The following is a 57671-nucleotide window of genomic DNA, read 5'->3' on the forward strand; positions in this document are numbered from 1 at the left end:
AAGTAGCACCTTTATAGCGTTAAACAATACTTTTTATTGACTATTTTTTTATGTTTTCGTAACACAGCGCTTAACTCGCTGGAAATAGGAATCTTGAAGTGGAAAGTTTTTTCCTCCTACTCCCGAACCGTCGGGAATCTCCCAAGGAAAGGGAGAATTTGTGGACGTGGTTTGTGGGGTTTCTATGTAAATGCATTGTTTTTACAATTGCTTACTACTATATACTAAGGGTAGCGTTACTAATTTAGATACTGATTACCTAATTTAAAGCATCATCCAATATACAGAAAAGCTGTTTTCAGTAAATCATCCACAATCTTCAACTGTTCGTGTTGAAAATCGACTCCCCTAGCCCCGGTAGCAGTGGAAATCCTACCAAGCCAGTCCCGAAGCCTCGGGACGGCGAGGTAGATTGTAGCGAATAGCGGGAAATAGCTCCAGAAATTAAACTACAACCTCCTTAATATAGTAAAGAATATTTATGCGCTTTATTTTTACACCTATATATAGAACAAACCTTAACTATCTATTGTCTGTGTTTTTGTAATCAACTATATTTGCATTCTTAAATTAACAAACAATGATTAAGATTACTTTGCCCGATGGGTCAGTTAAAGAGTTCGCTTCAGGCGTAACTCCGATGGAAGTTGCTAAAAGCATTAGCGAAGGATTTGCCAGAAATGTGATTTCGGCATCTTTTAATGGTACAACAGTTGAAACGACCACGCCTTTGACGACCGACGGCAGTCTTATATTATATACATGGAATGATGATGATGGAAAGAAAGCGTTTTGGCATTCTACTTCACACGTCATGGCACAGGTTCTTGAGCAAATGTATCCTGGTATTAAGTTAACACTTGGGCCAGCGATTGCCAATGGTTTCTATTATGATGTAGATTTTGAAGAGCACAAAATTACTGAGACCGACTTTAAGAAAATTGAAGATCGCGTTCTAGAGATTTCGAGAGGGAAACATGAATTCAAACTTCGCCCTGTTTCTAAAGAAGATGCACTAGAACTATACAAAGACAACGTTTACAAAACTGAGATGATTACTAATCTTGAGGACGGAACGATTACGTTTTGCGATCATGATACTTTCACCGATTTATGTCGTGGAGGTCATATTCCTAATACTGGAATTATCAAAGCGATGAAAATCATGAGTGTCGCTGGTGCTTACTGGAGAGGTGATGAAAAAAATAAGCAGCTAACACGTGTTTACGGAACTTCATTTCCAAAACAGAAAGACCTAACAGAATACCTAGCTTTACTTGAAGAAGCAAAGCGTCGTGATCACAGAAAGCTAGGAAAAGAACTTGAATTATTTGCTTTCTCACAAAAAGTAGGTCAAGGTTTGCCATTATGGTTACCTAAAGGAGCCGCATTGAGGGAGAGATTAGAACAATTCTTGAAGAAAGCACAGAAAAAAGCGGGTTATGAGCAAGTGGTTACTCCGCACATAGGTCACAAAGAACTTTATGTAACTTCTGGTCATTATGCTAAATATGGAGCAGACAGCTTTCAACCAATATCTACTCCGCATGAAGGAGAAGAATTTTTATTGAAACCGATGAACTGCCCTCATCACTGCGAAATATACAATGTAAGACCCTGGTCATACAAAGATCTACCAAAGCGTTATGCTGAGTTTGGTACAGTTTACAGATATGAGCAAAGTGGTGAATTACATGGACTAACACGTGTACGTGGGTTCACTCAGGATGACGCACATATCTTCTGTACTCCAGAACAACTGGATGAAGAGTTTAAAAAAGTAATTGACCTAGTTCTTTATGTCTTTGGTTCTTTAGGCTTTGAAAATTTTACTGCTCAGATCTCTTTAAGAGACAAAGAAGACAGAGAAAAGTACATTGGAAGTGATGAAAACTGGGAAAAAGCAGAGAATGCAATTATCAATGCCGCTGCAGACAAAGGACTAAGTACTGTTATCGAATATGGCGAAGCTGCATTTTACGGCCCAAAGTTAGATTTCATGGTAAAAGATGCCTTGGGAAGACAATGGCAATTAGGAACAATTCAGGTAGATTATAACCTACCAGAACGTTTTGATTTGACTTACAAAGGTTCTGATAACGAATTACATAGACCAGTTATGATTCACAGAGCTCCTTTTGGTTCGATGGAACGATTCATAGCTATTTTACTGGAACACACAGCAGGAAATTTCCCACTCTGGTTGATGCCAGAACAGGCTATTATATTGTCTTTGAGTGAGAAATATGAAATATATGCGAAAAAAGTTTTAGATTTGCTGGAAAATCACGAAATTCGCGCCCTCGTTGACAACAGAAGTGAGACAATAGGGAAGAAAATTAGAGATGCAGAAATGCAGAAAATCCCGTTTATGCTGATTGTAGGTGAGGAAGAAGAGAAAAACGGCACCATATCTATCCGTCGTCATGGACAGGAAGGAAAAGGGAACATCAGCGTTACGATTGAAGAGTTTGCTGCAATAGTAGACGAAGAAATCAAAAAAACATTAAAAGTATTTACAGTTTAACTTAAATTATAAAGTCATAGCAATAAGAAGCAACAGAGGTTATCAACCTCGCGTAGAAAAAAAGGATGCCCACAGAATAAACAATCTTATTCGTGGTGTACAAGAGGTACGTCTTGTAGGTGAAAACATTGAGCCAGGAGTTTTTAAACTTTCTGAAGCTCTAAGACTAGCTGATCAGTTCGAATTAGATCTAGTTGAGATTTCGCCTAATGCAGAGCCACCGGTTTGTAAGATCATGGATTACAAGAAATTTGTTTACGAACAAAAGAAACGTGATAAGGTTCTTAAAGCGAAATCTACACAGGTAACTGTTAAAGAAATCCGTTTTGGTCCTCAAACAGATGAGCATGATTATGAGTTTAAGAGAAAGAATGCTGAAAAATTCTTGAAAGAGGGTGCTAAATTGAAAGCGTTTGTTTTCTTCAAAGGACGTTCTATCATCTATAAAGATCAAGGTCAAATCTTATTATTAAGATTAGCTACGGACTTAGAAGAATTTGGTAAAGTGGAAGCGATGCCAGTTCTTGAAGGAAAGAGAATGATTATGTTCATTGCTCCTAAGAAGAAAAAATAGTATTCAGTTTGCAGTTTCTAGTATTCAGTTTTACAACTTTATACTTGATACATTAAATTTGAAACAAGATAAGATGCTGAAATAAATTCAGCATGAAGATAAGTAAGTAAGAATAAATTAAAACACTAGGAAAAAATGCCTAAAATGAAAACCAAATCTAGCGCCAAGAAACGTTTTAAAGTTACTGGTTCTGGAAAGATTAAAAGAAAGCATGCTTTTAAAAGTCACATCTTGACTAAAAAATCTAAGAAACGTAAATTAGCTTTGACACACTCAGCGCTAGTTCACAAATCTGACATGAAAAGTATCAAACAACAATTAAGAATTATATAATTAAGTAAGCAGTAGTCAGTCAATAGTAAGCAGTTTCTAACTGAATACTAATAGCTGAAACTTAAACTTTTTTAAATTCTTTAGGTTAAAACAATTTAAAATAACCTTGGAGTACGGCCTTAAGTTCTCTTGATTTAATTCGGGACGCCTGCTACAAAAAAACAATAAAATTATGCCAAGATCGGTAAATTCAGTTGCAAAAAGAGCAAGAAGAAAAAAAATAATGAAATTAGCCAAAGGTTACTTTGGTAGACGTAAAAACGTTTGGACAGTAGCTAAGAATGCGGTAGAGAAAGCAATGTGCTACGCTTACCGTGACAGAAAAGTGAACAAAAGAAATTTCCGCGCTTTATGGATTCAACGTATCAACGCTGGAGCTAGATTAGAAGGAATGTCTTATTCACAATTCATGGGAAAAGTAAAAGCTAACGGAATCGAATTGAACAGAAAAGTTCTTGCCGATTTAGCGATGAACCACCCAGAAGCTTTCAAAGCTGTACTTAATAAAGTAAAATAAACGTTTTATAAACTCAATTTACATTACTTACTTATATAGGAACCTCAATCGAAAGATTGGGGTTTTTTGTTTATTAGTAACCTTAAAATCTTTTTATAAAATACATACAATACGAATCACTAAGTTTCTATATTTTAATTAATTTCTGTATTTTCGAGCAATGATACCAAAGCAGCTATACTCTCCTATTTACATTCTATTACTAATAATTTTTATTGTCCTTCAATCCTGCGAAAAAAACACACAGACCATTTCTAAAAAAAAAAGTTATCCTAAAATAGACACACTCATAAAAAAGGGGTATAAACATTATCAAAATACAAACCTTGATAGCTCCTACTATTATTTCAATCAAGCCAAACAAGAATCCATTCAAAAAAAAGATACTTCCCGAATCATCCATTCAATAGCATGGATGGCACAAATTCATATCTTTTCTGGAGATTATTCTGGTGGAGAAGCAACGGCAGTTGAAGCTCTTCCTTTTATAGAAAACACTGATAAATACCCTAATGGTAAATGGAACATCTATAATGCACTGGGAAATAATTACCTGTACACCGCTGATTACGATCATTCATTATATTATTTCAATAAAGCAATAAATCTAAAAACAGATGCCATTGAAAAAATTAATATAAAAAATAATATTGCTTTAGTCTATATGGAACAAAATAAATATCATGACGCTATAAAAATTCTTTCTCCTCTAACTTTAAAAAGAGAAGTTATAAATAATATAGAAACTTATGCAAGGATACTTGATAATTTAGGCTATTCCTATTTTCAAACAGCCAATCCAAAAGCCCTTAATTATCTAAATCAATCCTTAAAAATAAGGATGAAAATAAAGGATGAGCGGGGAATTATTTGGGCATATTATCATTTTTTCGAATATTACAAAAAAGAAGATCCAAATTTAGCAATTAAATATCTCCTCTCTTCTTACGAAAAAGCAACAGAGATGAAAAGTGTTGATGACCGCTTGAAATGCCTTGAATTACTAATAAAGAACACTCCATCAGACCAATCAAAAAAATATTCATTACAATACTTGCGAATTAATGACAGTGTTAATAAAGTAAGGCAAAAGATGAAGAATAAATTTGCTAAAATCAAATACGATTCTAAAAAAGACAAAGATGAGAATCTGATACTCAAAGCGCAAAAAGCTGAAAATGAACTGCAATTACAATTACACAAAAACACCACTTTAAGCCTCTACTTTGCAGTTGGAATCATACTTACCATAACTAGTTTTATATATTTCTATCTCATTGATAAAAGTAAAAAAGAAAAATTAAAAACTTCTTATGATACCGAAGTGAAAATAGCTAAAAAACTTCACGATGAACTGGCAAACGATGTGTATCAAACCATGGTATTTTCGGAAACACATGATCTATCTACCTCCCATAACAAAGACATGCTTCTAGACAAACTTGACACCATCTATTCCAGAACTCGTAACATATCAAAAGAAAATAGCATCATACCAATGGGTATCGATTTCCTTCCTAATCTAAAAGAAATGATTTCTGGTTTCAGCACAACTTCAGTCACAATTTTGATTAATGGTGCAGATAGCATTCCATGGCATGCCCTGTCAGATATAAAAAAAATTACAGTATACAGGGTTCTGCAGGAACTCCTAATCAATATGAAAAAACACAGCGAAGCTAGTTTGGCTGTACTTTCCTTTAAAAAAGTTGGAAATAATTTGCATTTAGATTATACTGATAACGGAATAGGAGCTACTCTAGAAAAAGTTAATTTAAAAAATGGACTCCAAAATGTGGAAAATCGTATTCTGGCATTAAAAGGAACAATTGCCTTTAAGACAAAACCGAGCACAGGATTTAAATCAACTGTCATTTTCCCCCTATAAATCGCAGTTGGTAAAAGCTATCAGAATTGAACAGAACTATTCTCGCCTATTTAGCTATGAGACAACTACAAGCTTCAAAGCTTAAACTTAATAAAATAAACGTTTTATCAACTCAACTTAGATTACGAACTATTATAGAAACTTCATCCGGCTTGGGAAAAGGGAGTTGTTTTTATTCCGACAACTAAAAACTATCAAATAAAAAAAAGCCCTCGCAATAAATTGGAGGGCATTCAATAATTATTTGTTCATTCCGAAAACTATTTTCCTTTATAGTAATTAGCTCCCCACATATCATATCTTTTTTTCATAGTATCTATTTTCGCTTGGAAAGCAGGCCAATTTTTATTTTGCTTTGGAGACCACAGCACTTCACTTAATGCACTCAAACGAGGAAAGATCATATACTCCACTTTGGCTGGATTAATCATATACTCTGTCCAAACATTTCCTTGAGCACCTAAAACATACTTCCCTTGCTCCGCATTCAATTCTTTAGGAATAGGCTCATAGCTGTAAATTTTCTCTAAATTAGTAAACCCACCAATTGTAACTTCTTTCTCCTCTTTAGTTTGAGAATGGTCTAAGTACACATGTGTTCCCGGAGTCATAATCACTTGGTGATTTTCTTTGGCCGCAGCTATACCTCCTTCTTCACCTCTCCAACTCATTACAATCGCGTTTGGCGCAAGCCCGCCTTCTAGAATCTCGTCCCAACCAATTAAAGTTCTACCCTTTTTATTAATGTACTTCTCCATACGTTGAATAAAATAGCTTTGCAATTCATGTTCGTCTTTTAAGCCCTTCTCTTTTATTAATTGCTGACAGAACTCACTTCTTTTCCAAGCATCCTTAGGCGACTCATCGCCACCTACGTGAATGTATTTTGAAGGAAATAAAGCCATCACCTCATCAAGAACATCTTCTAAAAAGTTGAAAGTATATTCCGTTGGCGCATATACATCAGTAAAAACACCCCATGTTTCTTGAACTAACTTCACTCTTCCGTTTGCTAGTTCTTCTTTACTTTTTTCCGAAATCATCGATGCTGGAATTTCAGTTTTTTCATTTGGAAAACAACTCAACAAAGGGTAAGCAGCGATTGCAGCACTACTATGTCCAGGCATTTCAATTTCTGGAATAACGGTAATAAAACGATCCGCAGCATATTTAACGATATCCTTTACTTCTTCCTGCGTATAAAAACCTTCTTCAGGTGTATTGTCATTTCCTTTTCCTGGATATCTACCTACGATAGTTCCGTTTCTCTTGGACCCTATTTCAGTTAATTTAGGATATTTTTTTATTTCAATTCTCCAACCTTGGTCCTCGGTTAAGTGCCAATGGAAATAATTTAATTTATGCATGGCTAAATAATCGATATACTTTTTCACGAATGAAACTGGGAAAAAGTGGCGCGCCACATCGAGCATAGCTCCTCTATAAACAAAACGAGGTTCATCTTGTACATCGACAGCAGCAATTTTCAATGCATTACTTTTTTCTACTGGAAGCAATTGTATCAAGGTTTGCATTCCATAAAAAGTACCAATATCAGAATTACCTTCTATGACTACTCCTTTACTATCACTTTTTAAAGTATAGCCTTCTCCTTTTAATCCAGTAATATTTTTTAAGCTTTTGAATTGAATGAAATCATTAGAAGCTTTCTTAACGATAGGTAATTTGAAACCATAATAGTTTAACAAATACTCATTCAAAAAAGAAGCACTAACATCATCGATTTTATTCGAAACAACTAAACTTGATTTTGGACTAATGACAAAACTTCCTGATTTTGTAGTGACCTGCACCGGCTGAGGGATAATCTTCACTTCTTGTGCAAACGAGATTGCACTACATAATAGAAGTGAAAACAGAAATGATCTTACCATACTTTTGATTTTAAATTTTATATTTTATTATTTTCCTTCCAATTTTAATTTAAAACTTACAACGCACTATTACGCCTTCCCTTTAAATCCAAATCTTTGCCAACTTAAATACTAATTTCATTATTCGAAATAACTACTCATTAATGCAAAGTCGAAAATATAACATATAAAATAAACTGCGTCACAGTACCTACCAGTTTGTTTCATATTTAAACTATAAAAAATATAATTACAAATGACATAACGGACTTAAAATCAGAATTAAAATAAAATATACAAGAGTATGATATTAATGCAAGTACTTATTTAGCGTAGAAATAATGCTAACAATATACTTACTTCAACAACAATGATAAAACTGCATATTTCATAGCTGAAACAGAACTATTTTTCTAAAATTCTATGCAACATTTTGAAATAATCAAAGGCTTTTAAAAGTCGGCTTCCATACCAAGAAAACATCTCGCCATCTACTAAAATCGTCTCTGCTTTGTCTGTATAATTACATATTTCATAACCATCTTCCTTTTTAAACGGATAAGGCTCTGAGGATAGAAAAATAAAGTATGGATCTCCATCTTGCACAATTTCTTCAATCGCCACTTCAGGATAACGCCCTTTACTATCATATATGTTTTTGAAATGGTTGAGTTTCAATAACTCATTGATAAAATTATCAGAGCCAGCAACCATGTACGGTTTTTTCCAAATGAAATAAGCCACTTTTCTAATTGGAGTGTCTTTTATGAAGTTTATAAAATCGTTCCAGGCAAAAGCTAGTTTGTCGTTCCACTTTTGCGCCTCCGTTCGACAATTAAAAAGTTGACCAAAATCAGTTATCATCTGAAAATTATCTTCTACAGTGAGGATATTGGTCACCCAAACAGGACATATCTTGCTTAACTCTTCAACGATTTCTTTAGTATTTTCTTCTTTATTGCAAATGATTACATCCGGCTTTAGTAAACGGATTTTTTCATAATTAACTTTTTTTGTACCGCCAACAAGTTTCTTTGTCGATTTAAAATGATAAGGATGGACGCAGAATTTCGTGATTCCAACGATTTTAGATTCCTGCCCCAAGTCGTAAAGCAATTCCGTTTGAGAAGGAACTAGAGAAACGATTCGCTGAGGCGAAGTTTCAAATGTGTGGGGAGTTCCGAGTTGGTCTATTAAAGTTTTCATTTTTTGTTTAAAGTTTAAAAGGTTTAACGTTTGAAAAAGTTTAAAGTTTAACCACCTTATGAAACTTAATAAATAATATTCCTGTTATAATTTTTTTACGCACAATCCAGAAAGCTTTAAACCTTAAACGCACTTTTTTAAATCTTAAACTTTAAACTAATAATTTGCTCCATTTCCTGTTGTATTTTCAGTGCTTCCGCTCTTGCTTTTTCGTCAAAGTCAGTTCCGTTTGAAGCATAAAGGATTCCTCTCGAAGAATTGATCAATAATCCTATATTGTCATTCATTCCGTATTTACATACCTCTGAAAGACTTCCTCCCTGTGCTCCCACTCCAGGAACTAGCAAGAAACTATCCGGTACAATTTTACGGATTTCAGTAAAATATTCGGCTTTTGTAGCGCCTACAACATACATTAGGTTTTCGGAATTTTTCCAAGTTTTAGATGTTTCGAGAACTTGTTGGTACAATTCTTTCCCATCAATTTTTAAGGTTTGAAAATCAAAAGCACCTTCGTTAGAAGTTAAGGCAAGCATAATAGTATGTTTATTTTCGAAAGCTAAAAATGGTTCCACTGAATCTTTCCCCATATATGGAGCAACAGTAACCGAATCGAAGTTTAAATCTTCAAAAAAAGCTTTGGCATACATAGAAGATGTATTGCCAATATCGCCACGTTTTGCATCAGCAATCGTAAAAACATCAGGATAATTCTCGTTGATGTAATTGATTGTTTTTTGCAACGACATCCATCCTTTAATTCCATACGCTTCATAAAAAGCAGTATTGGGTTTATAGGAAACGCATAAATCATGAGTCGCATCAATTATCGCTTTGTTAAACTCAAAAATAGGATCTTCCAGATCAAAAAGGTGTTTTGGGATTTTACTTAAATCAACATCTAGTCCTACGGTAAGAAATGATTTTTTTATTTTGATTTGCTCAATAAGTTCTTGTGTTGTCATGTTGTATAGGTTCAAATGCCAAATTTACGAACTAGAATCTAATAAACTTAGAATTTTGTAAAAATCATAAATAATTCTATAATACTATTACTTCTATGCTTAACTATATTTGTAAAACACACAACAAAAAAACACATTTAAGATGGACACAAAATTAGGAATACCGCAAAAGGAAATGAAGTCAAACATAAAAAATTTAACTACTGTTCTAGCCAGTGAAATGGTTCTATACCAAAAAACAAGAAAGTTTCATTGGAATGTCTCAGGAGAAAGTTTTATGGAAATGCACAAGCTTTTTGAAAGTCAATACAACGAAATAGAACTCATTGTTGATGAAGTAGCTGAACGCATTGGTAAACTAGGAGAAAAAACTATTGGAACGATGAAAGAGTTTCTTGATGAATCTATCCTAAAAGAATCTTCAAAACATGAAGCAAAGCAGGCAATGGTAAAAGAATTGTTATCTGACCACCAAGAGCTAACTGCCAAAATCAGAGAATTTATTAAAGAAGCAGATGAAACAGATGATTTTGGTACTGCCGACTTTTTAACGGGAATACTTCTAAAACACGAAGCGCAGGCTTGGATTTTGAGAAGATACAGCAACTAAAATTCACATAATTTAAAACTGAAGTGAAAAGTAGAACTTAAATACATATATTTATTCCAATGATAATTTACTTGATTTGTGTGCCGAACAAAGTTCATACAATTAAAAAATAAAATTATCATTGTAACCTAATTAGCACTGCTTAAAATTATCTAACTGTCTTTTTTTTATTAGTAACTTTGATGGGATACTATAAAAAAAGACAGTATTTTTTTTTCAAAAGAAACATTTATGGAGTCAATACATACTAAAACACATATCGTTAAAGACTTGCTAGCCTTTACCCTAATTGTATTTATATCTTATATTTTAAAAGACTTTTTGATTCCAATATTTTTCGCCATTTTACTAAGTGTATTGATTTACCCAATAGTGCGTTTCTTTGAAACGAGATTGTATTTCAACAGAATATTTTCAATTATCATTGCCATCCTAGTTTTCTCTGCTATCATTTTTTTCATTTTCACCTTAATCGGGATTCAATTTCAAAATATATTGGACAAAAGTGATATGTATTATGATAAAATCATGGAGAAAATCCATGTGTTAATCATACAAACTGAAAACTATACCGGAATAAAAAGCGAAGACATTGTTGGAAGTGGTCAAATTGAAGTGAAAAAAATTGTAAAAGAAAACTCTAATAGTATTTTAGAATTATTAACTCGATCTGGAAGTATATTAAGCGATTTTATATTGACACCTTTGTATATGTTTTTTTTCTTGCTGTATCGAACTTTTCTAATAAGTTTTTTACACAAAGCGACTACTAATAGCAGAAAGAATACTAGAGTTGTGTTAAGCCAACTATATGACGTACAACAAAACTACTTAGTAGGACTGGGAAGTGTAATGGTCATTGTAGGCTTATTAAACAGTGTTGGATTATTAGTTTTGGGAATTGACTATCCTTTTTTCTTTGGTTTCTTATGTGCATTGTTACTCTTAGTTCCATATATAGGTATAATCATTGGTTCGCTTTTACCAGCAGCGGTCGCCTTAGCAACAAAAGATTCTTATTGGTATGCAGCGGGAGTAATTGCCATCTTTGGTTTTATTCAATTTATTGAGGGTAATTTTATAACTCCTAAAATTACGGGTTCAAAAGTTTCTTTAAATTCATTTACTTCGATACTAGCGATCATTTTATTTTCGATGTTATGGGGAATTCCAGGAATGATCTTAGCCTTACCCATCACAGCATCTTTGAAAGTACTTTTTGATAATTCAGAAAAATTTAAGCCTGTTGGATTTGTTTTAGGAGAAGCAGAAGACAAGTATTTTTCTAACCGAGCTAAAAATCGTTTGAAAATTTGGAAACGAATTAGAAGTCAAAAATAAAAGTAGGTTCGGAAAAAATTAGATATTATAGCTATGAATTCAGAAATAGATATTTTTTATAAATCAATAAATCAAAGTTGGACTAGTTTTATCAGCCACTTACCTAATGTACTGTTTTCACTGGTAGTACTAGTGTTGGGATTATTGATTATTAGGATGATCAATAAATATGCTACAAAATTTGTCATTTCTAAATCTAACGACCCTTTGATTGCTGACTTTATTTTAAGCATCATTTCCTTACTCCTCACCATTACATTGTTTGTCATTTGCTTAGGTGTCATCGGTTTTGACGATGTCACTAATAAAATTTTAGCAGGTGCTGGTTTAACGACTTTTATTATAGGTTTTGCATTAAAGGATATAGGAGAAAATTTCTTAGCAGGAATTTTAATGGCTTTTCAACGACCGTTCCGAATTGGTGATTTAATCCAAATTGACAATATAAAAGGACGAGTTATTGAAATGAATTTACGTTCCACCACAATTAAAACCCTCGACGGTGTTGATGCATACATTCCCAATGCTTCTATTCTAAAAAATAATCTTGAGAATTTTACAATTGATGCACTAATGAGAAGTCAGTTTATCATTAGCATTACACACGATGACAAAATTGACGAAGCGTTCCAGCTCATAAATTCAATTCTGATAGAAAATGAATTTGTTCTAAAGATTCCAAGTTACAAGACAATTGTAGAAAAAATTGAAAATGATGTAGTAATTATAGGCGTTTATTATTGGTATCGAACTGATGAAATAAAAGCTCCAGGAGATCAGTTAAAATCAGATTTGCAGTTAAAAATTTATAAAGCCCTCAAAACGGGAGGATATAATTTACCTACAGCTGTTGTTTCGATAGAGAGAATCGATATTAAATAAGGAAACTCGTTTTTACTCAGCAGATATTTTGCTACCAGCTTTTATTTCGAAAAAACTCATACCCTCAAAGCAAAACGAGAGTACACTCCAAAAAAAAGCCTCAATAAATGAGGCTGTATATTTAAAAAACTTCGCTAGCTTCTTTCAACTTTTCCATGTTATTGACTAAGGCTAGTTCATCAACAATTTTCTGAATGTCACCATTCATGATGTTTCCTAGATCATATAAAGTCAATCCAACTCTGTGATCTGTTACACGACCTTGCGCATAATTGTAGGTACGAATTTTTGCCGAACGGTCACCAGAACTTACTTGAGAAGTACGTTTAGTAGCATCTTCAGATTGTTTTTTAGCTAATTCCTGCTCGTATAAACGGGAACGTAAAACACCGAAAGCTTTGTCTTTATTTTTATGTTGTGATTTTTGATCCTGACATTGCGCTACTAATCCTGTTGGAATGTGCGTTAAACGAACCGCCGATTTAGTTGTATTTACCGATTGTCCACCTGGTCCTGAAGAACAGAAAAAATCTACACGTACATCATTCATATCAATTTGCACATCAAATTCCTCTGCTTCTGGTAACACCATAACAGTAGCTGCTGATGTATGCACACGTCCTTGAGTTTCTGTTTGAGGCACCCGTTGTACACGGTGTACACCTGCTTCAAACTTCAAAGTTCCGTAAACATCTTCACCTGTAACTTCAAAAATCACCTCTTTAAATCCACCAGATGTACCTTCGTTCATATCGACAACTGAAGTTCTCCAACCGCGGTTTTCGCAATATTTAGTGTACATTCTGAATAAATCTCCAGCAAAAATACTCGCTTCATCCCCACCGGTACCGGCACGAATCTCCACCATAACGTTCTTAGCGTCTTCTGGATCTTTTGGGATCAACATGAATTTGATTTCTTCCTCAAGTTCTGGTAATCTTTCCTTTGCCTCCTCAAGTTGCATTTTGGCCATTTCGGTCATATCTGCATCACTATTGTCCGCTATGATTTCATTTGCTTCTTCGATATTAGCCATGATAAGCACGTATTCATCGCGTTTTTCAGCCAAAGCTTTCAAAGTCTTATATTCTTGATTCAATTGGACATAACGCTTCTGATCAGAAATAACATCCGGCTGAATGATTAAATCCGAAATCTCATCGAAACGTTGTTTTACTATTTGAAGTCTATCTAACATATTATTAGTCCTTATATTTGGAGTGCAAAATTACGAAAAATAGTTTATAGTTAACTCTAGTTTCCCGACAGTTTTTTTTGGAGCAATTTCCAGCTATCCGCTGTATCTTTTTATCCTAGAATTAGTGCTCTTCCCAGAGCCAAATTCAGGATAAAAAGGATGCCGCTTTTATCTGGGCTATTTACGATCTTTTTTCATAATTTCGCACAGTCATTGTAGTACAACTCAATCTCAAAATAGCTATGTATAAAAAAATTACTTTTCTAGCATTAATAACAATCTTCGTTTCTTGTAAAAAAACAGATTCAGACGATCCAGATCAAAACGAAAAAGATAAAATCAAAACGGCACGTTGGCTGCAAGGAAAATGGGAAAACAAATCCGATGACGGAACACTTACCGAAACTTGGAAAAAAGCAAACGACAGCACTTATAATGGACACTCTTTTTTTCTAAAAGGAAAAGACACCATTCATTATGAAACGATCGTGTTGCAACAAATAGGAGAGCAATTAAGTTACAATGCTAATGTAAGAGGTCAAAACGACGATAAACCAGTCGCCTTTCTCCTTATTGAAACAAAAGAAAACCAACTTGTTTTTGAAAACCCAACGCATGATTACCCTCAAAAAATCAGTTACACTCAAGTTTCAAAAGACAGTCTAGTCGCTGAAATATCAGGAATACAGTCAGGAAAACCCAGTTCTGAAAAATATATTATGCTTAGACTTAAGTAGAAAAAATTACAATCTAAATAGAAAACCTTGCCCACAGCAAGGTTTTTTTTGGTTTAAAAACTAAAAATTCACTCCGTGTCATAAAAATTATTTGATTAATTGTAAATAAAATCATATATATTTGACTCAAGAGATATAGGCTGTTACAAGTTGTAAATAGTTAAAAATAACTGTTCACCAAACTAGAATAGAAATAAATGAAGACAAGTAGATTAGAAGCCTTTAGTGATGGCGTTTTAGCAATTATTATAACCATTATGGTTTTGGAACTTAAAGCACCAACTGAAACAGATTTAAACTCACTACTGGCAAAAACACCTATTTTTTTAAGCTATATTTTCAGCTTTATATATTTAGGTATTTATTGGAACAACCATCATCACCTGTTTCAAATTACACAGAAAGTGAATGGTAAGATACTTTGGGCAAATCTACATTTGCTTTTTTGGTTATCATTAGTTCCTTTTACAACAGCTTGGATAGGCGGACACTATGATGCAAAGTTGCCCGTAATTGCTTATGGTGTAGTCCTACTATTTTCTGCAATTGCTTATTTTGTATTACAAGCGGAAATTATAAAGTCGCACGGTGACGAATTCCCTTTAAGAAAGGTTGTAGGTTCAGATAAAAAAGGAAAAATTTCCATGATTTGTTATACTCTTGGAGTTGGATTTGCTTTTTTAAACACCTGGATATCCTTAGCTTTTTACATTTTTGTTGCCATTCTGTGGTTAATGCCAGACAGACGAATAGAGGAGAATGTGTAAAATTGCTTTATAAGTTTAAATAAAAATCATAAAAGTGAGTATTGTCAAAACATATCAAAAAGTAAATACCGATAAGGAATACATTAGTTTTGGAATATCTAAAATGGAAGATATTTACACAAAACGAAACGGAATAGTAGACGAACCACACAGGCACAACTACTATACCGTTCTAATCATTAATAAAGCAAATGGGCAACATATAATAGACTTCAACACATACGAATTAGCAAACAATCAAATTTTCTTTGTTGCTCCAGGGCAAGTACACCAAGTTATTGAGACAGAAAAATCGTCGGGATTTGCTATGACTTTTTCTAATCAGTTTTTAGTAGAAAACTCTATTCCATTGTCGTTTATTGAAAGTTTAAATCTTTTTCAAAATTATGGACAAAACCCACCATTAATGCCAAGTAAAGTTCAGTTTGAAACCATAGAACAGTTTTCAAATCAAATTTTCAAGTTATTTAAAAGTGATGCAAAAATGAAAAACTTATCTATTGGTGCGTTTTTAAAACTCCTGTTAATAGAATGTAATACTTTGTGTTCAATAAACCCAATCGAATCAGATATTGACACTTCGGGGGATAACCTGATTAGGGCTTTTAAAAAAGGTGTAGAAAGCAACTATAAAAAAGAGCATTCTACCACATACTATGCAAATGAACTTCATATTACGCCTGACCATTTAAACCGAACAATAAAAGCAAGAATTGGCAAAACTGCAAAAGACTATATTCAGGCAAGAATAATAACCGAAGCCAAAAGATTACTCTATTTTTCAGATTTAACAAATAAAGAAATTGCATATGAATTAGGCTTTAATGAGCCTGCAAATTTTAGTGCTTTTTTCAAAAAACACACGCAGTTATCTCCCTCAAGCTTCAAGAAAAAGGAGTTAAAGTCTTAAATGTCGGATTTTCATATGTTAACTCCATTTTTTCATATTCCACAGGCTTGTAATCGGTTATACATTTGTACCATACTTTTAGAGTAAAGAATTTGGACAATAAGAAGTTTACTAAAAACGTCCTTTTAACAGGTTTTTTTGATGCTATTGCTCCGCAAAAAATAAAGTAACAGCTAGGAATTAATCATTCCTACATAAAAACATAAGTACTATGAACACAGTAATTCATAAAGCAGAAACAAGAGGACACGCAAATCACGATTGGTTAAATTCATACCATACCTTTAGCTTCGCTAATTATCAAAACCCAGAAAGAATGAATTTTGGTGTACTACGTGTCTTAAATGACGACAGTGTACAAGCAGGAATGGGTTTTGGTACGCATCCACACGATAACATGGAAATTATATCAATTCCATTAGAAGGAGATCTAGAACATAAAGACAGCATGGGAAACGTTACCGTAATTAAAGAAGGTGATGTACAAGCAATGAGTGCTGGAACTGGAGTTACGCATTCTGAAAAAAACAAAAACAATGACCGGGAAGTTAAATTCCTTCAAATTTGGGTATTTCCAAAAGTAAAAAATGTAACACCAAAATACGATCAGATTTCGCTAAAAGATATCGAAAAAGAAAATGAATTTTATCAAGTGCTTTCTCCTAACAAAGAAGACCAAGGCGTTTGGATTCATCAAGATGCTTGGTTTCATATAGGGAAATTTGATAAAGGAAATTCAGAGCAATACAAAATCAAAAAAGAAGGAAATGGCGTTTATGCATTTATTCTTGATGGCGAAGTAGAAATTGATGGCCAAAAACTATCTAAAAGAGATGGAATGGGTATTTATGACACAGACAGCATTAATGTAAAAGCTACAGAAAATGCTCGTATACTTTTAATGGAAGTACCAATGACAAGGTAAATAATCATACTATAATAAGAAACTTAAAATGGATATTACATTAGTAGAAAGAGAGAGTAAAGGTTTTGCAATGGCTAAAGAAGACAATAAAAGAGTCGGACTGATGACCTATTCAATAGCAGGGGAAGACCACATAATTATCGATCATACAGAAGTTGACCCTGAATTTAAAGGTCAAAATATCGGTAAACAATTACTCTATAAAATTGTAGAAATGACAAGAGAAAAAAACATCAAAATCACGCCTCTATGTCCGTTTGCTAACGCCATGTTTAAGAAATTAACAGAAATTCAAGACGTATTAAAAAATAAATAATTAAAAATTACAACAATGGAAAATAACACAAATTGGTCAATCGACACCGCACATTCAGAAATTACTTTTAAAGTAAAGCACATGATGATCTCAACAGTAACAGGTCATTTCGAAGACTTTCAGGCTACTGCAAAAACAAATGGAGATATATTCGACGGCGCTAGTTTAGAATTTAGTGCAAAAACAGCCTCTTTAAACACCAAAAATAAAGACAGAGATACACATTTAAAATCAGATGATTTTTTCAACTCTGAAAAATTTCCTGAAATAAAATTTGTTTCAAAATCATTTGATGGCGAAAAATTAGTTGGGGATTTAACCATTAGAGATGTTACAAAAGAAATTACTTTAGATGCCGAATTTAATGGTATTGCAGTAGACCCTTATGGACAAACAAAAGCAGGATTTGAAATTAGAGGAGAAGTAAACAGAAAAGATTTTAATTTAACTTGGAATGCTGTTACAGAAGCTGGAAGTATTGTAGTTTCTGACAAAGTAAAATTAGTTATTGACGTACAGTTTATAAAACAAGCTTAATCAAAAATTAATTCTGATAATACCACTTACCCTAATTTAGGTAAAAAACAAAAACGGTTTGAGTTTGACTCAAGCCGTTTTTGCTTTTATAAATAAGCCTATCATTATTGGAAAACAAACACAGATAATACTATTCAATATCTCTTTCAATCCATTTGTAGCTTTAGACAAACAATAATTTTCATATCTTAGTTTTTCACTAGTGTAAAATCACTTAAATTAACATAAAAACCAATTTTAACCTTTAACCAAGTATCCCAATGGAAAATCAAAAAACAGCAGTCCCAATGTGGTTTTGGGCAGTAGCAGCATTCGCTTTACTCTGGAATTTAATGGGAGTGAGTTCCTTCTTGATGCAAGTATCAATGACAGACGAGAGCTTGAGAGCATTGCCATTGGCAGAACAAGAGCTGTATAACAGTTATCCGCTTTGGACATATATCGCTTTTGCAATTGCGGTTTTTGGTGGAATGATTGGTTCCGTTGGATTACTAATGAAGAAAAAGTGGGCTAAACCTGCCTTTATTATTTCGCTTCTTGCCATCATCCCTCAAATGATTCAAAATCTGTTTTTTACAAATGCACGAGAAGTTTATGGCCCAGGTACAGAAGTTATGCCAATACTCATAATTGTCTTTGGTCTTTTTCTAGTATGGTTTTCTACTTTGGCAATTAACAAAGGCTGGTTGAAATAAATAAGTGCTCATAAATAGTACTACCTGCAATAGCACGATTGCTGTATATCAATACAATTTCACTTTCGAAAAAAACAAAAACGAAGCTACTAAAACATGCACCTTTGGATCTTAGCTACAAAACTATCTCGTTCATAACTCCTGCAGATTTCATTTCCATACCAACTTCTAAATTCCTAATTTGCACCCTCAAAATCAGTAGGAGAAAATGAAGGTCTGTATTGCCGAAAAACCAAGTGTAGCACGAGAAATCGCATCCGTTTTAGGGGCTAATACCAAACATGATGGCTATTATGAAGGCAACGGCTATGCGGTAACCTACACCTTTGGGCATTTGTGTACTTTAAAAGAACCTAACGATTACAAGTCCTATTGGAAAAGCTGGGATTTGAACAACCTACCCATGCTTCCCGAAAAATTTGAAACCAAAGTCGTGGAGAATTCGGGCATTCAGAAGCAATTTCGAATTATAAAAAGTTTATTTGATAAAGCGAGTTTGGTTATTAACTGCGGGGATGCGGGACAAGAAGGAGAATTAATACAGCGCTGGGTGATGAACGAAGCCAATTATAAAGGCGAAGTACAACGCCTATGGATTTCCTCCTTAACCACTGAAGCTATTAGAGAAGGTTTTGAAAACTTAAAACCATCCGCCAACTACGATAATTTATATTACGCCGGATTTTCCAGAGCCATTGGCGACTGGTTACTAGGGATGAATGCGACTCGTTTGTACACCGTAAAACACGGTGGATACAAACAAGTTCTGTCCATTGGACGCGTGCAAACGCCTACATTAGCTATGGTAGTAGATCGCTGGAAGGAAATTGAAAATTTTAAGCCACAACCCTACTGGGAGTTGCAAACTTTATATAGAGAGACTCTTTTTAGTTATGAAGAAGGTCGTTTTTTGAAAAAAGAAGATGGAGAACTCCTGGCCAATAAAGTCCAGGAAAGTGATTTCGAAATTGTCTCTGTCGAAAAAAAGAAGGGAAATGAGTTTGCACCAAAGCTTTTTGATTTAACAGGCTTACAAGTGTATTGTAATACGAAATTTGGCTTTTCGGCAGATGAAACCTTGAAAATTGTTCAAACTTTATACGAACAAAAAGTTGTCACTTATCCCAGAGTCGACACTACTTTTTTACCAAGTGACATTTATCCAAAAGTTCCCGGTATTTTACAAAATCTAACCAATTATGCTGCGCTAACAGAACCGCTTTTAGGGAAGAAGATTAAAAAATCAACTAAGGTATTCAACGATAAAAAAGTGACCGATCACCACGCGATCATACCAACGGGGATTCACAGCAATTTGCAGTACAATCAGCAACAGGTGTATGATATTATCACCAAACGCTTTATTGCTGTATTTTATGATGACTGTTCCGTTTCTAATACAACAGTAATTGGGAAAGCAGCCGATGTATCCTTCAAAACCACTGGAAAGGAAATCTTAAAAAAAGGATGGCGAGTAGTTTTTGAAAATCCAGACGCCAAAGAAAAAGAGGCCGACATATTACCTAGCTTTGTTAAAGGTGAAAAAGGCCCGCACCAACCTTCTTTTTTAGAAAAGGAAACTAAAGCACCCAATCAGTTTACGGAGGCGACCTTATTACGCGCAATGGAAACCGCAGGGAAACAGGTCGATGATGAGGATTTACGTGAACTGATGAAGGAAAACGGTATTGGACGTCCGTCAACACGAGCGAATATTATTGAAACGCTTTTTAAACGCCAATACATTGTTCGAAACAAAAAACAAGTCTTACCAACTCCAACAGGAATTCAATTGATTGACACTATTCAAAACGAGATGGTGAAATCGGCGGAATTGACAGGATCCTGGGAAAAGCAGTTAAAAGATATTGAAAAAGGAACGTTTACCGCTGCTGCATTTATAAATAATATGAAACGCATGGTAGAGGCTTTAGTGTATGAAGTACGAAGCGAAGCGAAGCGTGCTAATATCTCACATGCTGGAACGGTCCAAAAAGAAGTAGCTAAAGTAGAGAAAAAGAAGGCAGCAGGAATTTTGGCGGAAGCCTGTCCGAAATGTAAAAAAGCAATGCTTTTAAAAGGGAAATCAGCTTATGGCTGTGCTAATTACAAAGCAGGCTGCGATTTTGTATTGCCCTTTACTTTTGGAGAAAAAAAAATATCAGAGAATCAATACTTACGCTTACTTCAAAAAGGATCAACAGTAAATCTCAAAGACTTTAAAATAGATGCTGGCACTGTAGAAGGCTTACTTCGCTTTGACGAAAACTTCAAACTCAAATTAGAACCTAAAAAAACTACTACTCCTACTCCATCAATTAAGACTAAAACTACTACGGATGTTTTGGCTTGTCCAAAGTGTCAAAAAGGAACGGTTTTAAAAGGTAAAACTGCTTATGGGTGCAGTAATTATAAAGAAGGTTGCGATTTTAAAGTAACTTTTGATATGGTTCGAGCAAAATTACAAGATCAGAAACCAACTAAAGATCTCGTTTATAAAATCCTAAAAAACAGTCATTAACAGTTAAAATTTAGTTATTTTACCAATAGTTTTTGTTCGCTATAACACTTTTTATAAGCTTGCTTTATCTCCTGATTATAAGAATTAAGCTGAAACGAACGTTAAAATTTAGTTTTAAATAATTGATTTTCAATTAACTAATAAAGAGTTGGAATTATTATTGATATTTAATCTAAATAAGCTTTGTGGATTCAAAATCAGGTTTTATATTTGCACTGTTATTTTTAATTATTCCAAATAAAAAGTTATGAGCAGTCGCATTACAATACTATTTGTCATCTTATTTACTACATTTTACATACAAGCGCAAGAAACTGGAACTATCGAAGGAAGAATACTTTCGGCAGATGGATTTCCTCTTCCAGGAATAGCAATCAAATTAGGAAAAGAAGCAAAAACAAACCAAACGAATGCCGAGGGCGAGTTTACTTTTAATAGTTTTCCAACAGGTATTCATACAATCACGCTCGCAGGAGGTGGGATGAAGACACAGTCAAAACAAATTAAAGTATTGGCAAACCAGACTAATTTTGTAGAATTCAAGTTAGTAGAAGACATAACTACTTTGAAAGAATTGGTAATTAAGATTAAACAAAGCCCCAATAAGAAAAAGGAAACGGTTCTTTCCGGTTTAAATATAAAACCAATGGACTTACCACAAAGTATTCAAATCGTAGGACACCATGTTATCGAGCAGCAACAAGCGGTAAGAATGAGTGATGTGATCAAAAACGTAAATGGTGTGTATGTAGGTTCAGCCCGCGGCGGTGCTCAGGAATCATTCTGGTCCAGAGGATATGACATGTCATCAAATAATATGTTTAAAAATGGTTTCCGTTTTAATAGCGGATCAATGCCTGAGGTTTCTTCGCTTGAAAGAGTTGAAGTACTTAAAGGAAGTGCCGCCCTATTATTTGGTAATGTAGCGCCAGGAGGAATTTTGAACATGGTTACAAAAAAACCTTCTTTTAAAAGTGGTGGTGAAATTACGATGCAAATGGGAAGCAATGCTTTCTATAAACCATCTATTGATATTTACGGTCCATTAGACAAAAACATCGCATATCGTTTTACAGGTTCTTATGAAAACTCAGAAAGCTTTAGAGATGTAGTAAAGAAAGAACGTTACTACATTAACCCATCGGTACTTTTTAAAGCTAGTGAAAAAACTGAAATCGTATTGCAAGCAGATTATTTACACGACAATTGGACACCGGATTTTGGAACTGGTATCATAGGAAAAACAATTGTTGACATCCCTAGAAACACTTATTTAGGAACGATTTGGTCAAACGGTCAAACAAGACAAGCTAGTGTTTCTGGATTAGTAAAACATGAATTTAACGACAATTGGAAACTAAACTTTAATAGTTCTTTTCAAAACTTTGAAAGAAACTCAAAAGGAACAGAACGTGTACAACCAGCTGCTAATGGTGATTGGAGTCGTCCATTGGGTCAAAACAGAAACTTAGAACAAGTTATTGGAGAACAAATTAGCCTACAAGGTAATTTTGAAACTGGAAAAATAAAACACCAATTATTTACAGGAGTTGATTTTGAAAACTCTTTTTTACAAGCCTATACCTTTACCTTCTCTCCAAACATTTATGGTAGTGGTAACATTTTTGACTTTGATAATTTTGATCAAGGTGGCCCAATACCGGATGCTACCAATACTAAAATAGTAAAAACAGATACGAACCGTTTTGGAATCTATGCACAGGATTTGATTTCGCTTACAGATAAATTTAAAGTATTAGCAGGAATCCGTTGGTCATGGCAAGAATCACAAGCTAACACTCAGGACTTAACTAAAACTCCAGTGGTTTCTAAGGATGATGTAAAACGTATCGATCAAGCGTTTACTCCTAAAGTAGGCTTAGTTTATCAACCTACTAAAGACATGTCTTTATTTGCAAGCTACTCTAACTCGTTTACTCCAAATACAGGAACAACGGTTGATTTAAAAGTAATTAAACCTTCTTTAATAGATCAGTATGAATTAGGAATCAAAAAAGATTTTTGGAGAGGAATTTTGAGTACTAATGTAACTTTGTACCAAATTGAAAATAGCAATCTAGCACAAACTGCAGAGTTTAAAGCGGATGGTTCTGCTAATACAGATTCTAGCATAAAAACCTTAAGTGGTTCAACAAAAAGTAAAGGTGTAGAATTTGATATCACCGCAAGACCTGTAACAGGCTTAAGTATCATTGCAGGATATAGCTATAATGATATGCGTTACACTAAAACATCAGGATTAGAAGGAAGTTTTATTGTAGGAGACCGTTTGGCTAGAACACCTGCTAACACAGCTAACTTTAGTTTCTTTTACACTTTACAATCAGGACTATTAAAAGGTTTCTCTGTAGGTTCAACAGCAAATTACATTGGTAAACGTGTGGGTGGATGGAATAATCAGTACAAAGCAGCAGAACCAAATGGAATATTTGACAGAGAAATTCCGCTAGAAGCATACACTACAATTGACTTATCTGCTGGTTACGAATGGGGAAAATTCTCTATACTATGCAAACTTTCAAATGTTACAAACGAGTTGAATTACACTGTCCATGAAAACTACAGCGTCAACCCAATTGCCCCACGCCAAGTAATGACTGCCTTAAAATACAAATTTTAAAACCAACAGAAAACATTTTTACTTCACTTTATACAGAAATAGATTATTTTCGCACAATAAAAATTCAGCACTTACAATGAAAAAGAAAACCTTCCGTAATTTACATCGAGATTTAGGTTATTTTTATATTGGACTTATTATTTCATTTGCCGCATCAGGACTTATGATGAATCATCGCGAATCGTGGCATCCTGAAAAGTACACCACTGAAACAAAAGCTATAACAGTAACACTACCTGAAGAACATTTAATCAACGAGAAGTTTGCTGTAGACTTAGGAGAAAAACTTGGCATAGACGATAAGTTTCGTAAACACAGTATCAAAAAAAGCAGTTTGAAAATATCCTACGAAAATCATGATGTCGAAATTGACATGAAAACGGGACAAGGTGAAATTGTGACTTTCTTAAAAATGCCCATTATCAGTCAAACGATGAAATTGCATAAAAACACCTCTAATTTCTGGATTTATTATTCTGATATTTTTGCCTTAAGTTTAATTGTTATCGCTTTAACAGGAACAATAATGGTAAAAGCTGGAAAATTCAGCTTTAAAGAACGTGGCTGGAAATTAGCTTTGGCAGGAATTATATTCCCTTTAATTTTCTTATTCTTACTAGCATAAAAGTGTAAAGTCTACGCTATAGCAATCCGCTTCGTTTTAAATAACGAGGCGGATTTTTTTTGTAAATAAAATAGTATATTTGATATTAGAGTAGTATTATTTTATTTTTTCGATAAACATTTTTTTCTTGGAAATACACTTTCGTATTTTTTAAGGTCTAAAAGAAATAATAACTAATTCATGTTATTCGAAATTAATGCTAATAAAAGTTTATGAATTCATCTACAAAGCAAATATTCTACATGATTTTAATACTCATTAGCGCTTCTTGTATTTCTCAAACAACTACAAGCCCTACTACAGTGCTTAATTCTGTATTAAATAAGCAATATATTGAAAGTAGAAAATCCTTTAAAGGAAAGTTAAATCCCCAACAGTTTCAGGAAATAAGAAGCCTTATTATAAAGGAATTAAATGCTGAAATACCTGCAGACAAATCAATTTTGATCAATTATAGTCAAAGAGCTCCAAACTGTCTTAGCCTTAATATTAATAATATTAGCTTCTCAGGCTTTGATCGTTCAATTGAAATTTCGAAAAGGATCAGTAAAAAATACAATACTATTGATTTTTTTGTTTTTTCAGAGGACGTAGTTAACAAAGAAATCTATGAAGAACAAAAAGATTTTATAAAAGATTCCGGTTTTTTTTACGACAATGTATTTACACTTCATGAAAATTGCGAAGCTTTCTTTATTCTGAAATCCAATGGTGATTTTATGAAATATTATGGTGAGGATTATTACAGTAAAGTGGAGTATTTCTTGAGGCGAAATTAAATCCACAAAAAAGGCCACTTTAAACATTTAAAAATTAAAGGTTTGCGCTTATTTTTCTCTGTTTTAACGATCAACCAACCTGCTCTTTAATGCCTCGATATTTTGTGTCTTTGTAACATTAAACAATTAATTATCATGACAACTATAACCATAAATGAGCGTACCAAAGCTGGTAAAGCATTGCTAGAAATGGCAAAGTTATTAGCCGTAACAAATAAAGGAGTTGAAATAAACGAGGAAAGTCCGTACAATCCAGAATTTATAGAAAAAATCTTGGAGACTGAGAAACGAGGAAATTATAAAACTATTGATCCAAATTATATATGGGGAAGTTTAGGATTGAAATAGAAGAGTTAGCAGATAAACACTTGAAAATCCATTACAAATCAGGAAATTAGGCGAGTATTAAGAAAATCGCTAAAATATTAAAAGAACTAACAGAAACTCCTTTTGAAGGAATTGGTAATCCTGAACCGCTAAAACACAAACTCTCTGGATTCTGGTCAAGGGAAATAAACAAAAAAGATAGACTTATTTATAAGGTCAAACAAGATATAGTAACTGTTAATGTAATAGCAGCAATGAAACATTATTCCGATAAATAAAAATCCCAATCCTGAAAATTTTCAGTATTGGGATTTTCTTATTTTAACAAGAGTCTAATCTCTATTTCAATCCAGCCAAACTTTGCTCGATTGTTTCTATTTTAGCTAAAGCATCTGCCTCTTTTTGTTTCTCGTTTGCCAATACTTTCTCAGGAGCTCCAGCAACAAATTTTTCATTAGACAATTTTCCTTGTACTGATTTCAAGAACCCTTTTGTGTAATTTAATTCTGCTGTTAGTTTAGCAATCTCTTCCTCTACGTTTATATTTCCCGTAATTGGAATAAAATATTCATTCGATTTGACACGAAAAGACAAAGCTCCATCCACTTTTTCAGTAACATATTCTAATGTCGTGATATTTCCTAATTTGGTTACAACCGAATCAAAATAAGTCGACGTTTTATCATTATTTATCGCTTTCAGTTCAATCGCATCTTTAAATGGGATATTCTTGTCTTTACGAATGGTTCTAATTCCAGAAATCACTTCAGCAGTACTTTCAAAATCAGAAATTAACTTAGCGTCAAACGGTTTCAATTCTGGCCAAGTCGAAACGATTAAAGCTTCTTCAGGAGTTCTTTCGGCAATGATTTGCCAGATTTCCTCTGTCAAGAACGGCATAAATGGGTGCAATACTTTTAAATTATTTTCAAGCATTTCTATCGCTTTCGCAAAAGTTACGCTGTCAATTGGCTGTTGATAAGCCGGTTTTATCATTTCTAAGAACCACGAACAGAAATCATCCCACACTAATTTGTAGGTTCCCATTAAAGCTTCTGAAATTCTATACTTTTCAAAATTGTCTTCGATTTCCAATAAGGTTTGTTGCAATTTAGCCTCATACCATTCGATAGCTACTTTTGAAGATTCTGGTTGCAGAATTGTATCTGATACTTCCCATCCTTTTATCAATTTGAAGGCATTCCATATTTTATTGGTAAACCCTTTACCTTGGTTACACAATTCTTCATCAAACATAATGTCATTCCCTGCAGAAGCGCTCAAAAGCAATCCTACACGAACACCATCAGCACCAAATTTCTCAATTAAATCCAATGGATCTGGTGAGTTCCCTAATGATTTAGACATCTTACGTCTTTGTTTGTCACGAACTAAACCAGTCAAATATACATTTGTAAATGGCTTTTTATCGGTGTACTCATAACCCGCAATAATCATTCTCGCTACCCAGAAAAACAAAATATCTGGACCAGTTACTAAATCATTGGTTGGATAATAGTATTTAAAATCTTCACTTTCTGGATCCATTATTCCTCCAAAAACCGACATTGGCCAAAGCCAAGAAGAAAACCATGTATCTAATGCATCTACATCTTGTTTTAAGTCTTTTGTTTCAAGTTTAAAGTTTAAAGTTTTTTCTTGTGCTAACTTTAGTGCTTCTTCTATAGATTCAGCAACTACAAAATCCTCTTTACCATCTCCATAGAAATAGGCAGGAATTTGCTGTCCCCACCACAATTGACGGGAAATATTCCAGTCACGGATGTTATTCAACCAGTGTGCGTATGTATTCTCAAAACGTTTAGGATGTAATTTAATATCTCCGTCTACCAATACTGATTGTATCGCAGGTTTTACTAAATCTTCCATTTTTAAGAACCATTGATCAGATAATCGAGGTTCGATAACAGCTTTTGTTCTTTCAGAAGTTCCTACTTTGTTTAAGTGAATTTCTGTTTTTGCAAGTGCTCCAATTTTTTCTAATTCTAACGCAACTTCTTCACGAACGACAAAACGGTCTTTTCCTTGATAATGCAAACCAAAACTATTCATTGTCGCATCTTCATTGAAGATATCAATAATTTCTAAGTTGTGTTTTTCTCCAAGAGTTTTATCATTCATATCGTGAGCAGGAGTCACTTTTAGACATCCAGTCCCGAATTCGATATCTACATATTCATCTTCGATAATTGGAATCACACGACCACAAATAGGCACAATTGCTTTTTTACCTTTTAAATGAGCAAAACGTTCGTCATTTGGATTAATACAAATCGCACTATCTCCAAAAATTGTTTCCGGACGTGTCGTAGCAATCGTTAAGAAATCTTCACTTCCTTCGATTTTATATTTTAAGAAATATAATTTCCCTTGTCTTTCTTCAAAAATAACTTCTTCATCAGATAACGTGGTTTTGGCTTCTGGATCCCAGTTTACCATTCTATATCCACGATAAATCAATCCTTTGTTATACAAATCGACAAAAGAACGAATTACAGATGCTGACATGTCAGGATCCATAGTGAACTTAGTTCTTTCCCAGTCGCAAGAAGCTCCTAGTTTTTTTAACTGCTCTAGAATTACGCCACCATATTTGTCAGTCCAGTCGTAAGCGTGCTTTAAAAATTCCTCACGAGACAAATCAGATTTATTGATTCCTTCGGCTTTTAGTTTAGCAACAACTTTAGCTTCGGTAGCAATCGAAGCGTGATCTGTACCGGGAACCCAGCACGCATTAAATCCTTTTAGACGTGCTCTTCTTATCAAGACATCCTGAATCGTATTGTTTAGCATGTGTCCCATATGCAAAACTCCTGTAACATTAGGAGGAGGAATTACAATGGTATAGGGTGTTCTGTGGTCTGGCTCAGAGTGAAAATAATTATTTTTCATCCAGTAGTCATACCATTTATCTTCAATAGTCTTGGCGTCAAATTGTGCGGGAATTGTCATAAAAAGCAACTGTTAAAACCAAAATTAAACTTTGGTCTGATATTTGTAATTCGTATAGGGAACAAAAGTAAATAATTAAGTAGACTATAAAAAGAGAAATAAAAATTTGTGCTTTAAATAAAAGAAACTAAATTTACTTTTTATCCATAAAAAATTTCTTATGAAAAAAATAGCAACAATAATAGCAGTCGTATTCTTTAGCGGTATTGGATTTGCCCAGAACAGGGCGAAAATTGATTTTAAAGCTGAAAACAATACGATCGATTACGGAACAATAGTAAAAGGAAAAGACAATGGCGTTCGAGTATTTGAATTTACAAACACGGGTACTACTCCATTAATTATATATGCAGTTCAATCTACCGCTGGTTCTACCATATTATCTAAACAAACTGACACCATTTTACCAGGGAAATCAAGTAAAATTGAAGTGAAGTACAACATGGCCGTAGGACCTATCAGAAAAACAATAACAGTAGAATCTAATGCTACTAACTATGATGAAGGCAGAGTTCCCTTAAAAATTAAAGGAGAAGTAGTTTCTAATTAGTTCATAGCAACTTTAAAAGCACTAAGCTTTCTTGATGATTATATCAAGAAAGCCTTTTTTTTTTACGCTAAGTAGGATTTACAATACATCGATTAGTTGAAATCTAAACTTCAACAGTTGGCTATTTCTTTCGACTTCCAGCATTAGCCATTTTTCATCTTCAGGTCTTAAAAGTGAATTAATTTGCTCCAAGGAATATTTATAGGCTGGGCTATTATTTATCGAAATAACCGCATCTCCTACCTTTAAACCACTGCTTGCTGCTGGTGAATTTTTTCTAATATTGGCGATTTCAAAAACAGGTTTTAATTCAAATTTATATTTAAAATTAGAACTGTTTTTCTCCCTACTAGTATCAAAATGATCCACAGTTATGGGGAAAGCTTGAAGTGGCACTGTTTCTTTAACCCATTGCACTCCAGAATGCATAATTTCAATTCCGCTTTTATTATAAAGAAATGGCGCTGAATAATGTCTATTTTTCTTTAAGTATAAAAATCCATTGGGATAGTCAAAAATCACTGAAAATCTCTTTAGAATTTCACCACCAACAGAACCTACCCGATCTGGAACCATCGTTACATGCCGTATAGAGCTAGAATCTGGAAAAGCGACAATCGGCTTAGAGAATTTAAAATCAGAAACTAAAAATGATGCAATTCGCGCTCTTTTCCCTTCCACGTCACCGCTAAATCCTCGTCCTAGATAATCATCAAAATTATTTTTAGGCACCTTTATATTTTTAGAAATATCTTGAAAAAGCCAAATCGCATCACTATTTCCAATATCTATTAGTAATTTAGTGTCCACTTTAGTAGAATCAATAGCAACGGTAGCGTAAAGATATGGTTTGGATTTTTCGATAGTAATAGGAACTTTTTTAAATTTATCTTCTATTTTTTTTCTATTTACTTGGCTGTTATTATAGAAAACTATTTTTCTTTTATCATAATTTATTTCGATTAGATGATTCTTAAAGAAAGGATAACCCATAATTCCGTGTACTGGAATCCCAATATGAGATGACAAATTAAAATTTGGGTCGACGATAATATACAGCAAGTGATTTACGGATTTTATACCCTTAACTTCTAATACATTGCCTGCTGATTTCAAGCCTTCAATAGCTTCTTCGCTTCCTAAACCTCGCAAAATAATTTTCTCAATATTCTTAAGGCTCAGATCGTTTTTTTCTTCTAAACTAAAAAGAATGGTCTCTTGAACCCCAGAATCCAACAAGAAAGTCAATTCTACTCCATTGACATTTATTGGGATAAACACTAGGTTGTTAATTAATTTAAAAGGAATAGTTGTCTTTTTATCCTCGTTCTTAAATTGAAATCCTTCCTGCGCCAAAGTAGTCGCGGCATAGAGGACAAAGATGGAGAAAAGGAGTCGTTTTGTCATTACTAAACGTTTTTATAAAATTACTTAAAAAACGGATGAATATTACACATTTAACAATAAATAGGCTTGATAGCTTATTTAGTTCAAAAAAAAATTCGCAAATTTGCATTTTAACATTTATAACTATGCCAAAAATATCAAACAAGGGTACGCAAATGCCCGAATCTCCTATTCGTAAATTAGTTCCGTTTTCTGAAATTGCTAAGAAAAAAGGACATAAAGTATATCACTTAAATATCGGGCAACCGGATATCAAGACACCTGAGGTCGCTATGGAGGCCATAAAGAATTTTGATATTAAAGTTTTAGAATACAGTCACTCAGCTGGTTTCGAAAGCTATAGAACTAAGTTGTCTAAATTCTATCAAAATCAAGGATTACCAATCAATTTTGAAGATATAATCATTACAACTGGTGGATCTGAAGCTTTACTTTTTGCAATGGGAAGCACTATGGATCCAGGAGATGAAATCATCATTCCAGAACCATTTTATGCTAATTATAACGGTTTCTCGACTGCATCTGGAGTGAATGTTGTTCCAGTTATTTCATCGATTGATACTGGTTTTGCATTACCTGCAATCGCTGATTTTGAAAAACTAATTACGCCAAAAACAAAAGCAATCCTTATTTGCAATCCAGGAAACCCTACAGGTTATTTGTATTCAAAAGAGGAAATGATGCAACTAGCAGAACTAGTTAAAAAACACGATTTGTTCTTAATCGCTGACGAGGTCTACAGAGAGTTTACTTATGATGGCGACATTCATTATTCTGTAATGAACATTCCTGGACTAGAAGAAAACGCAATCATGATTGATTCTGTTTCTAAAAGATACAGTATGTGTGGTGCAAGAATAGGCTGCATTGTTTCTAAAAACAAGGAATTAATGGGTGCAGCAATGAAATTTGCACAAGCAAGATTGAGTCCGCCTACATTTGCTCAAGTAGCGAGTGAAGCCGCACTTGACACTCCTCAAAGTTATTTTGACGAAGTAATTTCGGAATACAGAGAACGCAGAGACACGCTTATCACAGAATTACATAAAATTGAAGGTGCAAAAGTAGCGACTCCAAAAGGAGCTTTCTACTGTATTGTTGAACTTCCCGTAGCAAATGCAGATGATTTTGCAAGATGGCTTTTAGAAAGTTATGATCTTAATGGAGAAACGGTAATGGTAGCACCAGCGGCAGGGTTTTATTCCACTCCCGGAGTAGGTTTAAACCAGGTACGTATCGCTTATGTCTTAAAGAAAGAAGATTTAATAAAAGCGGTACAAATTCTTAAAGAAGCAATTAAAGTTTATAATTCTAAGTAATAGCGCAAGAACTTTTATGAGAATTACGATGTAAACTTATTCGATTATCGATTTAACACTCATTACTAAGACAATACCTTGCAACGGCAATAACAATTAAAGTTATTGCCGTTTGTTTTTATAGTACTTTTCGAAAGAAAACGAACTTGATAACGTGCGCAAAGAGCCTATTAATTATTAAAACCTTTAGAAATTCTTTAGTATTTATTAATTATCTTTACACCCTAAATATATAAACCCACTATAACAGTAGCTTTTAATGAAACATAATGAAGAAATTCATGACGAAATAGGAGAAAATCATATTGGTTCATGTGCAACAAATCCACTACGAAAAGACGCTTTTGATATTACTGATGACGAGAAAATAGAAAGCATAAAAAAAGATGTTGAAAGTATCCTTATCACACTTGGGATGGATTTGACAGATGATAGTTTAAAAGGCACGCCTAACCGTGTCGCTAAAATGTTTGTAAAAGAAATTTTTGGAGGATTGAATCCTGCAAGAAAACCAAAAGCATCTACATTTGACAATAATTATAAATACGGCGAAATGTTAGTTGAAAAAAACATTATCGTCTACTCTACTTGCGAACACCATTTATTGCCCATTATTGGACGAGCACATGTTGCTTATATCTCTAATGGAAGAGTAATTGGTCTTTCAAAAATGAATAGAATTGTTGAATATTATTCGAAAAGACCGCAAGTACAAGAACGCTTGACGATGCAAATCGTTCAGGAATTACAAAATGCTTTGGGTACTGAAGACGTTGCTTGTGTTATTGACGCAAAACATTTATGTGTAAATTCAAGAGGAATCAGTGATATCGAAAGTAGCACTGTTACTTCTGAATTTGGTGGAAAATTTAAAGAAACTCAAGCTCGAAGAGAGTTTTTGGATTACATTAAATTAGACACAAAGTTCTAAGTAATTTATTCGTTATTTATCCACAAATCCATAGCCCTGATTGCAGTAAAAATCCTTTTTATCTCGTCTCAAGAACGAGATAAAAAGATTGAAACGGAAAGCAGGAACCTGCCTGCCGGAATGCTGGACAGCTTTAAAAAAAATAAACATGCCTTTATATACTACACAGAAGTTAAAAATATACAATTCTCTTTCAGGAGAGAAAGAAACATTTATACCTATTAATGAAGGCAGCATAGGAATGTATGTTTGCGGCCCCACGGTTTATAGCAATGTGCACCTTGGAAATGTGAGAACTTTTATGTCTTTTGACATTATCTTTAGGTACTTGCTGCATTTAGGCTTTAAAGTGCGCTATGTACGTAATATTACTGATGTAGGACATATTGTCGATGATGCAGAAGATGGTGAGGACAAAATTGCTAAAAAAGCACGTTTAGAGCAGTTAGAACCAATGGAAGTCGTTCAGCGTTATACCGTTGACTTTCACGAAATTTTGAAAGCTTTTAACTTCTTGCCTCCAAGTATCGAACCTACAGCAACTGGACATCTTATTGAACAAATAGAAATTATCAAAACAATTATTGACAAAGGAATTGGCTATGAAGCCAATGGCTCTGTCTATTTTGACGTTGTAAAATTTAATGAGACGAATCATTACGGTCGATTAAGCGGTCGAAATATTGAAGACATGCTTGCCAACACCCGCGATCTTGACGGACAAACAGACAAACGAAATCCACAGGATTTTGCGCTTTGGAAGAAAGCAGAGCCACAGCATATTATGCGTTGGCCTTCTCCATGGAGCGAGGGTTTTCCGGGCTGGCACTTAGAATGTACCGCCATGAGTACAAAATACCTAGGGAATCATTTTGATATTCACGGTGGTGGAATGGATTTAAAATTCCCACACCACGAATGTGAAATCGCACAAAATGAAGCTTGTACTGGTCAAACTCCGGTTAATTACTGGATGCACGCTAACATGCTGACTTTGAACGGTAAAAAAATGGCTAAATCTACGGGTAATAATATTTTACCAAGAGAAATTTTAACTGGTGAAAATTCCATCTTAAGCAAAGCCTTTCCTGCATCGGTAGCGCGATTTTTTATGTTACAAGCGCACTACAGAAGCATTCTTGATTTTTCTGATGATGCAATTGTTGCCGCCGAAAAAGGATACAAAAGATTAATGGAATCCTTAGTTACCCTAAAACAAATAAGTGCTTCTGCAACTAGCTCACTAGATATTACAACTTGGAAACAATTGTGCTATGACGCAATGAATGATGATTTTAATTCACCCATTTTAATCGCACAATTATTTGAAGGAGTTCGCTTTATCAATCTATTAAAAGAAGAAAAAGAAAGTTTAAATGCGGTTGACTTAGAAAATTTTTCTACTACAATGAATGCATTTGTATTCGATGTATTGGGATTGGAAGATGAGAAAACAGCAGACAGCGGTAACGAAAAACTAGAAGCAGTTGTAAATATGCTAATAGGAATGAGAAATCAAGCCAGAGCCGATAAAAATTTTAAGCTATCTGACCAAATAAGAGATCAGTTGATCGCTTATGGAATTCAATTGAAAGATAGTAAAGAAGGAACGACTTTTAGTGTTTAGAAATCAACTTAAAAAACTGATTGACAATTAATTAAAATATGTTTTCAAAAATCCTCATATTTCCTTTTATCGTGTTGGTTCGCTTGTATCAATTGGTCTTATCACCGCTTATGCCAGCCAGCTGCCGATTTCAACCCACTTGTTCGGCTTATATGATCGAAGCATTAAAAACTCACGGTTTATTTTATGGTGGGTTCTTGGGGCTTAAACGGATTTTAAGTTGTCATCCATGGGGAAAAACGGGTTATGATCCCGTCCCTAAAAAGAAATCCGACCACTGAAAGTAGAAAATAGTACGATTCTAATTTCTGAGCTGATAGGATCTCATAAAATAAGGTATAAATTCAATATCCTATTGAATCTCAAAACAAAAAATGTATTTTTACATCAAATAAAAAATAATGACACACGCTTTAAACATAGTTTGGAACCCATCAGAAGGTATTGATTTAGGTTTTTTCATAATTCGTTACTACAGTCTAATGTTTGTAATAGCTTTTGGACTGGGATGGTACATCATGAAAAACATCTTTGAGCGCGAAGGTGAATCTATAGAGAAACTTGATTCTTTATTCATTTGGACCGTTCTTGCAACCTTACTAGGAGCGCGATTAGGTCACGTTATTTTTTATGATTGGGAATACTTCCGCAATCATTTATTAGAAATATTTTTACCATTTCGATTCTCTCCAACATTTGAATTTACGGGTTTCCAAGGATTAGCAAGCCACGGAGCTGCGATATCTATAATAGCAGCTATGTATTACTTTAGCAAGAAAATATTAAAAAGACCTTTGTTATGGATTTTAGACCGAATCGTTATTGCTGTAGCGAGTGGAGCTATTTTTGTAAGACTAGGTAATTTTTTCAATTCAGAGATTATAGGTAAAGAGACCAACTCTCCTTTTGGAATAAAATTTCTACATGATCATTTTAGCCCTAGAGAAGCAGTCAATGCAACTCAAATACCAAATCCTAAGGCAGCGTATCACGCGATAGCTTCTGATCCTAGATTTGCCAATTTACTCGAACAAGTTCCCGTAAAACATCCTACTCAGTTGTATGAAGCATTTTGTTATATTTTCGTTTTTGCCGTCTTGTTTTTCTTGTATTGGAAAACAGAAATAAGACAAAAATCAGGATTCCTATTCGGACTTTTCCTAGTACTTTTATTTACTGTACGTATCATTGTCGAATTTGTGAAAGAAAGTCAAGGCGGATTTGAAAGTGCCTTAGGTTTACTTTCAACAGGACAATGGCTTAGCATCCCTTTTATTCTTGTTGGGCTTTATTTTATTTTCACAGCTGAAAAGCCAGTTAAGATTTAAAACACAATTTACACATATATCAAAAAAAGCTTCCAAAACGGAAGCTTTTTTTATTATCTCTTAAGAGAAAAATGAGACTTATACTTTTTTAAAATACCGTCTTCTTGGTATTCAACAACAAACCAATAATCGTTCCCTGGCATTTCACGACCATTATAGGTCCCATCCCAACCAGTACCACCTGGCCTAATTTCTTTTAATAATTTACCGTATCGATCAAATATGTGAATTTTGGAAGCCAAATCGTCTTGCAGTGTAAATATATTCCATCTATCATTATAATCATCACCATTAGGAGTGAAAAATTTAGGATAACCAATAACAAGAATATTTGATTTTGTAATTGGGTCACTACAACCATATTTATCGATTACTGTTACCGTATGGTAACCTGAAGATACATTTTCGAACACAGGACTTTCCTGAAACGGTCCGTCATCCAATTGATATAAATAGTCAATATCTACAGCTTCAGCAGTAATCGTGATCATCTGATTATCTGAAAAAGCCTGCGTAACTGTCCATTGAAAATCCACAAGCGTATCAACTGGTTTCACAAAAACATTTATAGTTTTTGGAAGAGCACAAGGGTCTGAGTCTGGTGTAAACAGATAAGAACGATCATTCCTGTTATCTATCACATTGGGTGACCAAATACCAGTAATTCCATTAGGAGAGGTGTTTTGCAAAATTGGAGGAGACCTGTCATAACAAATAGTCAAATCCTCAAACCCTGGCTCTTTAAAAGCGCCTACTGTAATTGTCATAGTTTGCTTGTTTGCGCATGGAAATGCGGGAAGATCTGGAGTAAATACATAATCACCAGTTACAGTGTTATCTACTGTAGACGGAGACCAAGTTCCTGTAATCCCATTTAGAGATCTACTCCCTAAAACCGGAGCTGCATCTCCAGAACAAATAGGAGGAATTTGAGCAAAATCAGGAGTCGTTGTTGCAGCGCCACAAGGAACACTACAGGTTAAAACTGAACGATCACAAGGGTAAGTTGTGTGCCATAACGTTAAGGTAACTGATTGCCCAGGTAACAAGCCAAAGACTTGGAAATTGGAATTAGTCGCAGTTCCCGGAACCGCAGACCCTCCATCAATAGTATAACTATAAGTATACTGATTCGGTAAAGTTGATGTATTTGTCCAATCAAAAAAAACGGAACTATTTTTATCAGCGGCTGCAATTTGACTAGGATCACATCTAAAGAGTAATATCTTCGAACCATTATCAGCAACAACATTTACTATAATTTCAACTCTCGGACTCTCTCCTGTTGCATCTATCTGACTTACATAATACTTTGTTTGACCTACCAAAGCATTTGATCGACTTGGGGCTATCGGAGAACCAACCCCTCCCGTGTTACTCGAATACCAAAGCAATGTTGCACCTCCTGAAGGACTTGCTGGTAGTGGTGTTACAGCACTATTTTGACAATAATAAATCGGCGAAACAACAGCAGGTGCGGCAGGTGCCAACGTTATAGCCTTTGGATTAAAAATATCCGCTCTAATAGAAGCAAACAAAGAAATATTCGATAAACATACCAGTACTAAAAGATAATAAAAGGACCTTAGTTGTTTTTCCATAATACTTTAACGTTTAAATCATAAATAATACAGTCTATTACATCAATATCAAGTAAATATATAAAAAATGTCACTTTAATAAAACTAATTCCACAATTATTGTCTTCTTTAAAAACGACTAATAATAAAGAGCGATGGGTATCTCGTGACTCCATTGACGCTATTAAAGTTAGTAAATTAAAAAATAATTACACTTTACTTTTTAAACAAAAAAAGACCCGATAATATCGGGTCTTTTAAAATATATAAACATAATTTAATTAAGCATTATGTTCTTCTTCAATTCTTTTATGTTCTGACTCTGGAATTGTATCACACAAAACAGGAGTTGCAATAAACAATGACGAATAAGTTCCTACAACCATACCTATTAACATAGCAAATATAAATCCACGAATAGATTCTCCACCAAATACGAACATAATTAACAATACTAAAATCAAAGTTAATGAGGTGTTAATAGTTCTAGACATTGTACTATTAATAGATTGATTTACGATACTATTAAAACTACCTTTTGCTTTTCCTCCTAAATATTCACGAACTCTATCAAATACAATTACAGTATCATTCATCGAATACCCAATAACAGTAAGAATTGCAGCGATAAAATGCTGGTCAATTTCCATGCTAAAAGGCATAAATTTATAACATAAAGAATAAATACCCAACACAAAAATAACATCGTGAACAATAGCTGCAATTGCACCTAAACTGTACTGCCATTTTCTAAAACTGATAATCAAATACAAACCTACGATAATCATCGCTCCAAGAACTGCCCAGTAAGCATTGGTTTTAATGTCTTCTGCTACCGTAGGTCCAACTTTAGAAGCTTGTACAATTCCGAATTTTTTACCATCGTAAGCATTCACAAATTGATTATAAGTCATATCTGCAGAATAATATTGCTTTAAATTATCAAACAACAATTTATTTACTTCTTCATCAGCTTTGATTCCCGGCTCCTGAACTTTGTATTTTGTTGTTACTTTTAACTGATTATCATTACCAAAAACTTTTACTTCAGCACTACCTTCGAACACTTCTGCCAAACCTACTTTTACTGTTTCAGTATCAACTGGTTTTTCAAAACGTATTTGGAATGTTCTTCCTCCTACAAAATCCACACCTTGATCAAGACCATTAATTGCTAATGAGGTAAAGCTTACAATTACTACTATACTTGAAAAGATATAGGTATATTTTTTTACTCCAAGGAAATCATAATTGAAATTCGTGAATAGATTTTTCGAAAATCTTGTAACAAATGTTATTTTACTGTTTTTATCAGCGCTCCAATCCAAAAATATTCTAGCAATGAAAATAGAAGTAAACAAAGAAGTAATAATACCTATTAATAAAGTAGTTGCAAAACCTTTTATTGGTCCTGAACCAAAAATAAACAATACAGCACCTGTTAAAATGTGAGTAACGTTTGCATCAACAATTGAACGCATCGCTCCTGTCCAGCTGTATGAAGAACTAATTGCTTCTTTTAATGTTTTACCAGATCGCAATTCCTCTTTTGCTCTTTCATAAATAATAATATTCGCATCTACAGCAGTACCCATTGTTAAAACGATACCGGCGATACCAGGCAAAGTCAATACAGCTCCAAGACTCGCCAGAATTCCGAATAAGAAAAGTAAGTTAACTGCCAATGCAACATTAGCATACCACCCCGCTTTACCGTAATAAATCATCATCCAAAGTGATACAATAAACAATCCTAAAAGTGCTGAGTTTGTACCATTATCAATAGCTTCTTGTCCTAGGGATGGCCCTACAACTTCTGACTGAACAATATCAGCAGAGGCAGGAAGTTTACCAGCTCTTAAAACATTAGCTAAATCTTTAGTTTCTGTAACGTCAAATGATCCAGAGATTTCAGATCTTCCACCTGAAATAGGTCCGCTAGATACACCTGGCGCAGAATAAACGATATTATCAAGAACAATAGCAATATTACTTTTTTGAGTGTATGCTCTACCTGTTAACTCTTCCCATAATTTTGCACCTTGACCATTCATTTGCATAGAAACAGAAGGCTTTCCTAATTGATCAAATGAATCACTAGCATCAGTTACAACACCACCGCTCATCGCAGCTACATTATCTCTATTTCCTTTTAAAGCGTATAATTCTACTGCTTCAACATCCTTATCTTTTGCATCTCTAATTGTTGTAAGTTTCCCCCAAACAAATTTAGCATAACGCTGATCTGCTGACAATAAATTTTTAATATCTTGTCTTTTGAAGTATCCATTAATTGTTGCAGTATCTTTTGGTGAAAAAAGACCTAAAACTGGTCCACCACCTTGAGCAATAATTTTATCAAATAAAGGGTTGTTCCCTTTTACAGCAGTAGCCGTATCTTTCGCGTCTGTTAATAAAGCACTCAAAGAATCTTTCACGACTGGTTTTGTCTCCACAACCGCAATTTCAGTTTTTTTCAATGACTCATTTGCAGCCATTAAAAAATTACCGATTTCTTCGATTTTGTACGTTTCCCAGAACTCTAATTGAGCCGTACTTTGTAATAATTTTTTAATTCTATCTACATCTTTAGCACCAGGAAGTTCAACAAGAATTCTTCCAGATTCTCCTAATTTTTGAATATTAGGTTGAGTAACACCAAATTTGTCAATTCTTTTTCTAAGTACTCCAAATGCACTTTCTACAGATTCGTCAACTTTACGTTTAATAATTTTTTCAACCTGAGCATCCGTCATTTGATAGTCTACTCCACCTTCTCCTTGTAAACTTCTGTTTGCAAAAATATCTGGCGAAGCTAATTTTACAGTCCCTTTAGAATTTGCTTCAAAAGCATCAAAAAACTTGTCTAAATAAGAAACATTTCCTTGTGTATTAGCTGTCGCATCGGCTAGAGACTTGTTAAATACAGGGTTTTTAGAATTATTAGATAATCCTTTCAATATATCTTTTACAGAGATTTGAAGTATCACGTTGATACCTCCCTCTAAATCAAGACCTTTATTGATTTGCTTATCACTAACTTCATTAAAGGTGAAATCTGTAAATCCAAGATTAAATACTTTTTCCCTACCTATGGAATCCAAGTATTTTGATTCTTTTGCTGAGTCACCTGCAGCAAATGCCTTGGCATCACTTTTTACATTGTTTGCGACAAAAGTGAAAGAAAGTTGGTAAATACTTACCAATGCAAATAGAATTGCGAAAAATTTAATAAGTCCTTTATTCTGCATTATTACTAAAAATTAATTATTTTATATTTATTTATTTTCAACCCTTATAAAACACCCTCGGCCCACGGTTTCATTCCTAAAAACGAAAACCAAGAATTATATTATTTTTTTTTAACCGAGCAAATATATAATTATGGTTAAGATTAACCAATTTATTTATCGATTAATCTCAAAAAAAAGACTGCATAAGTGCAGTCTTCTTTATTATATAACACATTTATTAAGCTAAAATTGATTTCAACGCGTCGTTCATTGCTCTAACAGCAACTGCACTTTTAGAAAACTTCTCTTTTTCTATATCGTTCAGCTCAATTTCTATGATCTCTTCAATACCATTCTTACCTATTATACATGGCACTCCAATACAAATATCATTTTGCTCATATTCTCCTTCAACAAATACAGAACAAGCGATCATTTTCTTTTGGTCATTCAAAATACTATCAACTAAATAAGCAACTGACGCTCCTGGCGCATACCAAGCTGATGTTCCTAAAAGTCCTGTAAGCGTTGCTCCACCAACCATGGTATCTGCAGCTACTTTTTCTAAAGCCTCTTCTGAAAGAAATTGAGATACTGGAATTCCATTATAGGAAGCTAAACGCGTCAAAGGAATCATTGTAGTATCCCCGTGTCCTCCAATAACCATCGCCGAAATATCATTAGCAGGTTTACCCAAAGCCATTGACAAGTAGGTTCTAAAGCGAGAGCTATCAAGAGCTCCACCCATTCCTATGATTCTGTTTTTTGGTAATCCAGTGGATTTTAATGCTAAATACGTCATAGTATCCATTGGGTTTGAAACTATTACTATTATCGCATTTGGAGAATAAACTAATACATTTTCAACAACCATTTTCACGATTCCTGCATTGATTCCTATCAATTCTTCACGAGTCATTCCAGGTTTCCTTGGAATTCCAGAAGTAATAACAACCACACTACTATCAGCAGTTTTTGAGTAATCATTTGTAACACCTGAAACTCTCGTATTAAATCCCGTATTAGTGGCACATTGCATAATATCTAATGCTTTCCCCTCAGCAAATCCTTCTTTAATATCTAACAATACTACTTCGCTTGCAATTCCTCTATAAGAAATGACATCTGCGCAAGTTGCTCCTACATTTCCTGCTCCTACAATTGTAACTTTCATATTTTATATGTGTATTTCTGGTTAGTTAGTTGATTTAGTAGACTTAATTATGCATCAATATTTGCATAAACAGCATTCTTTTCGATAAACTCTCTTCTTGGTGGCACTTCATCCCCCATTAACATAGAGAAAACTCTATCTGCCTCAGCTAAACTTTCGATAGTTATCTGACGTAAGGTTCTAAAACTTGGATCCATCGTAGTTTCCCACAATTGCTCCGCATTCATCTCTCCAAGACCTTTATAACGTTGAATTGCTGCACTACCACCCATTCTTTCATTAGCTTGATCACGCTGAACATCATTCCAAGCATATTCTTTTTTATTCCCTTTTTTAACTAAATACAAAGGTGGTGCCGCAATATACACGTGACCTTCTTCGATTAATTCTTTCATAAATCTAAAGAAAAATGTCAAAATTAAAGTAGAAATGTGACTACCATCGACATCGGCATCACACATAATAATTACTTTATGGTAACGTAATTTTGAAATATTCAATGCTTTACTATCCTCTTCAGTACCAACGGTAACTCCAAGCGCAGTAAATATATTTCTAATCTCTTCGTTTTCAAATACTTTATGATGCATTGCTTTTTCAACATTCAGAATCTTACCACGTAAAGGTAAAATTGCTTGAAAAGCTCTGTCACGACCTTGCTTAGCCGTTCCACCAGCCGAATCTCCCTCGACAAGGTATACTTCGCATTTTGCAGGATCTTGCTCTGAACAATCAGAAAGTTTTCCTGGCAATCCACCGCCACCCATTACGGTTTTACGCTGAACCATTTCACGTGCTTTTTTGGCAGCGTGACGTGCCTGCGCTGCAAGAATTACTTTTTGCACAATAATACGAGCGTCATTTGGATTTTCTTCCAAATAATTTTCGATCATCTCTGAAACTGCTTGAGAAACTGGAGAAACTACTTCTCTGTTTCCAAGTTTAGTTTTAGTTTGCCCCTCAAATTGTGGCTCTTGCACTTTTACAGATATAATCGCCGTAAGACCTTCACGGAAGTCATCACCAGAAATGTCAAATTTTAACTTATCTAACATTCCAGAAGCATCCGCATATTTCTTAAGAGATCGAGTAAGACCCGTTCTAAAACCTTGCAAGTGCGTTCCTCCTTCGTGTGTATTGATATTATTCACATAAGAAAAAATATTCTCAGTATAACTTGTATTGTAAATCAAAGCTACCTCAACTGGAATCTCTCCTTTTTCATGATCCATCGAAATTACATGTGCAATGATAGGCTCACGATTTCCATCTAAATATCTAATATATTCCTTTAAACCTTCATCAGAATGAAAGATTTCAGCAACAAAATTCCCATCCTTATCAAGCTCTCTTTTATCTGTAAAAGTGATTGTAATTCCTTTATTTAAGAATGACAATTCACGCATACGAGCAGACAAAGTATCGTAAGAATACTCTATAGATTGTGTAAATATGCTTGGATCTGGATAAAAAGTTACAATTGTTCCTCTTTTATCAGTATCTCCAATTTGTTTTACTGGATATAATGCTTTTCCTTTTTCATATTCTTGTTGATACACTTTACCATCACTACTATGAACAGTTGCTGTAAGATGATTTGACAATGCATTCACCACAGAAACCCCAACACCGTGAAGTCCACCCGAAACTTTATAAGAATCTTTATCAAATTTTCCTCCAGCTCCAATTTTAGTCATTACAACCTGTAAAGCTGAAACTCCTTCTTTTTTATGGATCCCTACCGGAATACCACGACCATTATCTTCTACAGTAATTGAACCATCTTCATTTATATCAACGCTAATGGTGTCACAGTGACCTCCCATTGCCTCATCGATAGAGTTATCTACCACCTCATAAACTAAATGATGAAGTCCGCGAACCCCCACATCTCCAATATACATCGATGGACGCATTCTTACATGCTCCATTCCTTCTAATGCCTGAATACTATCCGCTGAATAATTGTCCTTCTTGATTTCTTCGCTCATATGATTTATTCTAAAAATGTAATTTCGTCTAACACGCAAATATATAAAAACGTAAACTATATTGCCGTTAAAATAGCTTTTTAAGACGTTAAGTTATTAACAATAAATATCAATTTCCATGGCATTTTCACATTCAATTACCAAAAACTGTAATAATTGACTTCTCAAAATTTGTTTTTGAAATATCTCAAACAACATCAAACTCTTTTTAAACAAATTTAAAACTTGGCAATACTACTAACAGTTTGTATTTTTGCAGCATGAATGATAATTTTACAACAGAGTATTTTGGTATCGGCATCCAAAACGGTAAAACGCCAGAAAATTTAGGTGTTTTATGGCGAACCGCACAAAACCTAGGAGCAAGCTATATTTTCACGATTGGAAATCGATATGCTAAACAATCTTCAGACACCCATAATGCGGTAAAATCAATTCCGTATTTCCATTACGATACTTTTGATGATTTCTTCAAAAATCTACCCAAAGGCGCCCGCTTGGTTGGTGTTGAATTAGACGAGAACGCTGCAGATTTAGAGACTTTCGAACATCCTAGACGTTGTGTTTATTTACTAGGTGCTGAAGATAATGGGCTATCCAAAAAAGCAATCGAAAAATGCCATCATTTGGTAAAATTTAAATCTGAAAAAAGTCTGAATGTATCTGTTGCGGGAAGTATTGTTCTTTACGACAGAGGCCTAAATAAGCCTAGGTCGTAAAAATCAACATCGATAATCATTTTGAAGAATAAAATAGGAATTATTTTTCGTCCTAGCGCAAAAACCCACACCGACAACCTATTTGTTCAATACCAAATTGACTTACGAAAAGAATCGTAACTCAAACTAATACTTTAAATTACAACACTACTTTTTACTATTTCCATATCCGCTAATACGTGAGCTTCATTTGCTCTACCACTCGGGTCTTGGTTTTCCTGCCATTTCGGAATCCATTTTCTAACCGTTTGTGCCGCACTCACTTGCGGGTAATGCTTATGAAAAATGGATCGGTAAAAATAAGCCTCTTTTGTAAGTGGTGAATTGTATGGGAATTCAGCCACAGCTCCAGATAACTGTTCGTCTGTAACTTGCGAAGCACAATACGTGATCAATTGATCGATCCAGCTGTACCCTACTCCATCAGAGAATTGTTCTTTTTGCCTCCATAACACCTCTTGTGGTAAATAAGGATCTTCTGGAGTATCGAATGCTTTTCTTAATATGTATTTTTCCTTACCATCGTAAGTTTTAGGCTGTTTTTCTTCTGCATTAATACGCATCGCTATTCCTAGAAACTCTTTGTCTAAAAATGGCACTCTAGCCTCTAGTCCGTGAGCCATAGTAGATTTATCTGCTCTTAATAAATCGGCAGTGAATAATTTTTGAACTCTTTCTATTGCTTCTTTTTGAAATTCATCAGCAGACGGTGCGTTTCTAAAATATAAATAACCTCCAAAAATTTCATCAGCTCCTTCGCCAGACAATACCACTTTAACGCCTGCGTCGCTTATTGCTTTCGATAAAAAATACATTGGCGTACTGGCTCTTATCGATGTCACATCATAGGTTTCTAAATGCCATATTAATTTATCCAATATTGCAATACCTTCTTCAGCAGTAAAATGAATCTCATGGTGCGCAGTCCCTAAATAATCAGCCACTTTTCTTGCCGCCAAAGCGTCGGGAGCATTTTCATCTAAACCAATAGAAAAAGAGTGTAGTTTTTTTCCTTGCTCCGCCAATAATCGTGAAGCAATCGCCGATGTTAATGAAGAATCTAAACCTCCTGACAATAATACACCAATGGGCACATCACTCATTAAACGCTTGCGGGTAGCCTCAGTCAAAGTCATTCGAATTAATTCGAGATCTAACTTTTGATCAGCCTTTTCATAATCCTCATAAACTGGTCTGTAATACTTTACAAAACCTGTTTTTTGGGTGTAATAATGTCCTGGAGGAAATGTAGAAAATGTTTTACACTGGTCAGCAAGAGATTTCATTTCTGAAGCGAAATAGATTCGGCCTCTTGGATCTAAACCGTAATACAAGGGCTTTACTCCCAGTGGATCCCGAGCAGCGATAAAATCATCTCCGTTTACTATAACAAACGCAAAATCACCATCAATCTTATCACAAAAATCATATCCAAATTCTTCGTACAAATGCACGATTACCTCCGAATCTGATCTTGTTCGAAAAGAATGGTCTTTTAAAACTCCATCTCTTAGCTCTTGATGATTGTAGATTTCACCATTATGAACCATATAGGCAGTCGAACTTCCCTGAATGGGTTGTCTTCCTGAATGCAAATCGATAATAGATAAACGTTCATGACTTAAAACATTACCGTTTTCCATCACATGTAAATCACTTTCATCCGGGCCACGGTGTGACATTCTTTTTGAAAGCTCTTTTACTGATTCCCCATCTTTTCCTTTACCTATAATGGCTAATATTCCGCACATAATCCTATTATTTTTCTTTATTTTGGTAACCCAAAGATGCGCAAATGGTTACAAAAACAAAACACAAATGCGTTATCTAATTATAATCATCAATCAAATATATATAAATACAATAAAAATGAAATTAAAACAGATACAATCCGAAGTATTACGTTATAAATTGTAAATCGCATTTTAAAGAGTACGATTATTTGACTTTTTCACCTTTCAAATAAGTATTCAAAGGCTTCAATTTCAACAATTCACTGTCTCGTATTTTCATAATATCTTGGTCATACACTACAAAATCTGCCCATTTACCTACTTCTAGACTCCCTTTTTCTTTTTCTTCGAAATTAGAAAAAGCAGCCCAAATTGTCATCCCTTTCAAAGCTTCCTCTCTAGTCAATGCATTTTCCATCTGGAATCCATCTCTAGGATAACCTTTAGCATCCTTTCTGGCAACTGCTGCGTGAAAAGTCAACATAGGATTAACCTCTTCAACAGGAAAATCAGTACCTAAAGCGATAACGCCTGCTTTTTGTAATAACTTTTTATAGGCATAAGCATTCTTAATCCTATTCTTTCCTAATCTATCTTCGGCCCAATACATATCTGAAGTCGCATGCGTAGGTTGGACCGAAGGAATAATTCCCAACTTAAAATAATCAAAATCGGCCTCTTGTATTACTTGTGCATGCTCAATTTTCCAACGTCTGTCTGTCTTCCCTTCTAAAGCCGCCTTGTAAACTTTCAATATTGCCGTGTTTGCAGAATCTCCTATTGCATGTGTGTTCAATTGAAAAGAGGATGCGGTAAGTCTATCTGCAATCGCTTTCATATCAGGAATGGAAGTAACTAAAGCACCTAGTTGGTTCGGACTGTCGGAATACGGTTGATGTAAGCAAGCGCCGCGAGATCCTAAAGCACCGTCTCCATACATCTTAAAAGAACGAACATTTAGATTATCACTTTTATATATACCTTTTTTTAAATACAAATCTATGTTTTTTTGATTGGCAGAAACCATTGCATAAACATTTAACTTCATCGCCTTTGACTTTTGTAAACTATCTATTAAATCAATAACTTGAGGCTCTAAACCAGCATCATTAACTGTAGTTAATCCGTATTCGAACATCACTTTTTCAGCTTCTAACAGCGCTGCTATTTGACTTTTCACCGTCGGTTTCGGAATTATATTAAATACTAATTCCATTGGGTTATCAATTAAAATCCCCGTTAGTTCTCCAGTTACGATTTCAATTTGTCCGCCAGTTACTTTTGTATCTTTAGTAATATTTGCCATTGACAATACTTTACTATTAACAACTATGGCGTGACCATCGATCCTTTTCAATACTACAGGAGTATTAGGAAAATATTTATCTAAAATTGCTTTAGAAGGAAACTCTTTAACTGCCCAGTCATTTTGGTCCCAACCTCTTCCAACAATAAACTTAAGATTTTTCTCTTTTTGGAAAGCTTGAATACGACTTATCACTTCCTGCATACTTTTAGTTCCTCTCAAATCCACTTGCTGCAAATTCATTCCGTAACCATAAAAATGGCAGTGCGCATCAATTAAACCAGGATAGATAAATTTCCCTTTTGCATTGATTGTATTATTAGATTTAAACTTATTTGTAATCTCTTCATCTGTACCAATAGCAACTACCTCACCTTCAATAACCGCCATAGCAGTTGCTGTGTCAAAAGAATTGTTAACGGTATATATCGTGGCCTCAGTAATTATTAGATCGGCAGTAGTTTTGTCCTTTTTTAAACAAGAAACGAGAGAAAATAGAAGCAGAATTAAAATATAGGGTTTCATATAATGCGGTTTATTTTGGCTAATATAAAAAAGAAGAGCAAATAAAAAAAACAACCCTCTATTATTTACAGTTGCTCGGCTAGTCTAGATTATACTTTTCGAATAAATATAAATTAATTCATCTAGAACAATTAAGAAAAACAAGTATTTCAACATATCATAATTTAAACAAAAAAAACGCTCTCATAAATGAGAACGTTTCTTAACTAATTAAAAAAACATATAAAATAATCTTCAATATTATGCTTTTGCATAAGCATCAGAATGAACATTTGCAACTGCTCTTCCAGATGGATCATTCATGTTTTTGAATGCTTCATCCCATTCTAATGCGATTTTTGTACTACATGCTACACTTGCTTCCTGAGGCACACATAATGCTGCGGCATCACTTGGAAAATGTTCGTGAAAAATAGAACGATAATAATATTCTTCTTTAGATGTAGGTGTTTGCAACGGGAAACGGAACTTAGCATTTGCTAATTGATCGTCCGTCACCTCAACTGCGACAACCTCTTTCAATTTATCAATCCAACCATATCCTACTCCATCACTAAATTGTTCTTTTTGTCTCCATGCTACACTTTCTGGCAACATATCTTCAAAAGCTTTACGCACTACCCATTTTTCCATTGAGTGTTCTTTGTTGATCATCTTATCTTGTGGGTTGATACGCATCGCCACATCCATAAATTCTTTATCTAAGAATGGTACACGGCCTTCAATTCCCCAAGCTGCTAAACTTTTGTTGGCTCTTAAGCAGTCGTACATATGTAACTTGCCTAATTTTCTAACATTCTCTTCGTGAAATTCTCTGGCGTTTGGTGCTTTATGGAAATATAAATATCCTCCAAAAAGTTCATCAGCACCTTCACCAGACAATACCATTTTTATACCCATTGACTTAATTACTCTCGCCATTAACCACATTGGAGTCGAAGCTCTAATCGTAGTTACATCATAAGTCTCTAAGTTGTAAATTACGTCTTTTACCGCATCTAGCCCTTCTTGAATTGTAAACTTAATTTCGTGGTGAATCGTTCCAATATGATCTGCTACAATTTGAGCAGCAGCTAAATCTGGAGAACCTTCTAATCCTACTGAAAAAGAGTGTAATTGTGGATACCAAGCATCAGCAACATCGCCAGACTCAATGCGTTTTTGTGCATATTTTTTGGCTATAGCCGAAGTAACCGAAGAATCCAATCCTCCTGAAAGTAATACTCCATAAGGAACGTCACTCATCAATTGTCTATGAACAGCTGCTTCTAATGCTTCTTTGATGGCAGGAATACTTGTTTCATTGTCTTTTACAGCATCATAATCAGTCCATTCTCTTTTGTACCATTGTACAAACTCACCATCTTTACTTGTCATATAATGTCCTGGAGGAAACAACTGGATTTTTGTGCAGTATCCTTCTAGCGCTTTCAATTCTGATGCAACATAAAAAGTTCCGTGTTGATCCCAACCTATATATAAAGGAATAATTCCCATATGGTCACGAGCTACAAAATACTCGTCTTTTTCAACATCGTAGATTGCAAATCCGAAGATTCCGTTCATTTCATCTATAAAGTGGGGTCCTTTTTCTTTGTAAAGTGCTAAGATCACTTCGCAGTCACTTTCTGTTTTAAAGTTATATTTCCCTTCAAATTGTTTACGCAATTCTCTATGGTTGTAAATCTCACCATTTGCAGCTAAAATTAATTTACCGTCTTCACTAAGTAAAGGTTGTTTACCTGAAGCTGGATCAACAATTGCTAAACGCTCATGAGACATAATTGCTTTTTCATTGCTATAGATACCACTCCAGTCTGGTCCACGGTGACGAATAATTTTAGACATTTCTAATACTTGCGGTCTTAAAACTTCTGCTTTCTGTTTTAGATCAAAGGCACATACGATTCCACACATAACTATATATTTTTAACTATTTTGTTTATTTTGATAAGGCAAAGATGCGATTACAGTTACAGATACAAAACACAAATAGCTAATTTGGTTATAAATATTAACCAAATAATAAAATTAACATCAAAAATGCAATTAAAAAGCACTAGAAATAGTTTCGAAGTTAAAAACAGTAATTAATCGCCTCTTAAAACACACTTCTAAACATATATTAAGCAATCTCTTCTATTAAGTATTTTGTACTATTAATTTCAAATGTAAAGCCAACAACGTTCCCCATCAGTTTATTTCCCAATGGGGATTGTGGAGATAAGGCAATAACATTTACCCCATCAATATTAATTTTTGGCAATGCTAAGCTGAGATATAAGTAGATTCCATTAGCCTTAACCAAACTACCTACTATTATAGTTGAGGCCATTTTTGAGGGATCAATTTTATCTAGTACCGCTTTTTGTGTAACTACTTCACGCAGTTTGTTATTCAGTTTTTCCTGTTCGATATGCATCATAGATAGTGCTGTTTCGTGTTTATCACCTGCAGAACCTTTAGCATCGTTCTTAGAATCTTCGGTAAGCGCCACAATCATATCTCTAAACACATCAATTCTATCTTGAACCAGTTGTACGTAATATTGATATATTTTTTGTTTGAAAGTCATAATTTTTATTTTAAAATAGAACAAATCCAAATGAATTCAGCAGCTGCCAACTGAAGACCGCTGCTTCGATTTCGATAATAGCTACCAAAGTTATGTTATTATTCTAGAGTCCAACAACTTTTTGCTGAATCCTTTTCCCGATTCGCATTGACTTTTAACAAGGATTTTTTAACTTTACAATTAAACAATAACTATTTTTAACAATTAAACCTTTATAATTCGAATTATGAAAAAATCGACCTTCATTACTTCCATTACTTTTGCTTTTATGATGCTGTTATCAGCAAATGTAAATGCTCAAAAATTCCCTAACGTTGATAAAAGTCCGATGGATATGGCGTCCTATCCCACCGACTATAAAAATGCCAACAAACTTGTAAAAATAACGTACAGTAGACCGCAATTAAACGGACGTGCACTAAGTGAGTTAGCTCCTACAGGAAAAGTATGGAGAACTGGTGCAAATGAAGCACCTGAAATCACATTTTATACAGATATGAATTTAGGAAAAACTAAAATTAAAGCCGGTACCTATAGTTTAGTTACTATTCCTGGTGATAATGAATTAACTGTTATCCTAAGCAAAGATCTAAATGTTTGGGGAGCATATTTCTATAAAGCCGAAAATGATGTTGCAAGATTAACTGTTCCTTTAACAGAGGCAGACGAATCTCTTGAATCATTTTCTATGGTTTTCACCGAAGCGACTAATGGAGCTAACCTTAATATGGGATGGGACAAAATGAGAGCTGCAATACCTTTCACTAAATAGTACTTTACATACCAATAAAAAATAGGCTATCCTTTTACGGATAGCCTATTTTTTTTGGTTTATTCTTTATAAAACGGATCCAATCAGAATCTGATAATTCGTTCTCTAGCTACAATTAAAAATCAAATTTATAGTTTGCTCCTACCACAATTTGAAAACTCTGAACTGGGTAATTTAACCATTGTTGGTAGCCCTTATTCGTGATATTATTAGCTCTTACAAATCCTGTCAGTTGACTGTTGTATTTATACCCTAGATGTGCATTTACATCAAAATAACTATCTAGCATTACTGGCCTTGGCACAAGCGCATAAATAAGATTAGTATTCAACTGCAAATCCTTACGTTCTCCTACATAGAAAACAGCTGCTCCCGCAAACCATTTCGGAGTAATATTAAAATCAATATTTGAGTTTAATTTAATCGTTGGTAAATTCCAAGCTTCTCTTTCAACATCATTTGAAAAACTACTGAAAGACCCACTGATTCCAAAAGTCACATTGTCAGAGAAATTAGCTTTTAAGTCACCAGAGAATTTTAAAGTTGTCATGTCATCATAAACAACTTGAAATGAATTCCCGTATGCGTAATCTTCGTTTGAAGTACTTTCATTATAATCATTGCTTCTAAACAAGGCTTTATTTCTTTCGTTTACATACGACCCACGAATATTATAACTCACATTGTTAACTATCTTCCCTTTCAAACCAGCAAAAACATCATACTGCGTATCTGTAGGTGCAATGTTTAAGGTAGGTGATACATATAAATTTTCATTGGCAAAATCCATATAAGAGTTTTGCTCTAATTTCCCTTCGGCACCAGCGTAAAAAATCATTAAATCTCCAACAACCTTATAAGAAGCATTAAACTGTGGATACACATAAAGTTGATTATTGCTGTTTTCATTATCTAAACTATAGAATATCGAAGCACCAATATTTAAGGTCCAATCCTCTTTTTGCATCACAAAACTAGGCGAAATACCTAAGTTTGTATAGCCATATTTTATAGGTTGTGCATTAGTTTTCAAATAATTATTTTCGAAACTTCCACCTACATAATCAACCGTTATATCCGTTTTAATTGACTCGTCCATCACATCAAATTTTAAGGAAGGCTTGATATAAAATCTATTTTCAGCAGAACCTAAAGCATCTGTAAAACGATTAAATTTCATGCTCGCTTCATTAAAGAAACTTTCGTTAAAATCAATTTTTCCACCAAAGGAAAGGGTATTAAAAGTATGCTGTGGATTAATTCCAAATACCAAATTAGACCTTTCAGAAGGAGTTAAAGTACTTCCAAAATTCATAGGTAATCCATACCAGTTGTAAATTTGGTTTTTATATCCTAAATCCACATTCCAGGACATGTCATCATAATTTGATCCATAAGTTAAATCAATTGATGAATCATAAAATCGATCGTCTAATTCCACACTACTTATTCCGCCTTGAGAGGAAAGGTGACGAAACATTCCACCTACGTAGTCAGTATCATTTAGTTCTTGGTTGACAAATAATTCAGCATTTAAAGCTCGGTAATTTCCAAAACCGAGTGTAGCATAGTTATTATACAAATGTTCTTGCTTTGCCTTGTCTACAACTTCTGCTTTTCCTTTGGAAGGCGCAAAAGTAGAAGCTACAGGAAAAGAAAAAATAGAATATTTAATTGTTTCTTTTTTAGCGTTTCCATCATCGTCTAGAACCGGACTTTCTGGCACCTTGAAAGCATCTGATATTGCGGCTGTATAAGGCTTCACAACATTTACTACCTCAGACCCTATGTTTTCCTCTTTCTTTTGGGCAAACGAAACTTGAAACACCAGAAGTAAAAAAGCAATTATTATTTTATTTTGGAAATTGAATTTCATATTTTTTTATTTTTTAAAAGGTAAACAAGCGATAAAAAACGAACACAGTTGTTAACTACAATCCTTGTTTGTACGTTGTTTTTACTCTACTTAGTTTATTAATTGCTAATTGATGAATTTGTTTTAGACTCTTCCGCTTTAATGGCAGCTAATTCTTTTTTCGCTTCAGATAGTATATCTGCGAAATCAGTAAAGTTTTCAATTACATTGTCTAAAATATAAGTCGCTTGAAAACTATCTTTCAATCCGTAGAAGTTCTTAGCCATTAGAACTAAACCTTTGGCACCAAAATACCTATAACCTGAATAATCTTTAGCTAATTTTTGAACTGCTGTATTTGAAGCTTCAAACTTTCTGTCTTTATTTTTAAAATAAGCATCATAATACAAAGCTTCTGCCGCTAATTCTCCTTTTGCAATCGTTAGCAACTTAGCATATCCTGACCTTGCTTTCGATTCGTCTCCGGTTTGCATGGCTGAGCGAGCAATAATAATTTGCGCATCACTTCTTACATTATCATCGGTTTTTGGATTACTCAAAACTTTGTCAGCGTAAATAACTGAGTTCGAGTAGTCTTTTCTATCATAATAACATTTCATCAAATTCGATTGTGCAAACACTTTATTTTGCGGAAATTCAGCTTCATTCTCCAATCGAAGTAATACTGGAATTGCTTTTTCATTATCATTGTTTTTTAATAAAACTTGAGATAAACGCGCTAAGGACTGTTCACTAAACTCACTTCGCGGCTGCGCGATTACATACTCATAATTAGGAATTGATTTGGTTTGTAAACCTTCTGCGAAGTAGGCTTGAGCCAAATAAAAGTTAGCCGATAAAGAGTGTATTCCTCTTGGAAAACTTTCAACGTAAGCCAGAAATCCAGAAATTGCCTCTTTATTGTTATTTTGTTCAAATTGCTTGCGCGCTGATTCAAACGTATCATTATCTAAATCGGCATCAGTAACAGTAACAAAATCTAAAGTTCGCACCCAAGTAGCATATTCATCCACTCGTCCACCATCTACATAAATCAACCTTGCAGTTGAAACAGCCTCAAGCGCCTCTGGAGTTTTAGGAAAGTCAGCCGCTACTTTTTTAAATTTCGTTAAAGCATCTGGATTCCTATCTGAATTATAATAGATTAATCCTTGACGTAAAATTGATTTCGCTGTAAAAGATCCATTTTTAAACTCCGTTATTAAGCGATCAAATGTTTTCAACGCTAAATCTTGTTTCCCACTAGCAACATAAGTATTTGCTAATTCGTACATCGCGTCATCTCTGTAATTAGACTTTGGATATGCCTGTATAAAAGAATTCAACTCCTCGATTTTTCTATCGGTTTTGCCAACAAAGCCATAACAAATTGCTTTTTGATAAAAGGCGTAATCTGCATCAACACTCTTTAGTTCGACTACTTTATTGTACGCCTCCATTGCAGGCCAATATTTTGATGTTGCAAATTGACAGTCTCCTAATCTCAAATAAGAATCAGGCAATCTCACTTTATCTCCTTTTACCGCATCAATATGGTTTTGAAAGTAAGTCGCCGCTTGATCGTATTCCTTCAATTTAAAATGAGTGTAGGCAACGTTGTAATTGATGTTTTTATATTCTGGTGTGGCTGCAGCACGAGACGAACTTGCAAATTGTTTGAAACTCAATAATGCATTTTTATAATCTGCCAAAACATATTCTGTTTCTGCTTTCCAGAAAGTAGTTCTTGCCGTGAAATCAGCTTCGATTTGTCCGTCGAGCGATTTCTTAAACATTTTTAATGCTTCTTGATATTCTCTGTCAGCATATAATTCTAATCCTCTATAAAAAGTAACTTTTTGATAAGCTGCTTTATTCTCAGGGCTTTTATTTTTTTCCAATAAAACCAATGCTTCCTTATAGTTTTTTGAAGAGATATAAGAGTCAATAAGCAATTTCTCTACTACAGAACGGTTGGCGTTATTAGGATGTTTTTTTATAAAACCAAGTAAAACAGCAGGAACGCTTTGGTACGAATTCCCAATTTCATAACTTAATTTGGCATAATTCAAACTTGCATCTTCTTGAATCGAAGTATCAAATGCCATTTCGGAAGCATTTTTGAAAGCGTTCAAAGCCTCTTGTTTCTTATCTAATTTCAGATAACTTTCTCCTAAATGATAGTATGCATTTTGCGCCACAAAATCTTTTCCATTTATAATCTTATTGAATTGCGCAATCGCATTTTCAAAATCATTTTGCTTGTAATGAGCATAACCCAATTGGTAAAAATCAGTGTTATTCCATCTGCCTTTTTTTCCTTTGTAAGCTGCTAAATAAGGAATTGACTGTTCGTATTTTTTTAAATTAAAATAACTCTCACCAATGATCTTGTTTAGTTCTGACTTTTCAATCGCAGTCGATTTCGCCATCGCTTTTTCCCCTAAATCAATTGCTTTTTGAAAATTACCCAATTTAAAATTCATATCAGCCTGGTAATACGAAAGTTTCTCTTTGTATTTTTCTTCTCCAGCCACCGCATCAAAATACTTATTTGCTTCTTTGTAATCATCACCTTCGTAAGCCATAAATCCTAAATAATATTTGGCTTGTGATCCATATTCTGGAGAATTTACTACTTTATTCAAATAAACGCTAGCCTCTTTTTTATTTTTGGCATTAAAGAAACTATATCCTTTTTGGAAATTAAATTTATCTCTATCGCTTGCGCTCAATTGGTTTTCGTTTACCTTTTCAAACCATACTAAGGCTTGAGAGTAGTTCCCTTGACTAAAGTAATAATGCGCCACTTCTGTAAAAGCCTGATTGCTCTTAGCGCTTGTAGGATAATCTGAAACGAAACGCTCCATTAACATATCAGCATTAGCTTGATTCAAACGGATCGCGCAAGTCGCGTCATAATAAGAACAATCTGACTTTAACTCATCGCTATTGGTTTCCGATTTAACTTTCTCAAAAATAATTTGAGCAGAAGCAAACTGACCGTCATTCAACAACGAAAGTGCTTTATTAAATTCTTTTAGATCATGGGTATATATTGTTGATTTTTGTGCCAAAACAGTAAAATTCACAACAAAAACCAGTAAAAAGAGAAACCAAGATTGTTTACGCATTTTATTTTATTTTTTAATATTCAAATGTATCATTTTCTATGGTCTATAACGATTGCCTTTTTGGTTTTATTATGAACAAATGTGTTAACAATGCCATTTTAGGCACTTTATTGTTCTTAATCCTAATTCTTAAAAATCAAAAAACAGCCGCTTTTTGGATTCCTGCTACTATCATGATGAGTTATCGCATTTATAATCGAGTGAAACCGTCTTAATACATGAAATTTATTTTGAATACAACCGTTATCTTATTACTTTTACCCAATAAACAAACGCTAAATATGTCTCAAGCTATACTGTCTTTAAAAAACGTAACGATTAATCAAGAAGATAAAGTGATTTTATCGAATATTAATTTGGAAGTAAACCGTGGTGAATTTTTATACATCATTGGAAAAACAGGATCAGGAAAGAGTAGTTTTATGAAAACACTTTATGCTGATTTACCGTTGACAGAAGGCGAAGCACATATTGTAGATTTTGATCTAGCGACCTTAAAAGAAAATGACATTCCGTTTTTGAGAAGAAAGATAGGTATTGTATTTCAGGATTTCAAATTACTACCAGACCGTACTATTAAAGACAATATGTTATTTGTACTTAAAGCTACAGGCTGGACCGTTAAAGATGAAATGGATCGAAAAATTGACGAGGTATTAGACAAAGTTGGTATGAAAGATTATGCTGGTAAAATGCCACATCAAATTTCTGGTGGAGAACAACAACGTGTTGCCATTGCCAGAGCTTTACTAAATGACCCCGAACTTATCCTTGCTGATGAGCCTACTGGAAATCTAGACCCACAAACAAGTGCCGAAGTAATGGAAGTTTTGAGAAAAATCAATGCCAATGGAAAAACGGTAATTATGGCAACTCATGACTATGCTTTGTTAATGAAATTTCCATCGAAGACATTAAAATGCGAAGACACCAGCATATTTGAAGTGGTTCAGAGAACAGTGTAATGCTTTCTATATTAATTCCAATCTACAATTACAATGCATTTCCTTTAGTAAAAGAATTGCATCAGCAATGTTTGGAATCCAAGATTAAATTTGAAATTATTTGCGTTGATGATGCTTCTTATGAGCATCAATCTGAGAACATTCTAATTCAATTTTTATCAAATTCTACTTATATTGAATTACCCCAAAATATTGGGAGAAGTGCAATTCGGAATTTATTAGCGTCTAAATCAAAGCTCGATTGGCTGCTTTTTTTGGACTGCGATACCTTTCCCGAAA

General features: G+C 34.1%; 47 protein-coding genes (1 of these 47 running past the window's edge). 31 read left to right on the forward strand and 16 right to left on the reverse strand.

Annotation, left to right across the window (positions count from 1 at the left end):
• The first annotated feature begins 580 nt into the window (after positions 1 to 580).
• The 5 genes from thrS (at position 581) to FQU23_RS00025 (ending at position 5839) form a co-directional block, all read left to right on the forward strand.
• Positions 581 to 2527 carry a threonine--tRNA ligase gene (gene thrS, locus FQU23_RS00005; protein ID WP_147672046.1) on the forward strand — a complete coding sequence of 649 codons (1947 nt, stop codon included), beginning with the start codon at positions 581 to 583 and terminating at the stop codon, positions 2525 to 2527.
• 16 nt (positions 2528 to 2543) lie between these two features.
• The gene (gene infC, locus FQU23_RS00010) at positions 2544 to 3101 is read left to right on the forward strand and encodes a translation initiation factor IF-3 (protein WP_394336299.1); all 558 of its coding nucleotides are present in this window, start codon (positions 2544 to 2546) and stop codon (positions 3099 to 3101) included.
• Between the two features lie 135 nt (positions 3102 to 3236).
• Positions 3237 to 3434 (forward strand): 50S ribosomal protein L35, encoded by a 198-nt coding sequence (gene rpmI, locus FQU23_RS00015; RefSeq protein ID WP_007136182.1) that lies wholly within the window; start codon positions 3237 to 3239, stop codon positions 3432 to 3434.
• A gap of 172 nt (positions 3435 to 3606) precedes the next feature.
• Positions 3607 to 3951 (forward strand): 50S ribosomal protein L20, encoded by a 345-nt coding sequence (rplT, locus tag FQU23_RS00020; RefSeq protein WP_016990536.1) that lies wholly within the window; start codon positions 3607 to 3609, stop codon positions 3949 to 3951.
• A gap of 160 nt (positions 3952 to 4111) precedes the next feature.
• The gene (locus FQU23_RS00025) at positions 4112 to 5839 is read left to right on the forward strand and encodes a tetratricopeptide repeat-containing sensor histidine kinase (RefSeq protein WP_165425703.1); all 1728 of its coding nucleotides are present in this window, start codon (positions 4112 to 4114) and stop codon (positions 5837 to 5839) included.
• A gap of 260 nt (positions 5840 to 6099) precedes the next feature.
• Here FQU23_RS00025 and FQU23_RS00030 read toward each other — a convergent pair whose 3' ends face one another.
• The 3 genes from FQU23_RS00030 to pyrF form a co-directional block, all read right to left on the reverse strand.
• A complete protein-coding gene (locus tag FQU23_RS00030; RefSeq protein ID WP_147672048.1) occupies positions 6100 to 7734 on the reverse strand; it encodes a beta-N-acetylhexosaminidase in 1635 nt (544 codons plus the stop codon).
• A 384-nt stretch (positions 7735 to 8118) separates the two neighbouring features.
• Positions 8119 to 8919, reverse strand: coding sequence for an ABC transporter substrate-binding protein (locus FQU23_RS00035; protein WP_147672049.1), 801 nt, complete (start codon positions 8917 to 8919; stop codon positions 8119 to 8121).
• A 137-nt stretch (positions 8920 to 9056) separates the two neighbouring features.
• The gene (gene pyrF / locus FQU23_RS00040) at positions 9057 to 9884 is read right to left on the reverse strand and encodes an orotidine-5'-phosphate decarboxylase (protein ID WP_147672050.1); all 828 of its coding nucleotides are present in this window, start codon (positions 9882 to 9884) and stop codon (positions 9057 to 9059) included.
• A gap of 142 nt (positions 9885 to 10026) precedes the next feature.
• Between pyrF and FQU23_RS00045 the strand changes: the two genes are divergently transcribed.
• The 3 genes from FQU23_RS00045 (at position 10027) to FQU23_RS00055 (ending at position 12717) form a co-directional block, all read left to right on the forward strand.
• The gene (locus tag FQU23_RS00045) at positions 10027 to 10494 is read left to right on the forward strand and encodes a Dps family protein (protein ID WP_147672051.1); all 468 of its coding nucleotides are present in this window, start codon (positions 10027 to 10029) and stop codon (positions 10492 to 10494) included.
• A gap of 231 nt (positions 10495 to 10725) precedes the next feature.
• Positions 10726 to 11835, forward strand: coding sequence for an AI-2E family transporter (locus FQU23_RS00050; protein ID WP_147672052.1), 1110 nt, complete (start codon positions 10726 to 10728; stop codon positions 11833 to 11835).
• A gap of 33 nt (positions 11836 to 11868) precedes the next feature.
• Positions 11869 to 12717, forward strand: coding sequence for a mechanosensitive ion channel family protein (locus tag FQU23_RS00055; protein WP_147672053.1), 849 nt, complete (start codon positions 11869 to 11871; stop codon positions 12715 to 12717).
• Positions 12718 to 12838: 121 nt separating this feature from the next.
• Here the strand turns inward: FQU23_RS00055 and prfA are convergent, their stop codons facing one another.
• The gene (gene prfA / locus FQU23_RS00060) at positions 12839 to 13915 is read right to left on the reverse strand and encodes a peptide chain release factor 1 (RefSeq protein WP_147672054.1); all 1077 of its coding nucleotides are present in this window, start codon (positions 13913 to 13915) and stop codon (positions 12839 to 12841) included.
• A 242-nt stretch (positions 13916 to 14157) separates the two neighbouring features.
• Here prfA and FQU23_RS00065 point away from each other — a divergent pair, with 242 nt between their 5' ends.
• The 13 genes from FQU23_RS00065 (at position 14158) to FQU23_RS16125 (ending at position 25973) form a co-directional block, all read left to right on the forward strand.
• Positions 14158 to 14652, forward strand: a complete 495-nt coding sequence (locus FQU23_RS00065) for a DUF6265 family protein (protein WP_147672055.1) — start codon at positions 14158 to 14160, stop codon at positions 14650 to 14652.
• Positions 14653 to 14849: 197 nt separating this feature from the next.
• Entirely contained in the window at positions 14850 to 15419 is a 570-nt protein-coding gene (locus FQU23_RS00070) for a TMEM175 family protein (RefSeq protein ID WP_147672056.1), read from the forward strand.
• A gap of 34 nt (positions 15420 to 15453) precedes the next feature.
• Complete coding sequence (locus tag FQU23_RS00075) at positions 15454 to 16329, forward strand: helix-turn-helix transcriptional regulator (RefSeq protein WP_317165175.1); 876 nt, start codon at positions 15454 to 15456, stop codon at positions 16327 to 16329.
• Between the two features lie 211 nt (positions 16330 to 16540).
• Positions 16541 to 17254 carry a pirin family protein gene (locus tag FQU23_RS00080; protein WP_147672057.1) on the forward strand — a complete coding sequence of 238 codons (714 nt, stop codon included), beginning with the start codon at positions 16541 to 16543 and terminating at the stop codon, positions 17252 to 17254.
• A 28-nt stretch (positions 17255 to 17282) separates the two neighbouring features.
• Complete coding sequence (locus FQU23_RS00085; RefSeq protein WP_147672058.1) at positions 17283 to 17570, forward strand: GNAT family N-acetyltransferase; 288 nt, start codon at positions 17283 to 17285, stop codon at positions 17568 to 17570.
• A 15-nt stretch (positions 17571 to 17585) separates the two neighbouring features.
• On the forward strand, positions 17586 to 18107 hold the full coding sequence (locus FQU23_RS00090) for a YceI family protein (protein WP_147672059.1): 522 nt from the start codon (positions 17586 to 17588) through the stop codon (positions 18105 to 18107).
• Between the two features lie 260 nt (positions 18108 to 18367).
• Positions 18368 to 18802, forward strand: coding sequence for a hypothetical protein (locus FQU23_RS00095; protein WP_147672060.1), 435 nt, complete (start codon positions 18368 to 18370; stop codon positions 18800 to 18802).
• A gap of 208 nt (positions 18803 to 19010) precedes the next feature.
• Positions 19011 to 21323: a type IA DNA topoisomerase gene (locus tag FQU23_RS00100; protein WP_147672061.1), complete on the forward strand. Its 2313-nt coding sequence runs from the start codon at positions 19011 to 19013 to the stop codon at positions 21321 to 21323.
• Positions 21324 to 21570: 247 nt separating this feature from the next.
• Positions 21571 to 23964, forward strand: a complete 2394-nt coding sequence (locus tag FQU23_RS00105; protein ID WP_147672062.1) for a TonB-dependent siderophore receptor — start codon at positions 21571 to 21573, stop codon at positions 23962 to 23964.
• 76 nt (positions 23965 to 24040) lie between these two features.
• Entirely contained in the window at positions 24041 to 24589 is a 549-nt protein-coding gene (locus FQU23_RS00110; RefSeq protein WP_147672063.1) for a PepSY-associated TM helix domain-containing protein, read from the forward strand.
• Between the two features lie 212 nt (positions 24590 to 24801).
• Positions 24802 to 25368 carry a hypothetical protein gene (locus FQU23_RS00115; RefSeq protein WP_147672064.1) on the forward strand — a complete coding sequence of 189 codons (567 nt, stop codon included), beginning with the start codon at positions 24802 to 24804 and terminating at the stop codon, positions 25366 to 25368.
• Between the two features lie 135 nt (positions 25369 to 25503).
• The gene (locus FQU23_RS00120) at positions 25504 to 25716 is read left to right on the forward strand and encodes a DUF2683 family protein (RefSeq protein WP_147672065.1); all 213 of its coding nucleotides are present in this window, start codon (positions 25504 to 25506) and stop codon (positions 25714 to 25716) included.
• Between the two features lie 110 nt (positions 25717 to 25826).
• Positions 25827 to 25973, forward strand: coding sequence for a type II toxin-antitoxin system YoeB family toxin (locus FQU23_RS16125; RefSeq protein WP_410503905.1), 147 nt, complete (start codon positions 25827 to 25829; stop codon positions 25971 to 25973).
• 61 nt (positions 25974 to 26034) lie between these two features.
• Here the strand turns inward: FQU23_RS16125 and FQU23_RS00130 are convergent, their stop codons facing one another.
• A complete protein-coding gene (locus tag FQU23_RS00130) occupies positions 26035 to 28668 on the reverse strand; it encodes a valine--tRNA ligase (RefSeq protein WP_147672066.1) in 2634 nt (877 codons plus the stop codon).
• Positions 28669 to 28828: 160 nt separating this feature from the next.
• Here FQU23_RS00130 and FQU23_RS00135 point away from each other — a divergent pair, with 160 nt between their 5' ends.
• A complete protein-coding gene (locus FQU23_RS00135) occupies positions 28829 to 29218 on the forward strand; it encodes a DUF1573 domain-containing protein (RefSeq protein ID WP_147672067.1) in 390 nt (129 codons plus the stop codon).
• 78 nt (positions 29219 to 29296) lie between these two features.
• Here the strand turns inward: FQU23_RS00135 and FQU23_RS00140 are convergent, their stop codons facing one another.
• A complete protein-coding gene (locus tag FQU23_RS00140) occupies positions 29297 to 30625 on the reverse strand; it encodes a retropepsin-like aspartic protease (protein ID WP_147672068.1) in 1329 nt (442 codons plus the stop codon).
• A 125-nt stretch (positions 30626 to 30750) separates the two neighbouring features.
• On the opposite strand from FQU23_RS00140, the gene FQU23_RS00145 reads away from it, so the two are divergent.
• The 5 genes from FQU23_RS00145 (at position 30751) to lgt (ending at position 35830) form a co-directional block, all read left to right on the forward strand.
• Positions 30751 to 31944, forward strand: a complete 1194-nt coding sequence (locus FQU23_RS00145) for a pyridoxal phosphate-dependent aminotransferase (RefSeq protein WP_147672069.1) — start codon at positions 30751 to 30753, stop codon at positions 31942 to 31944.
• Positions 31945 to 32203: 259 nt separating this feature from the next.
• Complete coding sequence (folE, locus tag FQU23_RS00150) at positions 32204 to 32875, forward strand: GTP cyclohydrolase I FolE (protein ID WP_132108029.1); 672 nt, start codon at positions 32204 to 32206, stop codon at positions 32873 to 32875.
• Between the two features lie 148 nt (positions 32876 to 33023).
• A complete protein-coding gene (gene cysS, locus FQU23_RS00155; protein WP_147672907.1) occupies positions 33024 to 34502 on the forward strand; it encodes a cysteine--tRNA ligase in 1479 nt (492 codons plus the stop codon).
• A 38-nt stretch (positions 34503 to 34540) separates the two neighbouring features.
• Positions 34541 to 34783: a membrane protein insertion efficiency factor YidD gene (gene yidD / locus FQU23_RS00160; RefSeq protein WP_147672070.1), complete on the forward strand. Its 243-nt coding sequence runs from the start codon at positions 34541 to 34543 to the stop codon at positions 34781 to 34783.
• Positions 34784 to 34903: 120 nt separating this feature from the next.
• Positions 34904 to 35830, forward strand: coding sequence for a prolipoprotein diacylglyceryl transferase (lgt, locus tag FQU23_RS00165; RefSeq protein ID WP_147672071.1), 927 nt, complete (start codon positions 34904 to 34906; stop codon positions 35828 to 35830).
• A gap of 53 nt (positions 35831 to 35883) precedes the next feature.
• Here the strand turns inward: lgt and FQU23_RS00170 are convergent, their stop codons facing one another.
• From FQU23_RS00170 to gyrB, 4 genes are all read right to left on the reverse strand, one after another.
• A complete protein-coding gene (locus FQU23_RS00170) occupies positions 35884 to 37431 on the reverse strand; it encodes a T9SS type B sorting domain-containing protein (RefSeq protein WP_147672072.1) in 1548 nt (515 codons plus the stop codon).
• A gap of 260 nt (positions 37432 to 37691) precedes the next feature.
• Positions 37692 to 40661, reverse strand: a complete 2970-nt coding sequence (gene secDF / locus FQU23_RS00175; RefSeq protein WP_147672073.1) for a protein translocase subunit SecDF — start codon at positions 40659 to 40661, stop codon at positions 37692 to 37694.
• Between the two features lie 220 nt (positions 40662 to 40881).
• Positions 40882 to 41817: a malate dehydrogenase gene (locus tag FQU23_RS00180; protein WP_132108034.1), complete on the reverse strand. Its 936-nt coding sequence runs from the start codon at positions 41815 to 41817 to the stop codon at positions 40882 to 40884.
• 47 nt (positions 41818 to 41864) lie between these two features.
• On the reverse strand, positions 41865 to 43808 hold the full coding sequence (gyrB, locus tag FQU23_RS00185) for a DNA topoisomerase (ATP-hydrolyzing) subunit B (RefSeq protein ID WP_147672074.1): 1944 nt from the start codon (positions 43806 to 43808) through the stop codon (positions 41865 to 41867).
• 260 nt (positions 43809 to 44068) lie between these two features.
• On the opposite strand from gyrB, the gene FQU23_RS00190 reads away from it, so the two are divergent.
• Complete coding sequence (locus FQU23_RS00190; protein ID WP_147672075.1) at positions 44069 to 44527, forward strand: RNA methyltransferase; 459 nt, start codon at positions 44069 to 44071, stop codon at positions 44525 to 44527.
• A gap of 134 nt (positions 44528 to 44661) precedes the next feature.
• Here FQU23_RS00190 and asnB (FQU23_RS00195) read toward each other — a convergent pair whose 3' ends face one another.
• From asnB (FQU23_RS00195) to FQU23_RS00210, 4 genes are all read right to left on the reverse strand, one after another.
• The gene (gene asnB / locus FQU23_RS00195) at positions 44662 to 46278 is read right to left on the reverse strand and encodes an asparagine synthase B (protein WP_147672076.1); all 1617 of its coding nucleotides are present in this window, start codon (positions 46276 to 46278) and stop codon (positions 44662 to 44664) included.
• Between the two features lie 187 nt (positions 46279 to 46465).
• Positions 46466 to 48091, reverse strand: coding sequence for an amidohydrolase (locus tag FQU23_RS00200; RefSeq protein WP_147672077.1), 1626 nt, complete (start codon positions 48089 to 48091; stop codon positions 46466 to 46468).
• A gap of 240 nt (positions 48092 to 48331) precedes the next feature.
• Positions 48332 to 50008: an asparagine synthase B gene (gene asnB / locus FQU23_RS00205; RefSeq protein ID WP_147672078.1), complete on the reverse strand. Its 1677-nt coding sequence runs from the start codon at positions 50006 to 50008 to the stop codon at positions 48332 to 48334.
• Between the two features lie 208 nt (positions 50009 to 50216).
• The gene (locus tag FQU23_RS00210; RefSeq protein WP_147672079.1) at positions 50217 to 50666 is read right to left on the reverse strand and encodes a hypothetical protein; all 450 of its coding nucleotides are present in this window, start codon (positions 50664 to 50666) and stop codon (positions 50217 to 50219) included.
• A gap of 226 nt (positions 50667 to 50892) precedes the next feature.
• Between FQU23_RS00210 and FQU23_RS00215 the strand changes: the two genes are divergently transcribed.
• Complete coding sequence (locus FQU23_RS00215) at positions 50893 to 51438, forward strand: DUF2911 domain-containing protein (RefSeq protein ID WP_147672080.1); 546 nt, start codon at positions 50893 to 50895, stop codon at positions 51436 to 51438.
• A gap of 115 nt (positions 51439 to 51553) precedes the next feature.
• On the opposite strand, the gene FQU23_RS00220 is transcribed toward FQU23_RS00215, so the two are convergent.
• Both FQU23_RS00220 and FQU23_RS00225 read right to left on the reverse strand, forming a co-directional pair.
• On the reverse strand, positions 51554 to 53314 hold the full coding sequence (locus FQU23_RS00220) for a TonB-dependent receptor (protein WP_147672081.1): 1761 nt from the start codon (positions 53312 to 53314) through the stop codon (positions 51554 to 51556).
• A 98-nt stretch (positions 53315 to 53412) separates the two neighbouring features.
• Positions 53413 to 56427, reverse strand: a complete 3015-nt coding sequence (locus tag FQU23_RS00225; protein WP_147672082.1) for a tetratricopeptide repeat protein — start codon at positions 56425 to 56427, stop codon at positions 53413 to 53415.
• A gap of 281 nt (positions 56428 to 56708) precedes the next feature.
• Between FQU23_RS00225 and FQU23_RS00230 the strand changes: the two genes are divergently transcribed.
• Entirely contained in the window at positions 56709 to 57392 is a 684-nt protein-coding gene (locus FQU23_RS00230) for a cell division ATP-binding protein FtsE (RefSeq protein WP_147672908.1), read from the forward strand.
• Positions 57392 to 57671, forward strand: partial view of a glycosyltransferase family 2 protein gene (locus tag FQU23_RS00235; RefSeq protein WP_147672083.1) — the 5' end (the start) only. Its footprint extends 611 nt past the window's final position; 280 of the gene's 891 nt are visible here — the first part of the coding sequence; its start codon is at positions 57392 to 57394; the stop codon falls past the right edge of the window. The genes FQU23_RS00230 and FQU23_RS00235 overlap by 1 nt, the downstream gene beginning before the upstream one ends.

This window comes from Flavobacterium sp. XN-5 (genome assembly GCF_008033395.2).
Lineage (GTDB): Bacteria > Bacteroidota > Bacteroidia > Flavobacteriales > Flavobacteriaceae > Flavobacterium > Flavobacterium hiemivividum.

Coding starts and splice junctions, on each gene's coding strand:
- yidD (WP_147672070.1), top strand. CDS start 34,541: ATGTTTTCAAAAATCCTCATATTTCCTTTTATCGTGTTGGTTCGCTTG.
- FQU23_RS00200 (WP_147672077.1), bottom strand. CDS start 48,091: ATGAAACCCTATATTTTAATTCTGCTTCTATTTTCTCTCGTTTCTTGT.
- FQU23_RS00130 (WP_147672066.1), bottom strand. CDS start 28,668: ATGACAATTCCCGCACAATTTGACGCCAAGACTATTGAAGATAAATGG.
- FQU23_RS00025 (WP_165425703.1), top strand. CDS start 4,112: ATGATACCAAAGCAGCTATACTCTCCTATTTACATTCTATTACTAATA.
- pyrF (WP_147672050.1), bottom strand. CDS start 9,884: ATGACAACACAAGAACTTATTGAGCAAATCAAAATAAAAAAATCATTT.
- FQU23_RS00050 (WP_147672052.1), top strand. CDS start 10,726: ATGGAGTCAATACATACTAAAACACATATCGTTAAAGACTTGCTAGCC.
- asnB (WP_147672076.1), bottom strand. CDS start 46,278: ATGTGCGGAATATTAGCCATTATAGGTAAAGGAAAAGATGGGGAATCA.
- cysS (WP_147672907.1), top strand. CDS start 33,024: ATGCCTTTATATACTACACAGAAGTTAAAAATATACAATTCTCTTTCA.
- asnB (WP_147672078.1), bottom strand. CDS start 50,008: ATGTGTGGAATCGTATGTGCCTTTGATCTAAAACAGAAAGCAGAAGTT.
- folE (WP_132108029.1), top strand. CDS start 32,204: ATGAAACATAATGAAGAAATTCATGACGAAATAGGAGAAAATCATATT.
- FQU23_RS00190 (WP_147672075.1), top strand. CDS start 44,069: ATGAATGATAATTTTACAACAGAGTATTTTGGTATCGGCATCCAAAAC.
- FQU23_RS00070 (WP_147672056.1), top strand. CDS start 14,850: ATGAAGACAAGTAGATTAGAAGCCTTTAGTGATGGCGTTTTAGCAATT.
- FQU23_RS00120 (WP_147672065.1), top strand. CDS start 25,504: ATGACAACTATAACCATAAATGAGCGTACCAAAGCTGGTAAAGCATTG.
- FQU23_RS00035 (WP_147672049.1), bottom strand. CDS start 8,919: ATGAAAACTTTAATAGACCAACTCGGAACTCCCCACACATTTGAAACT.
- FQU23_RS00170 (WP_147672072.1), bottom strand. CDS start 37,431: ATGGAAAAACAACTAAGGTCCTTTTATTATCTTTTAGTACTGGTATGT.
- FQU23_RS00215 (WP_147672080.1), top strand. CDS start 50,893: ATGAAAAAATCGACCTTCATTACTTCCATTACTTTTGCTTTTATGATG.
- FQU23_RS00080 (WP_147672057.1), top strand. CDS start 16,541: ATGAACACAGTAATTCATAAAGCAGAAACAAGAGGACACGCAAATCAC.
- FQU23_RS00105 (WP_147672062.1), top strand. CDS start 21,571: ATGAGCAGTCGCATTACAATACTATTTGTCATCTTATTTACTACATTT.
- FQU23_RS00210 (WP_147672079.1), bottom strand. CDS start 50,666: ATGACTTTCAAACAAAAAATATATCAATATTACGTACAACTGGTTCAA.
- thrS (WP_147672046.1), top strand. CDS start 581: ATGATTAAGATTACTTTGCCCGATGGGTCAGTTAAAGAGTTCGCTTCA.
- FQU23_RS00110 (WP_147672063.1), top strand. CDS start 24,041: ATGAAAAAGAAAACCTTCCGTAATTTACATCGAGATTTAGGTTATTTT.
- FQU23_RS00220 (WP_147672081.1), bottom strand. CDS start 53,314: ATGAAATTCAATTTCCAAAATAAAATAATAATTGCTTTTTTACTTCTG.
- FQU23_RS00100 (WP_147672061.1), top strand. CDS start 19,011: ATGAAGGTCTGTATTGCCGAAAAACCAAGTGTAGCACGAGAAATCGCA.
- gyrB (WP_147672074.1), bottom strand. CDS start 43,808: ATGAGCGAAGAAATCAAGAAGGACAATTATTCAGCGGATAGTATTCAG.
- FQU23_RS00115 (WP_147672064.1), top strand. CDS start 24,802: ATGAATTCATCTACAAAGCAAATATTCTACATGATTTTAATACTCATT.
- lgt (WP_147672071.1), top strand. CDS start 34,904: ATGACACACGCTTTAAACATAGTTTGGAACCCATCAGAAGGTATTGAT.
- FQU23_RS00135 (WP_147672067.1), top strand. CDS start 28,829: ATGAAAAAAATAGCAACAATAATAGCAGTCGTATTCTTTAGCGGTATT.
- FQU23_RS00045 (WP_147672051.1), top strand. CDS start 10,027: ATGGACACAAAATTAGGAATACCGCAAAAGGAAATGAAGTCAAACATA.
- FQU23_RS00230 (WP_147672908.1), top strand. CDS start 56,709: ATGTCTCAAGCTATACTGTCTTTAAAAAACGTAACGATTAATCAAGAA.
- FQU23_RS00140 (WP_147672068.1), bottom strand. CDS start 30,625: ATGACAAAACGACTCCTTTTCTCCATCTTTGTCCTCTATGCCGCGACT.
- FQU23_RS00090 (WP_147672059.1), top strand. CDS start 17,586: ATGGAAAATAACACAAATTGGTCAATCGACACCGCACATTCAGAAATT.
- FQU23_RS00085 (WP_147672058.1), top strand. CDS start 17,283: ATGGATATTACATTAGTAGAAAGAGAGAGTAAAGGTTTTGCAATGGCT.
- rplT (WP_016990536.1), top strand. CDS start 3,607: ATGCCAAGATCGGTAAATTCAGTTGCAAAAAGAGCAAGAAGAAAAAAA.
- FQU23_RS00055 (WP_147672053.1), top strand. CDS start 11,869: ATGAATTCAGAAATAGATATTTTTTATAAATCAATAAATCAAAGTTGG.
- FQU23_RS00095 (WP_147672060.1), top strand. CDS start 18,368: ATGGAAAATCAAAAAACAGCAGTCCCAATGTGGTTTTGGGCAGTAGCA.
- rpmI (WP_007136182.1), top strand. CDS start 3,237: ATGCCTAAAATGAAAACCAAATCTAGCGCCAAGAAACGTTTTAAAGTT.
- FQU23_RS00065 (WP_147672055.1), top strand. CDS start 14,158: ATGTATAAAAAAATTACTTTTCTAGCATTAATAACAATCTTCGTTTCT.
- FQU23_RS00225 (WP_147672082.1), bottom strand. CDS start 56,427: ATGCGTAAACAATCTTGGTTTCTCTTTTTACTGGTTTTTGTTGTGAAT.
- FQU23_RS00030 (WP_147672048.1), bottom strand. CDS start 7,734: ATGGTAAGATCATTTCTGTTTTCACTTCTATTATGTAGTGCAATCTCG.
- secDF (WP_147672073.1), bottom strand. CDS start 40,661: ATGCAGAATAAAGGACTTATTAAATTTTTCGCAATTCTATTTGCATTG.
- FQU23_RS00180 (WP_132108034.1), bottom strand. CDS start 41,817: ATGAAAGTTACAATTGTAGGAGCAGGAAATGTAGGAGCAACTTGCGCA.
- prfA (WP_147672054.1), bottom strand. CDS start 13,915: ATGTTAGATAGACTTCAAATAGTAAAACAACGTTTCGATGAGATTTCG.
- FQU23_RS00145 (WP_147672069.1), top strand. CDS start 30,751: ATGCCAAAAATATCAAACAAGGGTACGCAAATGCCCGAATCTCCTATT.